Source organism: Streptomyces sp. NPDC046197 (assembly GCF_040646295.1).
Classification (GTDB): Bacteria; Actinomycetota; Actinomycetes; order Streptomycetales; family Streptomycetaceae; genus Streptomyces.
On record NZ_JBEYZY010000012.1, the window covers coordinates 112,109 to 168,594 of the forward strand.

The window sequence follows — 56,486 nt, forward strand, 5'->3', positions numbered from 1 at the left end:
GTCGCCGAAGGCGCGGCTGCGGGTTCCCGCCTGCCGGCGGCCCGAAACAGCGGCTGGACTCGGCTTGCGGGCGCGCTCCGGATCCGCTGGGAAACCGGCCTGAGTCCCGGCGGCCACTGCCCGGAGCGTCAGCGTGGGGAGCTTCGAGCTTCCGTGTCCGGGTACATGAGCGGTGGCTGTCGTCCGCAGCGGCAGGAGAGCCGGCGATGCCGACGGCGAAACCCGGGGTGTCGCCCGGCCCCGCCGGGGTTCGTCCCCTCCCGCCCCGGCGTGTCGAAGCGGAGGGGCCGGGACCTTCCGGCGTGTCGTGACGGCGGCGGCGCGCACCCAGGCGCGCACTGGGAGACGATGGGGTGTTCGGAACAGCCACGGGTCGGGCCTGACAGGGAGGGGCTGCGTGGACCAGCGGGTCGCGGGCGATGCGACCGGAGACGAGGCCGAGGCCGGCATGGTGGACACCGGCACCCCCCGCCGCCGTCGGGAGGGGACCGATGTGCGACGGCGCATCCCCCGCACCGATGCCGTCCTGCGCGATCCCCGTCTGGTGGAGGCGGTACGACGGCTCGGGCCGGGCCCCGTGAAGACAGCCGTCCGGCAGGCGCAGCAGCAGGCCCGGGACGGTGTCGTGCCCCCGGAAGGGGTGGTCGAGGCCGCGGTCGGCCTGCTGCCGCCCACGGTCGGCGGGCTGCGCTCGGTGATCAACGCCACCGGGGTGGTCCTGCACACCAACCTCGGCCGGGCAGCGCTGTCGTCGGCGGCGCGGCGGGCGGTGCGGGAGGCCGCCGGGCCCACGGACGTCGAACTGGACCTGCGGACCGGCGTCCGGGCCCGCCGCGGTCGCACGGCACTGCGCGCCCTGTGCGACCGGGTACCGTCCGCGGCCGCTGCACACGTCGTCAACAACGGTGCCGCCGCGCTGGTCCTGGCCGCCACCGCGCTCGCCGCCGGCAAGGAGATCGTCATCAGCCGCGGCGAGATGGTGGAAATCGGCGACGGATTCCGCCTGCCCGACCTTCTCGTCTCCACCGGGGCCCGACTGCGCGAGGTCGGCACCACGAACCGTACGACCGTCGACGACTACGCCGCCGCGATCGGCCCCGAGACGGGCTTCGTGCTGAAGGTGCACCCCTCCAACTTCCGCATCACCGGATTCACCCGCGCCGCCGAGGCCGGCGAACTGGCCGGGCGGGGCGTGCCGGTCGTCGCCGACATCGGCTCCGGGCTCCTGGCCCCCCATCCGCTGCTGCCCGACGAGCCCGACGCCCAGACCCAGCTGCGGGCCGGTGCCTCCCTCGTGACCGCGAGCGGGGACAAGCTCCTCGGCGGCCCCCAGTGCGGGCTGATCCTCGGCGAGGAGCACCTCGTGCGCACCTTGTCCCGGCACCCGCTGGCCCGCGCGCTGCGCGTGGACAAGCTCACCCTGGCCGCCTTGGAGGCCACTTTGACCGGCCCCGAGACACCGACCGCCGCCGCGCTGTCGGCCGACCCGGAGCAGCTCATGCGCCGCGCCGGCCGCCTCGCCTCCGCCCTGGCCGACGACGGCATCGACGTACGGGCCGTCTCCAGCACCGCCACCGTCGGCGGCGGCGGCGCCCCCGGCGTGGACCTGCCCAGCGCCGCGCTGTCCCTGCCCGAGGCGTACGCCGTCCTTCTGCGCACCGGGCAGGTGCCCGTGGTGGGGCGCCTGGAGGCGGGGCGGTGCCTGCTCGACCTGCGGGCGGTGCCCGCGGACGACGACGAGCGGCTGGCCGAGGCCGTGCGGTCGGCCGCGGAAAGGTAGGCGCCATGCGGGTCCTGGCCACCGCGGGGCACGTCGACCACGGCAAGTCGGCCCTGGTGCGGGCGTTGACCGGAATGGAACCCGACCGCTACGAGGAGGAGCGGCGCCGGGGACTCACGCTCGACCTCGGCTTCGTATGGACCCGGCTGGACCCGGACGGCGAAGCCCTCGCGTTCGTGGACGTACCCGGACACGAGAAGTTCGTGGCCACCATGCTGGCCGGAGTCGGGCCCGTGCCGGCCGTGCTGTTCGTGGTGGCCGCCGACCAGGGCTGGCAGCCGCAGTCCGAGGAACACCTGGCGATCCTGGACGCGCTCGGCGTCCGGCATGCCGTGCTCGCCGTGACCCGCAGCGACCTCGCCGACCCCGAACCCGTGCGCGCCGACGCCGTCGAGCGACTGGCCGCCACCTCGCTCGGCACGGTCCCCTCCGTGGCGGTCAGCGCGGTGACCGGCGCGGGGCTGGACGAGCTGCGCGCGCAGCTGGCCCGGCTGGCCCGCGCCCTGCCCGTGCCGCCCGCCGACACGGACGTGCGGCTGTGGCTGGACCGCGCCTTCACCGTCCGCGGCCACGGCACCGTGGTCACCGGCACGCTCGGTGCGGGCACGCTGCGCGTCGGCGACCGGCTGGTGACGGGGGACGGCTCGACGGAGCTCAGGGTGCGCGGGTTGCAGTGCCTGCAGCAGGAGCGGACCGCCGTCAGCGGCGTGGCCCGCGCGGCGGTCAACGTGCACGGCGCCGCGGACGGTGCTCTGCGGCGGGGGGACGTGCTGCTGGCACCGGACCGCTGGCTGCTCACCGATCTCGTCGACGTCCGCGTCACGGGGCGGCCGGTCGAGGACCTGCCGCGTGAGGTCACCCTGCACATCGGAACGGCGGCCGTGCCGGTGACCGCCCGCCCGCTGGGCGAGGACACCGCCAGGCTGTCCCTGCACCGGCGGCTGCCCCTGCGTGTCGGCGACCGGGCGGTCCTGCGCGAACCGGGTGGCCGGCGCACCCCCTGCGGTGTCACCGTGCTGGACGTGCGCCCGCCACGGCTGACCCGGCGCGGCGCGGCACGGGTGCGGGCGAAGGAGCTGGCGACCATGACCGGCCGACCGGACGGGGCGGCCGAGCTGCGCAGGCGGAAACTGATCCGCCGCGCCGAACTCCTGGCGATGGGCGTGCCCGCGCCCACCGAACCCGTCGCCGGTGACTGGCTGGTCGACGCACCGCACTGGGCCCGGCTGCGCGAACGGCTGGCCGCCGAGGTCGAGCGGCACGCCCAGCACCACCCCATGGAGCCGGGTCTGCCGACGGAGGCGGCACGGCACCTGCTGGGGCTGCCCGACCGGGCGCTGGTGGACGTACTCGCCCGAGCACCGGGCGAGCCCGCGCTGCTGCGGCGGCAGGGACGCCTGTACGGTCCCGGCAACGTCCTGCCCACCCTGCCACCGCGCGTCCAGGCCGCCGTGGACGCCGTGCGCCGGGAGCTGGCTCGGACCCCGTTCCGCGCCCCCGAAGCCGACCGCCTGGCCCAACTGGGCCTCGACCGCAAGGCGGTGGCCGCCGCGGTGTCGGCGGGTGCGCTGCTGCGGGTCGCCGAGGGCATCGTCCTGCTGCCGGGGGCGGACGTCCGGGCCGCCGCCGTCCTTCGCGACCTGCCCCAGCCGTTCACGCTGAGCGAGGCGCGCAAGGCCCTGGACACCACGCGCAGGGTGGCCGTGCCGCTGCTGGAGTTCCTGGACGCCCGGGGAGTCACGGAACGGGTGGACGACCAGCGCCGACGGTGCCGGACGGGTGCGGGCAGCGGAGGCGGACGGGAATCGAACCCGCCTGCCCGAGATCCTCGGGCACCTCGGTTTTGAAGACCGGGAGGGCCACCAGGCACCCACACGCCTCCACCGCCCGTCAGGCTACCGGACCGCCCCGGCACCGCCGCCGGGGGTCACGGCGCGTCGCCCGCACGGCAGCAACACCCACCGCCCCGCCCGCCGTCGCGGTTGGTATGCACGTTCGACTCGGCCCTTCGGCGGTACCCACCCGGTGCGGCAGCCACCACCGACCCAGGAGACGCGACATGACACTCGCCGGCGCAACGCCCGTACGGCTCACCCAGTACGCCCACGGCGGCGGCTGCGCCTGCAAGATCCCGCCCGGCGAACTGGAGGAAGTCCTGGCCGGGCTGCCGGTGCCGCCGCCCACCGCGACCGACACCCCGCTGCTGGTCGGCCTGGCCACCGGCGACGACGCGGCGGTCGTCGAGCTGCCCGCCCACGGCGGCGCCGCGGCGCAGGCGATGGTGTCCACGGCCGACTTCTTCACCCCGGTCGTCGACGATCCCTACGACTGGGGGCGCATCGCCGCGGCCAACGCGCTGTCCGACGTGTACGCGATGGGCGGCCGCCCGGTCCTCGCGGTCAACCTGCTGGCCTGGCCGCGCGACGTGCTGCCGTTCGACCTGGCCCGCGAGGTGCTGCGGGGCGGCCTGGACATCGCCGCCGAGGCCGGCTGCCACGTCGGCGGCGGTCACAGCGTGGACGACCCCGAGCCCAAGTACGGCATGGCCGTCACCGGGCTGGCGGACCCGGCACGGCTGCTGCGCAACGACGCCGGCCGACCCGGCCTGCCCCTGTCACTGACCAAGCCCCTCGGCCTGGGCGTGCTGAACAACCGCCACAAGGCCACCGGGGAGCGGTTCGAGCAGGCGGTGGTCACCATGGTGACCCTCAACCGGGACGCGGCCGCCGCGGCCCTGGACGGCGGCGCCGTGTGCGCGACGGACGTGACCGGCTTCGGCTTCCTCGGCCACCTGCACAAGCTGGCGCGGGCGTCGGAGGTGACCGCGGTGGTCGACACCGCCGCCGTGCCCTATCTGGAGGGGGCCCGGCAGGCCGTGCGGGACGGCTACGTCAGCGGAGGCACCAGACGGAACCTGGAGTGGGTGGCGCCGTTCACGGACTTCGGCGACACGGACGCCGACACCCGGCTGCTCCTGGCCGACGCCCAGACGTCGGGCGGCCTGCTCGTGGCCGGCGAGGTGCCCGGGGCGCCGGTCGTGGGCGAACTGGTCCCCCGCGGGCCGCGCTCCGTGGTGCTGAGGTGAGCCGGGTGAGGTGGCCCGGGCGGCAGCCCCGCTGAACCACGCCCGGTCCTGCCTGCGCCCGGCAGGCTCCGGTCCCGGAAGGAGCCCGGCCGGGCGCCGTCCCGCAAGGATCAGAGCTCCGTGCCGGTCCGCTCGTCGATGCCGGCCCGTGCCCGGTACACGCGCACCAGTTCCACGGCGGCGTGCCCCCTCGGGCGTCGGCCCGGCCTGATGTCGACGGCGAACGCCTTGGCCTCCTGGATGTGGGTGTTGGGGTCGAGGCACAGGTGCAGCAGCTCGTTGGCCGCGTCGCCCGTGCTGTAGCCGTTCGGCCCCCAGTGGTACGGCAGTCCCACCTGGTGCAGGGTGCGGCCGTGCACGGTCAGCGGTGCCACCCGGTCGGTGACCAGCACCCGCGCCTCGATGACGTTCCGGGCGCTGACGATCGTCGCCCACCCGGTGTGTTCCAGGCCGCGCTCGGCGGCGAGCTCCGGCGACACCTCGCAGAAGAACTCCGGTTGCAGTTCCGCGAGGTAGGGCTGCCAGCGCGACATCCCGCCCGCCGTGTGGTGCTCGGTGAGCCGGTAGGTGGTGGCGACGTAGGGGAACACCTCCGAGCCCGGTGCGTCGCCGCTGGGCTGGTAGCGGTTGTCGGGGTGTGGCCGCATCAACTGCCGTACGGGATTGCGCTGCTGCTTGTACAGGACGTTGGGGAAGGGCGAGTCCTGCGGCTCGTAGTGGGTCGGCAGCGGTCCGTCGGTCAGCCCGGACGGCACGTACAGCCAGGCCTTGCCGTCGGCCTGCATGATGAAGGGATCGGTGCCCGACAGCGCCTCCGGCCCGGTCGCGTCCTTCGGGGGCTGGTGGTCCGGGGTCTTGTCCTGCTTGAAGTCGGGGACGTCGTGGCCGGTCCACCGCCCCTCGCCCGGGTCCCACCACACCAGCGCCTTGCGCTCGCTCCACGGCCTGCCGTCCGGATCGGCCGAGGCCCGGTTGTACAGGATGCGGCGGTTCGCCGGCCAGGCCCAGCCCCACTCCTTGGCCACCCAGTCCTGCTCCTTGCCCGGCCTGCGGCGAGCCGCCTGGTTGACACCGTCGGCGTAGACCCCGCAGTAGATCCAGCAGCCGCAGGAGGTGGAACCGTCCGGCCGGAGCTGCTCGTAGGAGCTCAGCAGGTTGCCCTCGGCGTCGTGGCCGTTGATCTCGGCGAGGACCGCCTCCGCCTCCGGCTCGGCGTGCCTGCCCTTCGTGGGGTAGTCCCAGGCCAGGTCGAGCACCGGGCGGTCCATGGGGTCGGTCGACCCGGTGAGCTTGGCCCGGATGATCCGGCCGAGGTGGAAGGTGAACCAGAGGTCGCTGCGCGCCTCGCCGGACGGTTCCACGGCCTGGTGGTGCCACTGCAGCAGACGCTGGGTGTTGGTGAAGCTGCCGTCCTTCTCGGTGTGCGCGGCGGCCGGCAGGAAGAACACCTCGGTACGGATGTCCTCCGTGCGCAGCTCCCCGGTCTCGATCTCCGGGCCGTCCTTCCACCAGGTGGCCGACTCGATGAGGGAGAAGTCGCGGACCACCAGCCAGTCCAGGTTGGCCATGCCGAGGCGCTGCATCTTTGCGTTGGCGGAGCCGACCGCGGGGTTCTCGCCCATCAGGAAGTAGCCCTTGCAGGTGCCCTCCAGCTGGGCCATCACCGTCTCGTAGGTGGAGTGCGAGCCCGTCAGCCGCGGCAGGTAGTCGAAGCAGAAGTCGTTCTCGGGCGTCGCGGCGTCGCCCCAGTACGCCTTGAGCAGGCTCACCAGGTAGGACCGCATGTTGCCCCAGTAGCCCTTGTGGGCCGCGTCTGCCCGCACGAAGGCGTCCAGGTCCTCGTTCTTGTGCGCGTGCGGCATCGGGATGTACCCGGGCAACAGGTTGAACAGGGTGGGGATGTCCGTCGAGCCCTGGATGGAGGCGTGCCCGCGCAGCGCCATGATGCCGCCGCCCGGCCGGCCGATGTTGCCGAGCAGGGTCTGCAGGACGGCGGCCGCCCGGATGTACTGCACGCCCACCGTGTGCTGGGTCCAGCCGACCGCGTAGGCGAAGGCGGTGGTCCGCTCGCGCCCGGAGTTCTCCGTGACGAGCTCGCACACCTGGCGGAAGAGGTCCCGCGGCACGCCGCAGATCCGCTCGACCATCTCCGGCGTGTAGCGGGCGTAGTGCCGCTTGAGGACCTGGAAGACGCAGCGCGGGTGGGTCAGCGTCTCGTCCCGCTCGGGTTCGCCCTCGCCGATGGCGGCTCCGCCCGCGCCGTGGGCCTCGCCGCGCGCCGCCTCGGCCACCGAACTGCCGCCGCCGGTGCGCTCCTCGTACCCCTGGTCGCGCTGACCGGCAGCCGCCTGGATCTCCGTACCCTCGTACTGCCAGCTGTGGTTGTCGTAGCTGCGGCTGTCGGGGTCCAGCCCGGAGAAGACGCCGTCGAGGTCCTCGGTGTCCCGGAAGTCCTCGCGCAGGACGACGGGCCCGTTGGTGTAGGCCACGACGTAGTCACGGAAGTACTTGTCGTTCTGCAGGACGTAGTTGACGATCCCGCCGAGGAAGGCGATGTCCGAGCCGGCGCGCAGCGGCACGTGTACGTCCGCCAGGGCGCTGGTCCGCGTGAACCGCGGGTCGACGTGGACCACCTTCGCGCCCCGGGCCTTGGCCTCCATCACCCACTGGAACCCGACCGGATGGCACTCGGCCATGTTCGAGCCCTGGATGACGATGCAGTCGGAGTTCTGCAGGTCCTGCTGGAAGTTGGTCGCGCCGCCGCGTCCGAACGAGGTTCCCAGACTGGGAACGGTGGAGGAGTGTCAAATGCGCGCCTGGTTCTCGATCTGGATCGCGCCCAGGGCGGTGAACAGCTTCTTGATCAGGTAGTTCTCCTCGTTGTCCAGCGTGGCCCCGCCGAGAGAGGCGATGCCGAGCGTGCGCCGGGTGCGGGTCTCGTCGACCTCCCACTCCCAGCCCGCGCGCCGGGCCGCGATCACCCGGTCGGCGATCATGTCCATGGCCGTGTCCAGGTCGAGCCGTTCCCACTCGGTGCCGTGCGGGCGCCGGTAGAGGACGTAGTACCGGCGAGCGGTGCCGGTGGTCAGCTGCAGGCTCGCCGAGCCCTTGGGGCACAGCCGGCCGCGGGAGATGGGGGAGTCGGGGTCTCCCTCGATCTGCGTGACCCGCTCACCCTCGACGTAGACGTTCTGGCCACAGCCCACGGCACAGTACGGGCAGACGGACTTCACCACGCGGTCCGCGGAGGCGACGCGTGGAGTGAGCCGCGCGCTGGTCCCGCTCTTGGCGGCGGCCCCGCGGCCCAGGGGATCGGTCCCCTTGAGCTGGCGGTAGACCGGCCAGGAGTTGATCCAGGTGCGTACACCCATGATCTGAAGCCCTTTCGCTGCTGCTCGGTTCGGTCGTCGGTTCGGTCCCTGCCTCGGTTCGTCCGGTGTCGCCCTGCTCAGCCGGGGCGGCGCGGTCTCCCGAGCCCACCCGGTCGCTTCCTCCTCCGGCTCGTCCTGTGGCAGTGGACGACCTGCGCCGGCAGACGCCCGCACTCCTTATGGGGCAGATTGTCCTGCAGTCGCGCGGACACGGCACCTCGAAGGTCCATGACCCGGGCCTCCCTCCGCGCTTGCCTCCGCGCTTGCCTCCGCGCTTGCCTCCGCGCTTGCCTCCGCGCTTGCCTCCCACCGGCTGGTGCGGGGTACCCCGCGCCCGCCCCGGCAAACCGCTCGGATCGGCGGCCGGCAGGTGTGAGGGTGCGCTGGGAGGGGACTGCGGGCTGCGGTGTGTCTGCTCGCGGAGCGTAGAACATGTCCGTAATGTCCGGGTGACCTCAGTTCCGGCCGGTGCGACGGGAGTGATCGGATGGCTGTCACGGCAGGAGCAGAGCCGGGGCGGCGGCGTCACTCCCACGGCCCGCCAACCAGCCAGACGCGAGACGCCGTTGGGCCGGCCGACACCCGGCACCGCCTCGGAGACGTCGGCCGGTGCCTCTACCTGTTCCTGGCCGCGCCACTGCTGGACCTGCCCGCGCTCGGCGTCATCGCCGCGGGCCGCTCGACCGAGGGACTGGCCATGATCGTGGCCATGCTCCCGATCGGGATCATGGCCGCCGTGACGACCTGGTCGTGGGTCAACCGGGGGGAGCGGCTGGCCGGCGACGTCCTCACCACGGCGAGCGGGGGTGACGCGCATGCCGGCTGAGATCCAGCCCGGCGTCCTCGTGCTGGACGTCAACGAGACGGTGACCGACATGTCCCCGCTGGCCGGGCGGCTGGAGGACATCGGTCTGCCCGGACGGCTGCTGCCGACCTGGTTCGCCGGAGTGCTGCGGGACGGGATGGCCGTCACGCTCGCCGGAGGCACCGTGACCTTCGCGGCCCTCGCCCGGGACGGACTGCGAACGCTGCTGGCCCAGGAACACGCCGCCGGACCGGACGTCGAAGCAGCCGTGGAACACGTGCTGAACGCGTTCCCCGAGCTACCCGTGCACCCGGACGTCTCCGACGGCGTACGCATCCTGCACGCGGCCGGCCACCGCCTGGTGACCCTCACCAACGGCTCGGCCGACACCACCCGTGCGGTGCTGGACCGCGCCCGTCTGACGGAATGTTTCGAGGCGCACCTGGACGTCGAGGCCGCAGGCGGCTGGAAGCCCGCGCCCGTCGCCTACGCCCACGCGCTGCGCGCCACGGGCGTACCGGCCGAGCAGGCGATGCTCGTCGCGGTGCACCCCTGGGACATCGATGGCGCCGCCCGCGCGGGCCTCGCCACCGCGTGGCTGCGCCGGACACCCGCGCCCTACCCGTCGGCCCTGCGCCCCGCGGACCGCGAGGCCGCCGGCCTGGTGGACCTCGCCCGCCAACTCGGCCCCGCCGCACCACCCGAGTGACGGCGCGGCCGTCAGCCGGTGCGCGCCCGAAGCCGCTCCCGCTGCGGTACGACGGTGTACCTGGGGTCCTCGGCGGAGGCCACTCCGGCGTGGAAGACGCCGAACCGCAGTGCCGCGGAGCCGGTCAGCAGTGCCGCCCCGGCCGCCACCGCCAGCGCCCGGCTCCAGCGCCGGCCGGCGACCGCAGCCAGGGCCGCGCCGCTCGCCGTGAGCACTTCCGCGGCGCGCAGCAGCTTGTGCGGCCTGCCCTCCTCGAAGGGCTCGGCCACCAGACCCATGCGCCGTTTCATCAGCTGGAACGAGCCCAGTTCCAGGGCGGCGCCCAGCACCGCCATGCGCTGCGCGGGCCCGGTCTGCGTGGCCGGTGCCGCCACGAGCGCCAGACCGGCCGCGGCAGTGGCACCGGAACCCGCGAACACGAAGGGCATCTGACGGTAACCCTCGTGCCAGGAGGGCACGGCCGTGTCCGAGAGCAGGACCGCCGTGTACGTGGCGACCGCCGGGCCCAGGGCGGCGGCAGCCGCTGTGGCGGCCGAGCCGACGAGGCGGTAGCGGCGCGCGACGTCGGTTGCCGCGGCGGCCATCGTCAACGGCGCGTAGGCCGCCAGCAGCCATGACCCCACGCTCATCGGCGAAGTCGGCTTGAAGACGCGCAGCATGTTGATGAAACGGGCGGGCCGGCCGAGGTCGTGCACCAGCGCGGCCAGCGAGAGGGAGATCGCGCCCGCCGCACCCAGTTTGGCCACCCGGGCCAGGGCCGGTCGCCCGGTCGCCTGGCCCCCGGCCGCCAGCAGCGACGAGGCTCCGGCGAGTCCACCGAGGTAGAGGTAGCCCGCGATGTCCAGGGCCTTCCAGGTCGGCTTGTTGAGCACCGGCTTGCCGTAGTACGACGAGAACTCCGCCTCGGGCACCGTGGGCTGCTCGCCGCGCCCGCGGCGCCTTCGCCCGCGTCCCGCGTGCTCTCCCGTCACCGCGTCCCGCCCGGGGCGGGCACCTTCCATGCCCCCGCGGGTGACGTCCGATCCGGTCATCGCGGCCTCCTGACGAAACTGGCCACGGCCAGCGCGGCGAGGGAGGCGGCGGCCGTCGCCGCGTGCCGCCACATCGCGGGCAGGTCCCGGGTGGTGACGACCGGGTCGGGCGGCAGTCCGTACACCTCCGGCTCGTCCAGCAGCAGGAAGAAAGCACCGTCGCCCCCGACCCCGTCGTCCGGGCTCTCGCCGTACAGCCGGGCGTCGGTGACGCCGGCCGCGTGCAACTGCGCGACCCGGGCCGCCGCCCGTTCGCGCAGCTCGTCCAGCGGACCGAACTGGATCGACTCGGTGGGGCACGCCTTCGCGCAGGCCGGTTCCATGCCGACGCCGAGCCGGTCGTAGCACAGGGTGCACTTCCAGGCGCGCCCGTCGTCCTTGCGCTGGTCGATGACGCCGTAGGGGCATGCGGGTACGCAGTAGCCGCAGCCGTTGCAGATGTCCTCCTGGACGACGACCGTGCCGAACTCGGTGCGGAAGAGCGATCCGGTGGGGCACACGTCGAGGCAGGCGGCGTGCGTGCAGTGCTTGCACACGTCGGACGCCATCAGCCAGCGCAACTCGGTGCGCCCGTCGGGCGCCACCGGGGAGATCTCACCGGCAGGCGACCCCGCCGGCGCCCGGTCCGGCGGTGGGGCGGTCGCCCCCGGGCCGGGGGAGGAGGGGGACGTGCCCAGGCCCCGGGCGGCGTCGAAGACGTCGATGTTCTCGTGGTCCTCGTGGTTCTCGTGATCCTCATGGGTCTCGTGGGTCTCGTGGCCGACGCCGGGTTCCTGCCCGCCCAGCGGCTTGCGCTGCTCGATGAAGGCCACGTGCCGCCAGGTGTCGGCGCCCAGTCCCTGGGTGTTGTCGTACGACATCCCGGTCAGTTCGAGGCCGTCCTCGGGCACCGCGTTCCACTCCTTGCACGCCACCTCGCACGCCTTGCAGCCGATGCACACCGAGGTGTCCGTGAAGAAGCCCATGCGGGGCGGGGTGTCGGTGTAGCCGGACGCCGCCGCGACGTTCGGCTGGGGACCGAACCACTGATTGCCGTGCCGTGTCCCGTCGCGGGCCCGTGCCGCTTCGGTACCGGTGTCCTCGGTCATTCCCGTCCCTCCTCTACGCGTCCTCTACGCGTCATCGCCTTCGTCCGCCTCGCCGGGAGCCGCGCGTACGAGCTCGATGCGGCGACGTTGCCACTCGGTGGCGGGCAGCTCTTCCACCCGCCGGGCGAAGTACCAGCGGCTGAGAGCGTTGCGGATCCGGTGTTTGCGGAACCAGCGCCAGACCTCCGTACCGTGCGCGCGGGGGCGTGGTTCGTCGCGCACGAGGATGCGGTACTGCTCCTTCGCGGGCAGCAGCGTCCGCGCCTGCTGGTATCCGCCTGCGGGGATCCTGCGCACCTGGTGGTGCACCTGCCGGAGCAGCAGACCTCCGCGGATGCCGAAGCCGATGTGCAGCACGGACGAGTACGCCTCCGTCGTCAGTACGCCGTGCAGCGGGGCGTACGACCCCAGGTAGGGCCGCTCCGACATGTCCGGGTGGAAGAAGGAGGACAGGAACACGCCCGTGGCGACCAGGACGACAAGGCTGTACAGGGCGATCTCGCCCAGCAGGAAGGACCAGTGGTCGGGGAAGGCCTTGCGCAGGAACTCCTTGCCCGCCGACGTCACCGGCAGACGTTTGTCGAGCGCGGTCAGGACCCGCTCGCCGCGCACCGACCCGGACGATCGACGCTCCTCGGACACCGCCACGCCGTTGCTCGCCTTCTGCTGCTCGCCGCGCCCAGTTCCTCACGAGAGTGCTCTGTTCGAGCCTGGCACGGGTGCCCTTCGGGCGCGCGCCCGAAACGGCCGCCGAGGAGCGGGCGCTGCCGCGTGTCCGGCGAGGCGGGCTGCGCCGCCGGGTCGCCACCGTCGTCGGTGGCTTCCCCGGTCGGGCATGAGGCGGTTCGGCACGAGGCAGCTCGATCCACGGGCGGCCCGATCCACGCGCGGTCTGCGGCACGGCCCGGCGGGGGCGGGCGGCGTCAGGGATCCGGCCGGCACTCCTGGTACTCGTGCAGGCGCTCGTTGTGCCAGGCGACGCCCCGTCGGATCTGCGTCTCGTGCAGACCGGTCCGGCAGGCGAGCTGCACCACGTCCAGGACCGGCGGGCCGCAGGACAGCGCGCGGGCGATCTTCGCCGCCCACAACTCCTCCGCCACGAACGGGCGATGCCGGTACCTCTCCTGAACGGCCCGGAAATGGACGTCACCGCAGGCGGTGACGAGGCGCAGGCCGTCGAACCAGTCGTTGGTGGGATGCGCCGAGGAGGAGTCCGGGACGTATCCGCACACGGCTTCGCTCTTGGGAAAGGACACGGCACACAGGTCGCAGAGCTCGACCGGGCATGGTGCGGCCGACTCCGCGTCGTGCTTCTTCCGCTTGCGCATCGCGGCTCCAGAACCTCGGAAAGGACGGCGTCGCTCACGCGCGCGTCCCGGACATTCTGGTCGACGTCCCGGGCCGGGACCACCGCCGGAAGAGGGCCTCCGCCCGGCGCACCGGGGAGCACAGGGCGCATTGCACCGGCAAGGGGGTCACCCCTCGTGACCGGGTGCCGGACCCGGCCGCTCAGTGCAGCGCCCGGTACACCGAAGCGGTGGTGAGGCCGTAGACGAGATGGGGTACGGCGTCGAAGACCCATGAGGTCGGCTCCCACGAGGTCGGATCGGTCACCTCGAGAGCGGTGGCGGGGACGTCGCTGCCCGCCATGGCGGCCGCCCCGAGGAGCGGCCCGCCCACCCACGTCGGCAGCGGGGCCCGCCCGTGCAGCAGCAGCCCGTACGCCGCTCCCACGCCGAGACCGGTCACGTATCCCAGCAGGGCGCCGGCTGCCTGAGCGCGGTTGTCCTCGGCCTCTCCGTCCCCGAGTTCCGCACCGGTCCGGTCGGCGAGTCGTTCCGCCACCTGTGCGGGCAGCCGGCTGGCGGAACGGCCACGGATCAGCATGTCGCCGTACGTGATCAGGTCGAGCGCGAGGGTGCCGGCCGCTCCGGCCAGCAGCCCTTTGGTCACCGAGTGCATCCCGAGGACCCCCTTGGTCGTGCGGTCGTGCCGGACAAGCAGGCCGAGTAGCCCTGGTGACGGCCCGCAAAACGCCTCGCCACGGCACGGGGGACGACGGCGGCGAAGGACGACACGGGCCGCGGCGGACGGCCGACTGGCCGCCGCAGGTCAGGAGGCGACGTCGGGGCCGGGGGTCCGCAGGGCGAGTATCGCGACGTCGTCCTCGTTGTCGGGCGGGCGGACGCGCGCCAGCAGCTCGTCGGTGAAGGACTCCAGTGGTCGATGTGCCAGCGAGGCGGCGTGCCGGCGCAGCCGACCCAGTCCGTCGTCGATGGAGTGGCGGGGCGACTCGACGAGGCCGTCGGTGTAGAGCACCAGGGTGGATCCGGCCGGCAGCGTGACCGTCGCGTCGCGGCGGCCCAGCCGGGACCCGGTGCCCAGGAGGATGCCGTGCCCGTCGGTGAGGTAGCGGGTCAGGCCGTCATGGGTGATGAGCAGCGGCGGAGGGTGCCCGGCGTTGGTCCACGTCAGCTCCCACCGTCCGTCGTCCCGCGTGGTGACGCGCGCGAAGACGAGGGTGGCCATGCTGACCTCGCTGACGTGCGCCGTCGCGTGGTCGAGCCATTCGACGACCTGGCTCGGGGGCTGTTCCTGCGACCAGGCGTAGGCACGGAGCATGTTGCGCAGCTGCGCCATGCCGGCCGCGGCGTCCAGGTCGTGACCGACGACGTCGCCGATCGCCAGGGCGGTGGTCCCGTCCTCCAGGACGAACGCGTCGTACCAGTCCCCGCCGACCTGCGAGGCGTCCGGCGCAGGCAGGTACCGGGCGGTCATCTCCAGCCGCGGCACGTGTGGCAGCGGGGGCAGCAGATGCCGCTGCATGGTCTCGGCGACCTTGCGCTGGCGCTGGTAGAGGCGGGCGTTGTCGAGGGCCATGCCGGCGCGGCGCGTGATGTCCTCCAGCAGCGGCAGGTCGGCGACGGTGAAGGCCTCGGGCTGTGCCGAGCGGCCCAGGGTGAGGGCTCCCAGGACCTCGCGCAGGCTCCGGATGGGAGCGATGGCCGCCGAGTGCATACCGGTCACGTCGAACAGGTGGCGCTGTTCCACCGCGATTCCCGAGTCGGGTTCGCCTGTGTAGGTTTCCGGGCTCGCGAGTGTGGACGCCGCCCCGCGCAGCGCCCGCGACAGGGGCATGGGCGACTGCTCGGGTACCGGTGGCATCGGTCCCTGGAGGTCCTCCCGGGTCACCAGCACCCCGCCCTCGGCATGGACCACCAAGGAGCGCCGCACCTCGTCACTGTCGGTTATCAGATCGATGACCGCCCAGTCCGCCAGCCGGGGCACCACGAGCTCCACCAGCCGTCGCAGCGCCTCGTCGACGTCGAGCGTGGAGGTCAGCCGGGTGGTCGTCTCCGCGAGCAGGGCCAGTCGTTCGAGGTCCGACAGCGACCCCGCGGCCGTCCCGGTGTTCTCCGGCGGCGTGAGGACGTCGGCGTCTCCCACGGGGTGGAAGAGCACGAGCGTGCGCAGGTGTCCGTTGTCGGCACCGTACGGCGTCAGCAGCCACGAGATCGTCAGCACGGAGCCGTCGCCCCGCTGGAACCAGTCCGCGTGCCCCTGCGCGGTCCGGGCCGCGAGAAAGGCCTGGCGCATCGCGCACTGCGTCCGGGGGATCGTCTCTCCGTGGCGGTTGCGGTGCAACAGGTCGTGTGCGTCGTGGCCGACCAGCTCCTCGGCGGAGAGGCCCAGCAACTTCTCGGCCCGGGAGTTCACGGCGATGATGCAGCCCTGCTCGTCGACGACGTACGCCCCGGTGCCGATGGCGCCCAGCATCCCGGCGAGCGCCGCACCGGTCGGCACGGCCTTCTCGACTGCGTCAGTGGCTCTCGGGCCCGTCACTTCTCGTGCCTCCTCGTGGACTGGGAGGCGCCGATACCGCTGCTGGTACCGGGCGGCCTCGCCCCCGCCCGCCGTGCGGGTGACTTCCCCTTTCCGGAGTGTCCGTGCGCGGACGCTTCATTCTCCCCCGGGGGGCCCTTCCGGAGCCCGCAGGGGGCACGACCCGTGGACACCCCTTGGGCCTGCGGAACTCGAACGGCGGTGCGTACGCGCTGGAGCTGCGGGTACCTGCGGGGTCTGTGATCCGGACAGTTGAGGCGGTCCACATGGAACCCTTTTCGCCAGACGGTCGCATGCCGTCGGATCCCGCCGACCCACGGACGACGGCGGCCCTCGAATGCGACCGGACCTGCATCGCCGAGGCCCGTCGATTCGCGGCCGAGTTCCTCGGCGGCGTGCGTGCCCGGCGCGGGCTGCCGGTGTCGACCCGCGCCGAGGAGGTCACCCAGCTGGTCGTCAGCGAACTGGTCACCAACGCCCGAAAGCACGCATCCGGCCCGGTCCTGCTGGAGCTGCGGGTCGCCGGCGACGTGGTGGAGGTGGGCGTCGTGGACAGCGATCCCGCGCTGCCGGTGGCCAATGGCCCGGACCCTCGGCGGGTGGGACGGCACGGGCTGGAGATCGTGCGGGCCGTCAGCCGGGGGTTCGACGTGCGGCGCGGACCCCTCGGCAAACGCGTCTCGGCCAGGGTGGCCCTCGCCGACGAACCACCCCCGGTCGGTCGCGCCTCGGCCTGACCCCGCGGGCCGTCCGCCGTCGGCCGTCCGCCGTCGGTTGTCAGTGCGCAGCGGTCGGCCGTCGGTCGTCAGCCGTCGGCCTCCTCGGTCTGCGGGTCGCCCTGGGCCTGAGCCTGTGCCGGCGCGCCTGCGGTGTCCGGTGCGGTGTAGAAGACGGACGTGCCCTGCTTGGTGCGCTGCGCCTGGGTCCTGGCGACCAGCCCCTCCAGGGTGGTGCGCACGACGGTGGTCTTGACGCTCCGGTCGGGGTGGGTCTGGCCGAGCGCGGCGGCGACTTCCGCGGCGGAACGCGGTTCGCTCTGCTCGGAGAGGTGACGGCGGACGAGTTCGACCAGCGTGGGCCGCGCGGGCCGCGCGGCCGCCGCTCTGGGAGCGCGCTTCCCGCCCGCCGGCTTCGTGCCTGTCCCGCCGCGCTCCTGCGCCGTGCCCGCCTTGCCCGCGTCCGATGTCCTCGCCCTCGGCTTCCTCGCGCCCGATGTCCTGCGGTTCGACTTCCCTGCGCCGGGCCGGTGGTCACTGCTGGATTCGGCGGATTCCTTCCTGGCCCTGCGCGGCGACGGCACGGAGGCGGCCGCGGGCTCGGCCCCTGGGCGCGCGGGGTTCGCCGCGATGCCCAGGGCCTGCTGCATGTGCACCAGCACGGTGTGGTCGTGCTGCAGCGCGACCAGTTGTTCCTGCAGGGCCGCGATTTCCGTGCCGATGCGTTCCTGCTCCTTGAGGTTCCCTTCCAGGTCGGCGGTCACCTGGGCGATGTACTGGGATGTCAGTTCGGTGGCGGGGGCCGTGTTCTCGGTCATGGGGAGCGCCCTTTCCTGGACTGCCGTGATGCACAGATAGTACGGACCAGTAGAGGAAGTTGTGCCTCTTGCGTGCCCGGGCGTCGCCCGCAACACCGTGACCCAGGCCGACGGAACAGGCCGGCGCACCGGCACAGCCGTGTGCGGTCGCTCTCCGACGGACCGTCACCAGCCAGTCAGGAGAAGGTGGTTGAGCAGTAGCCCGAGCACCGCCTGACCGGTGAGCCAGACACGGGGGCGGGTGAGGAGGGCGCAGGCCGGCAGGAGCCACATCGCGAACGGCAGCCAGATGCGTTCCGTCTCCGCCTTGCTCATGCCGGACAGGTCGGCGACGAGGAGGGCGAGCAGAGCGCAGAGCACGAGCACGGCGAGCCGCGCCTCGGCCCACGGACCGTCGGCGGCCACGTCCGTCGCCGGTCGGGCGAGAACGCCGGAGCGTTCACGCCGGAGCGCGCCGCCGCACCGGCGCAGACCGGCCACCGTGGCGAGGCCGACGACGAGCACGGTGCACGCGAGGTTGGCCCACACCCAGTAGTCGTACGGCCGGATGCCACCGACCCCCTGGTAGTAGCGCGTGACGAGCAGACGGTACGCCTCCCACCAGTTGAAACCGGCGAGGGTGAACAGCAGCGGCACCACGGCCAGTCCGGCCAGGAGGAAGGGCAGGGTGCGCGCCCGGTCTGCGCTCGAGCCCCGGCCGAGCAGCAGGACGCCCGTGAGGATCAGCGCGAACAGCGTGAGACCGTAGGAGAGGTAGCAGGTCAGGCCGAACAGCAGCCCCGAGCCGAAGGCGACCGCCGCTCGTCGTGGCCCCGGCCCGCGGGTGACCGCCGACGCGAGCAGCGCCACGGACCAGGCGGCCACCGCCGCGAAGTAGCCGTCGGCGGACGCGCCCACCCACACCGCGGCAGGCGCCAGCACCAGAAACGGTGCCGCCCGGCGCGCCAGGCGCTCCCCGGCCAGTGCCCGTACCGCCACCAGCACGGCCACGCACGCCGTGGCGCCCACGGTGATGCACCAGGCGCCGGCCCAGCCTCCGCCGCGCAGCCCCACGCGGTCCAGCAGGACGAAGGTGAGCGTCGCCGCCGGGGGATGACCGGCGATGTGGGCGGGCCAGGGGGCGGGCGAGCCGTCCACGATGTGGTGGGTGAAGTCCCGCAGTGTGGCGGGGATGTCGTGGAAGCGGTCGATCACCCTCAGGTACTCGTTCGTGGTGGTCAGGCGGACTGCCACCCCCTGGCGCCAGCCGTCGACCAGCGCGAGGGACCAGGTCCAGGCCATGGCCGTGCCCCAGGCCGTGACGAGCAGCGCCCGCCAGGGCAGCCGCACCGCGAGTACGGGTCCGTACGCCACCACGGCGCCGGCCACCAGCACGGCCGCCGGTGTGCCCGGTCCCACGTGGGGGTCCCAGTCGGCGAACAGCGGAGGCCAGCCGACGAACAGCGTGTGGTGGGTGAACTGGATGTGGCGGCCGATCAGTACGGCCGCCACGACCAGCAGGGCGGCGGCCACGGCGGCGTACAGGTCGCGGGCAAGGGATCGGGTCACGGGGGCCGCGTGCGGGTCGCGGAGGAGGGTGCGGGTCACAGGGGCACGCTAGGCCGCAGGATGCCCGGGCGGGCGGTGGGCGGGCCCGGCGTCAGCGTTTCGTCATGGGTTGCGCACCCTCTCCCGGCCGGGTCGCGGCCTACGGTCGAGGCATGAGCGATCGACGGCTCCCCACCTCGCCCGGTTTCTGGCGCAGCCCGCTGCGCGGCCCCTGGTTCACCTCGGTTCTCGGCCTCGTCCTGCTGGTCGGCATCACCGTGCTCTTCCTGACTGGGCTGATCTCCTATGCCGCCTACAACCCCGACCTGTCACCGGTGAACGACCAGACCCCTGACAAGGGCATCCTCGGTTTCTACCTCTTCGACTGGCCGACCCGTCCGCACTGGCTGTACCGGCTCACCCAGGGTGTCCACGTCACCCTCGGCATCACCCTCATCCCCGTACTGCTGGCCAAGCTGTGGTCGGTGGTGCCCAGGCTGTTCGCCCTGCCCGCGGCCCGGTCCTTCGCCCACGCCGTCGAGCGGCTTTCGTTGCTGCTGCTGGTCGGGGGCGGACTGTTCGAATTCACCACCGGCGTGCTCAACGTCCAGCTCGACTACATCTTCCCCGGCTCGTTCTACCCGCTGCACTTCTACGGCGCCTGGGTCTTCTTCACCGCCTTCGTCGTCCACGCCGTGCTGAAGCTCCCCACCGCGATACGCAACGTCCGACGCGCGCGGACGGGTGGGAGACCGCCGTCGCCGCAGTCCGGCGGGGAGCCGGTGGCACGGCGGCGGGACAGCGAGTCGGTGACGTCACCTGAAGCATCGGTGATGTCGCCGGAGGCACCAGTGGCGTCACCGGAAGAAGCGGGCCTCGTGTCCCCGCGACCCGATCCCGCCACGGTCTCGCGGCGCGGTGCGCTGTGGCTGGTCGGCGGCGGCTCGCTGCTGCTGTTCGTCACCACCGTCGGCCGCAGCTTCGACGGACTTCTGCGGCAGACCGCCGTACTCACCCCGCACGGCGGGGCCGAACCCGGCAGCGGGCCGGGCGGCTTTCAGATCAACAAGACGGCCGCGTACGCGGGCATCAGCACGGCCGAGACGAACGAGCAGGCGTGGCGGCTGGTCGTCACCGGCCGCACCGGCACCGTCCGGCTCCGCCGCACCGACCTGCTGCGGCTTCCGCTGCACAGCTCGGCACTGCCCATCGCCTGTGTGGAGGGCTGGTCGACCTCCGACCAGTGGTGGCGCGGCGTGCGGTTGCGTGACCTTGCGGCACTCGTCGGGTACGACGACCCGCCCGACGTCCTCGTGGAGTCGCTCCAGCGGCACGGTGCCTTCCGCCGGGCCGCCCTGCGCGCCAACCAGGTGCGCGACACACGTTCCCTTCTCGCCCTGTACGTCAACGGCGAGGACCTGACCCCGGACCACGGCTATCCGGCCCGCGTCATCGTGCCCGCGGCGCCCGGTGTGCTCAACACCAAGTGGGTGGCCCGGATGACCTTCGGAGATCTGTGATGCTGCGTCGGCTCCCGCTCGGCAGTCCCCTTCAACTGCTGCTGCTCGCCTGCTCGTTCGCGCTTGCCGCATACGCGGGTGTGCGGCTGTTCGCGGGGGACTGGTTCCAGGTGGCGCTGTGGATCGTCGGGGCCGCGCTGCTGCACGACGTGGTGCTGCTGCCGCTGTACGCGGCGGCCGACCGCGCCGTCGTACGGGCGGCCGGCGCGGTCGGCCGCCGGGAGTGGGCCGTGTACGTCAGGGTTCCGGCAGCCCTGTCCGGGCTCCTGCTGCTCGTGTGGTTCCCGCTGATCAGCGGCCGGGTGGCCCAGAGCTACCGGCTGGCCGCCGGGCTGTCGGCCGACGGCTTCCTGGCCCGCTGGCTGCTGATCACGGCCGTGCTCTTCGGCGGCTCGGCGCTGCTCTTCGCGCTGCGGCTGCGCAGGGCCGCGAAGCACCGCCCGCCCGCCGACCACTGATCGACGGCCCGCCAGCCCGCCCGGCCCGCGTGCCGGAGCAGGGCCGGCGTGCCGAGCCGCGCCCAGGGGAACGGGCTGCCCGTGGCACCCCGGGCGTCGGCCACGTGCACGACCTGGACGCGGACGCGTTCGTCGACGTCCACGGCAGCGGTCTCGGCGATGAGCAGACCGCCCGGGCGCAGCAGCCGGGCCAGGCGACGGAGCAGGGCGCGCGGGTCGCCGCCGATGCCGATGTTGCCGTCCATGAGCAGTGCCGTGTCCCAGCGGCCCTCGCCGGGGACCGGCTCGAAGACGGAGCGGCGCAGGGCCGGCCCGCCGAGGGCCGTGGTGTGGGCGACGGCGGCCTCGCTGATGTCGATGCCGAGGACGTGCCGGTGCTGTGCGGCGAGCGCGGCGACCAGCCGCCCCGGCCCGCACCCGACGTCCAGCACCGCCCCCTCGCAGCGCTCCAGCACTCCCAGGTCCACCGCGTCCGGGTCGGCACACCAGCGTTCCACTTCCAGCGGCAGCAGCCAGCCGTCGGTCCGCCGCAGGAACAGCGGACCGCGGCCGGTGCGCAGGGCCGCGGAGTAGGGCTCGTCGGCGGCCCAGGCGGGGGCGGGTGTCCGTGCGGGTTGCACGGTGGTGGCCCTTCGCGGGGGCTGTGCGGGCCCGGGCGTCCGCGCCGGCTGTGCGGCCGTCCGCGCGGGCTGCCCGGGCGTTGCCGCCCGTATGGGCTGTCCGGACACGCCGGTCCGCGCGGGCTGCGCGGACGGGGCTCCGGTCCGTGCGGGCCGTCCGGACGCGGCTGCCCGGGTGGGCTGGGTGGCGATGGCGTCCGGTGGGGCGATGGTGTCCGATGGCGCGATCTCGTGTGCGGTGCTCATCGGCCCGTGACCGCCGTGAGCCGGGACAGACGTGCGGCGAACCGGCCGTGCGGAGCGCAGGCGGCGACGGCCCGGGCGTCGGCGGCGGTGTCGACGTCACGCAGGCGCGGCAGGTCCTGCACGCGCAGACCCGCGGCGACGAGCCGTTCCCGTTGCACGGCTCCCGTCACGGCCGTCGACATGGGCACGCCCGTGAGGAGGGAGGGATCGGGGTCGGCCAGCCCCAGGGCCCAGAAACCACCGTCCTCGGCGGGCCCGAAGTACGCGTCGCAGCCGGTGAAGTCCACGGTGAGCAGCTCCGGTGTCACCTGCGGTGTGTCCATCCCGATGAGCAGCGCCGGGCCGTCACAGCCCGCGAAGGCGGCGGCGAGCCGGGCGTCCAGGTCGCCCGCGCACTGAGGTACGACGTCGAAGCCGGGCGGAAGCCAGCGCCCGGGCGCACCGTCCAGGACGAGAACACGCCGGGAGGCGGGCGTCGCGGCCACGGTGCGCAGGGTGTCGGACAGCGCCGCCTCGGCGAGCGCCGCCGCCTGACGGGGAGTGAAAGGCGGTGTCAGCCGGGTCTTCACGCTCCCGGGCCGCGGCTCCTTGGCGATGACGAGCAGTGTGGTCACCGGACGACCCCTCCTGTGGCGCGCGGGGCCGGTTCGGCCAGTACCCGGCTCATGTCCCGTACCGCCTGCCAGGTGCCGCGCCAGGTGCCCGTCACCTTCGACGTGCCGGTCCGCGGCAGGTACGGCACGTCGTGCTCGGTGATGCGCCAGCCGGCGTCGGCGGCCCGGACGACCATCTGGAGCGGGTAGCCGCTGCGGCGGTCGGTCAGGCCGAGGGCGAGCAGCGGTTCACGGCGCGCGGCGCGCAGCGGCCCCAGATCGTGCAGCCGCAGGCCCGTGCGGCGCCGCAGTATCCGGGCGAGCGCGAGGTTGCCGGCCCGGGCGTGCGCGGGCCAGGCACCCGGGCGCTGCGGGCGGCGCCGGCCGAGCACCAGGTCGGCCCGGCCGGCGTGCACCTCGTGGACGAACGGCACGAGCAGCGACGGGTCGAGGGAGGCGTCGCAGTCGCAGAAGCACACGATGCTCGCGGTGGCGGCGGTCAGGCCCGCGTGGCAGGCGGCGCCGAACCCACGGCGCGGTTCGTGCACGACGGTCGCGCCCCGGGCCCGCGCCAGCTCCGCCGAGCCGTCGGTGGAGCCGTTGTCCACGACGAGCGCGCGCCAGCCGTCCGGGATGCGGGCCAGTACCCAGGGCAGTGCCTCGGCCTCGTTCAGACAGGGGAGCACCACATCGACGTCCGGTGGTGTGGGAGAGGTCGTCACGGCATTCACCCTACGAACACAAAGGGTGCATACCGGGCTTCGGCTCCTTACGAAACGCGGACGTCGGGCCCCGGGGGACAGGTGGATGCGGCACGGACGAGGGCGCGGTGCGAGGCTGGACGCATGCAGCAGCCGTACGAGCACATCGACGCCGCGTCCGCCGAGCACCGGCCGGTCCCGGCGGCCCGTGTCCTGGTCGTGGAGGACGACCCCACCGTCGCCGAGGTCGTCTCCGGCTACCTGGACCGCGCGGGCTACCTCGTGGACCGGGCCGGTGACGGACCGACGGCGCTGACCCGGGCCGCCGCGCACTGGCCGGACCTGGTCGTGCTCGACCTGATGCTGCCGGGCATGGACGGACTGGAAGTGTGCCGGCGGATGCGCGGGCACGGTCCCGTGCCGGTCATCATGCTCACCGCGCGCGGCGACGAGGACGACCGCATCCTGGGGCTGGAGGTCGGCGCCGACGACTATGTCACCAAGCCGTTCAGCCCGCGCGAACTCGTGCTCCGCGTCGAGTCGGTGCTGCGCCGGGCCCGCCCCGCAGCCGCCTCCCGTCCGCTGAGCGCGGCGGGGCTCGCCGTCGACCCGGCAGCCCGTCGGGCCACCAAACACGGCACCGAACTCGCCCTCACCCTCCGCGAGTTCGATCTGCTCGCCTTCTTCCTGCGTCATCCGGGACGTGCCTTCAGCCGCGAGGACCTGATGCGTGAGGTGTGGGGCTGGGACTTCGGCGATCTGTCGACGGTCACCGTCCACGTACGGCGGCTGCGCGGCAAGGTCGAGGACGACCCCGCCCGGCCCCGGCTGATCCAGACCGTGTGGGGCGTCGGGTACCGCTTCGACCCGGCCGGTCCGGAAGGGAGCTGACCGTGCGCGACATCCTTCTGATCGCTCTGTACGCCTTCCTCGGCGCGGCGGCGACCGGCCTGGCCGGGGCGGGGGTGCTGCGGCTGATCCGGCGTCGCTCGCTGACGGTGTCGCTCGCTGTCGTGGCCGCCGTCGCCGTGTGCGCGATGCTCGCCGGCACCCTGGCCGTGGCGGAGGCGATGTTCCTGTCGGCGCACGACCTGTCCGTCGTGACGACGGTCGCGGCGATGGCGGCGGTCGTGTCCCTGGCCACCGCGCTGCTGCTGGGCCGCTGGGTGGTGGCCCGCAGCCGCGAACTGGCGCGCGCCGCCCGCTCGTTCGGCGACGGCGGCGCCTTCGCCGCGCCCGACGGTCCGGCGACCGCCGAACTGGAGTCGCTCAGCCGTGAGTTGGCCGCCACCAGCGCACGTCTCGCCGCCTCGCGGGAACGCGAGCGCGCCCTGGAGTCCTCCCGCCGTGAACTCGTCGCCTGGATCTCGCACGACCTGCGCACCCCGCTCGCCGGACTGCGCGCCATGGCGGAGGCACTGGAGGACGGGGTGGCCGCCGATCCGGATCGCTACCTCAGGCAGATCCGGACCGAGGTGGAGCGCCTCAACGACATGGTCGGCGACCTCTTCGAGCTGTCCCGCATCCATGCCGGCAGCCTCGCCCTGACGCGTTCCCGGATCTCGCTGTACGACCTGGTCGGGGATGCCCTGGCGGGAGCGGATCCGCTGGCGAAGGAGCTCGGCGTGCGCCTGGTGGGGGAGCGCATCGAACCGGTGCCGGTCGAGGTGGACGGCAAGGAGATGAGCCGCGTGCTCGGCAACCTGCTGGTGAACGCGATCCGCCGCACGCCCGCGGACGGCACGGTCGCCATCGCCGCCGAACGCTCGCCCGAAGGTGTTGTCCTGTCCGTCAGCGACAGCTGCGGCGGCATCCCCGAGGAGGATCTGCCGCGCGTCTTCGACACCGGCTGGCGCGGCACGCACGCCCGCACCCCACCGGCCGGCGCGGGCCTCGGCCTCGCCATCGTCCGCGGCATCGTCGAAGCCCACGAGGGCCGTGCCGCCGTGCGCAACATCCCCGGCGGCTGCCGCTTCGAGGTGACACTGCCCGCAGCCAAGGCCTGAACAGGGGCCGTCCCCGCGCCGTTGCCGGGACCCCCGATTCCTGCACTGGCACCCGCGGCCGCGCCACCGCCCGGTGGATCCGCCGGACGCCCGCTACCCGCGCAGCCCCGCCCGTGCGAACTCCCGCATTCCCTCGGCGAAGCCGACCTCGGCCTTCCAGCCCAGCTCGGTCCGCAGCCGAGAGGAGTCGGCCGTGATGTGGCGTACGTCGCCCAGACGGTACTCGCCGGTGACCACGGGTTCGGGTCCGCCGTACGCGGCGGCCAGCGCCCGTGCCATCTCGCCGACGGTGCGCGGCTCGCCGCTGCCGGTGTTGTACGTGGTGAGCACACCCGGGGGCGCCTCGGCCGCCAGTGCCACGACGTTGGCCGCGGCCACGTCCCGCACGTGCACGAAGTCGCGCCGCTGCCGTCCGTCCTCGAAGACCCGCGGCGCCTCACTGCGGGCGAGAGCGGAACGGAAGAAGGAGGCGACGCCCGCGTAGGGCGTGTCACGCGGCATCCGGGGCCCGTAGACGTTGTGGTAGCGCAGCGACACCGCCGAACCGCCCGTCGACCGGGCCCAGGCGGTCGCCAGGTGCTCCTGGGCCGCTTTGGTGGCGGCGTACACGTTCCGGGGATCGACCGGGGCGTCCTCGCCGACCAGTCCGGGAGACAGTGCCTCGCCGCACGCCGGGCAGGTCGGCTCGAACCGGCCGGCGTCCAGGTCGCGTACGGTCCGCGGACCCGGCCGCACCGGCCCGTGCCGTCGGCACTCGTACCGGCCCTCCCCGTAGACGACCATGGATCCGGCCAGGACAAGGCGCCGTACGCCCGCGTCCGCCATGGCGGTGAGCAGGACGGCGGTTCCCAGGTCGTTGCGGGACACGTACTCCGTCGCGTCGGCGATCCCGTTGCCGAGGCCGACCATCGCCGCCTGATGACACACGGCGTCCACGTCGGTCAGGGCACGGGCCACCGCCTCGGGATTCCGCACGTCCGCACCCGGGTCCGCCCGCACGTCGAACACCACGGGATCGTGCCCGCGCTCCGCCAGCGCCTCGACGACATGGGACCCAATGAACCCGGCACCGCCGGTGACCAGTACACGCATGCCGTCACGCTAGGCCGCCGCCCGCGCAGAACCCCACGACCGCGCCGACGACGTCACCCCTCCGTAAGACACCGCGCGACGGCCGACCGGCCGACCTGCGCCCGCACTGCCGAAGGAGGCCGCAATTCAGGCCAGTTCACGGTCACGATGCACCCCCGCAGCGGTATCCCCGCTCGCAAGGCCCAACTCGGCTTCCCTCCCCGCGTGTTCGACCGTCCGCGAGGCAAGCGACGGCCGTTGCGGAGCGAAGCCACCCGCCGACTCGCCATCACTCGTACCGAAGCGCACGATGGAAACAGGGGGTACGGCATCGCGGGCCGGACGCGAGCCCGCGCGGTCGGCGCGAGGAGGCCAGCATGACCGTTGCACCGACCGGGCTCCACCTGGGCGGCGTGGAGTCCGAGAACCATCCCTGGAAGATACGCCTCGTCGATCATCCCAAGCGCTTCGAATCCTCGTACTTCCGCGCCGCGAAGGAGGCGGCCAAGAAGATCCTCGCCGAGATGGCCGATGCGGACCTGCCCTACGGTCCCCGCCCCACCGGCGCCGAGCACTGGGAGATGCACCACGGCGGCAGCCTGTGGGTGAAGGGACGCGGCGGCTGGCGCATGTACCGCGCCCGGGTCGGCGTCGAGTGGAGCATGCAGTTCTGCGCCGAGCCGGTCAAGGTCGACCGGCTGCGGCGGGAGGCCGCCGAACTCCTGGACGCCTTTCCGCTCACCCTGCCCGCGCTGCGCGCACTGGGCTACGACGAGGCCGAGCAACTCCTGCGCACCGCGGTCACCGACGCCGACGGCGTGGAGGCGTGGACCGACTCGCTGTTCAATGCCTGTGTGCCCATGAGCCACGGAAACCACCAGGGCATCCTGCCGAAGGTGCCCGGGGAGCACCACTACCCCTGGCCCGTCAAAGGCGCGGACTTCGTCCGGTACGACGACTTCCAGCTGTGGGTGACGCTGCCCGACGGAACCCACGGCGCCGTCGCCCCCGTGGACCGGCGGGGTTCGGGGGACGGACATGTACGCCTGGTGCACGCACCGGAGGGCAGCGAGGCCGCCGGCACGCTGGCGGAAGCCCAGGAGGCCGGGAAGATGGCCGTCTTCCCGCCGAACAGCAGGGTGGCGCTTGAGGCGTTCGCGCAGCAGATCGAGCCGGGAAAGCGCACCGCCTCGGGTCCGCTGTCTCCCGGTGCCGGGCACCGTGACGGCGGACCACGGCGGAGCCACGGACACACCGGTCGGCCGAGGTGACCCGAGTTTCACAGCGGGAAGGTCATCACGGGCTCATACCCCTCCGGCCGATCGGCGGGGTAGAGGAGGCTGATCCGGGTGAACCGCTGGAACTGCGGGTCCTTCGCCCACGGCCGCGGTTCGTCGAGCCGCACGATGACCGGGTACGAGTGGAACCTGCCCGCCGCGCAGTAGGGCTTGCAGTCGTTCACGAAATTGAAGCCCCTGGCCGTTGCCGAGCGCGAGCCCCACTGGGACCAGTGCAGCGAGGCGAGGCGGCTGTTGCCGTCGCCGCAGGCGAGGATGAAGTCGTGGGGCCGCTCCCGCGGATTGAAGGAGCAGTCGACGATCACGGGACGCCCGGCCTGCCGTGTCACAGCATGCGCGGCCATCGGTGCCGTCGACGGCGCGGCGGAGGCCGTTCCCAGGGGCGCTGTGAGCGACACGGCGGCACAGAACGTGACCGCCATCCTGGCCATGAGTGTCCGCATCCCCTGCCATCCTCTCGCCGGCGTTGAGACTGTACCGACGCTACGGCGATGTCAGGGGATGCACCACTCGTACGGAGCAGCGCCGGCCCTCGGCGGCGAGGCGGGTCTCAGCCGCATGCCCGGGCCTCACCCCACCCGGGGCGGCGGCTCGGCGAGCCGTCTTCCGCCGGGCTGTGATCGTGCCGTCTGCGGAGCTCCTGCGCGGGCACGGACGCGGGCGCACCGAGGGGCGGGTCGTCGTCGCCGTCCTGCGGCTGGCACGTGTCGCACAGCTCGTGCTGTCCGTCGCGGGTGATGAGGGTCCCCCAGCCCAGGCAGTGCTCGCAGTCACGAGCAAGCAGCAGGTCGGGGTGGGGAGGCGGGGTGGGGCTGTGGTGGGCTCCGTACGCCATGCGGGAGCGGCTCCTCGAAGTCGCGGTAGGGATGCACACCATTTTGTCTGAATTTTCAGCTATGTCTAGAAGGTCTCTTTTTTTGGTGAACGGGGGCACGGTGAGTAATCACGGTTCAGGGACGCACCCCGTCGATGGCGATGTCGAGGTGGCGCGGTCCGCGCAGCACCGCGTTCTGCCGGTACGGCGGCGGGTCCTCCACCAGCCGGGGATTCTCCAGGCGGCGGGCCAGCTCGACCAGCGCGATTTGCGCCTCCAGCCGGGCCAAGGGCGCCCCGAAGCAGCTGTGGATGCCGCTGCCGAAACCGAGGTGCTCGATGTCCTTGCGGTCCGGGTCGAACCGGTCGGGGTCCTCGAAGCGCTCCGGGTCCCTGTTGCCCGCGGCCAGGACGAGCCAGATACGTGATCCCTTCGGAATCGTGACCCCGCGCAGCTCGATGTCGGCGATGCAGGTGCGCTGCGGTACGAGCTGCACCGGGGGCTCGTAGCGCAGCAGTTCCTCCACGATGTTGGCCGCCAGGCCCGGGTCGTTGCGCAGCCTGTCGAGGACCTCCGGGTGGCGCAGCAGGGTGAGCATGCCGTTGGTGATGAGGTTGACCGTCGTCTCGTGGCCCGCGATCAGCAGCAGGACCGCTGTGCTCAGCACCTCCATCGTCGTCATGGGCCGGTCCTCGCCGTGGACGCTCACCAGCTCGGACAGCATGTCGTCACGGGGTTCCCTGCTCCGCTGCTCCACCAGTCCGGCGAGGTACATGCCCAGCTGCAGCCGTGCCTCCCGGGCGGTCCGCCCCCGCTCGGCGCTGTCGTCGCCGGTGTCCGGATCCAGGCCGGCCACGATCGGGTCGACCCAGGAACGGAAACGCGGCTCGTCCTCGCGCGGCACCCCCAGCAGGCGGCAGATCACCGTCACCGGGAAGGGGTAGGCGAACTGGTCGACCAGGTCGATCTGCCCGGCACCGTCCAGGCCGTCGATCAGCCCGGAGACGATCTCGGCCAGTTCGGAGCGCATGGAGTCGATCCGGTGGGGGCTGTGCGGCGGCCCGAAGGGGCGGTTGGCGATCCGCCGCAGCCGGTCGTGCTCGGGAGGGTCGAGCCGGATGAAGCTGGGCGGCAGCCCGGTCTCCTCCTGGCCGCCCGCTTCGTCGGCGCCCGCAGCGGCGAGGTTGGCGGCGTCCGAGCTGATCCGCGGGTCGTGCAGCAGGTTGAGGATGTCCCAGTAGGAACTGACGAGGTAGGGGCCGCTCTCCTCCTCGTGCAGGACCGGAGTCTTGCGGAGCTCCTCGTACAGCGGATAGGGGTTCGCGCGATTGGCGTAATCGGTGATCCGGTGCAGGAGCGAGGCTTGCGTCATGAGGCGTCCTTGGGGCGTGAAGGTCCGGGGCGGCGGCGGGCGGGGCGCGGGCGGCCGGGCATCGGTCAGTGGCGGCCGGGGGTGAAGACCAGGCGCCGCTCGGTGGGCGAGTAGCCGCTGAGGGTCACCGTCGGGCCGTGCGTCGGCAGGGACGGGTCGGGGAAGTCGGCCGGAACCGGCTTGCGGCCCTCCGGGCGACGGTCCACGGTCGGGAACTCCACCGGGAAGGGCGCCGCCGTCTCGATCAGCTGCTGGTAGAACTGCAGCCAGCGAGTGCTGTCGAAGCTCACGGCGGCGATGACACGGCCCTGGTAGCCGTACGCCCCGATGAACCGGCGCTCGGCGAGCGATCCCTGCGTGATCATGATCTCCTCGCCCATCGACGGGACGCCGACCGACTTGATGTTCACGCCGAACTGCGACGACCAGAAGGCCGGCACCCACAGGTGCGGCCGGCGGTCGGCGCCGGAGCTGATCATGTTGTGCGCGGCGACCTCGGCCTGGCTGACGGCGTTGCCCCAGTGTTCGAGGGAGAGGAACTGGTAGCCGAACAGCGGGTGCGGGGACCGCGCGACATCGCCGGCGACGAAGACGTCGTCGGTCACGATCCCCCGGAAGTCGAAGGCCCGGCAGCCCGCGTCGCACGCGATGCCCCGGGGGCCCGCGCCGAGCCCGGATCCGGCCAGCCACTCGGTGTTGCGGGTGGCGCCGAGGGAGACGATCACGACGTCCGTCTCCACGACGCTTCCGTCGGACAGATGAGCGGCCCGCACCCTGCCCACCGAGTCACCCTCCAGACCGGTGACCATGACGCCGGTGCGCAGGTCCACACCGTTCTCCCGCTGCAGTTCGGCGGCGACCGCACCGACCACCCCGCCGAGCGCGCCCACCAGGGGTGCGTCCGCCCGCTCCGCCACGGTGACCGCGATGCCCTGCTCCCGGCAGGCGGAGGCGATCTCCGAACCGGTGAAGCCCGCCCCGATGACGAACACCCGCCGAGGCGAGGCCTTGAGCCGCCGCTGCAGTTTGATCGCGTCGTCGCGGGTCCGCAGCACGAAGACGCCGTCCAGCTGGGCCTCGCTCTCCTTCGGCCAGGGCCTGGCACGGACGCCGGTCGCGATCAGCAGTCGGTCGTACTTCACCTCGTCGCCGTCGGCCAGGCGCACCCGCTTGGCCGCCATGTCGAGGCCGGCGGCCGCCACACCCAGGCGCCACTTCGCGTCGAGCTCCCTGCGGCGGGGCAGGTCGGTGTGGTGCGGGGAGGCCTTGCCGAGCAGGACGGCCTTGGACAGCGGGGGCCGGTCGTAGGGCTCGTACGGCTCGTCACCGATCATGGTGAGCGATCCGGTGAAGCCCTCGGCGCGCAGCGTCTCGGCGGCCCGCAGCCCCGCCAGTGACGCGCCCACGATGACGATGCGGCCCTCGTGCCTGAGCCACTGCTGGAAGTCCTCAGCGGCCATCGGACGTCCCCTGCCCGGCCTCGGCGGGCCGATCGCCCACGCCGCCCAGCGCGTCGGTGGTGATCGCCCGCACCGGACAGGCCACCACGGCGCGCCCCACTTTCTCCCGATGCTCCTCCTCGGCGCGCGGGTTGTAGACGAGCGACTCCTCGCCGTGCATGGAGAACACCTCGGGTGCGAGGAAGGCGCACTGGGCGTACCCCTGGCATCTGTTGAGATCGACGACAAGCCTCATCGGCGCTCCGCTCTTCGGCGGCCAGGTCTTCGGGAAGCCCCTGCTGTGCAGGCGCCCTCGGACGGCGGTCAGCTCCTCCGGACCAGCATCGAAGCTCCGGCAGGTGCCGCGCTCGCCGAGGCCCGCCGAAGGAGTGACCCGCCGGGCCGGCCGAGGGCCGGGCCGCGCGTCATGAGACTGCCGGGGCCATGGACCGCTCCCCGCCGCTCATGAGCAGGATGTAGACGCTGAGAACCAGCGACCACGCCGGGAAGACCAGCTCCGACCAGGGGACGTTCGTCGAGACGAAGAGCAGCGTCACGGCCGTCGCAGCGCCCAGCAGCGTCAGCCACCGGGGCAGGATCCGCAGACGGTGTCCGATCAGCGACGTGGAGAACGCGAAGACCGCTGCCATGCGCATCGCGTATCCGGTCATCAGGGAGTACGCGAGACGGCGGCCGAAGTCCCAGGTGGGCAGTCCCGGAGAGCTGCCGGGGGTGTGCGCGGTGGCCAGCACCGCCCCGGCCGCCGCGGCCGCCGTGAACATCGTGGCCACGAAGAGCAGGCCGCTGCCCAGGAAGACGGTGGCCAGGAACCGGTCCTCGGCATCCCCGACCCGGGCCCGCACCACACCGACGAACCACAGGAAGAGGATCCCGGCGAACGGCACCAGCGCGAGCGCCGCCTGGACCGCGCTGCGCCGTGCCGAGTCGGTGAAGCCGTTCGAGGTGACCGTGCTGGCGCCCCCCGGAACCCCCAGCCGGATCAGGACGATGGCCGCCGCGAGCAGCAACGCGAAAAGGACCCCGGCCAGCCCTGCGGCCCGCGGAGTCTCCAGCGCCCGCTGCCCGGGCCCCTTATTGCTCACGAGCCGCTCGCTTCCTGTGCGGGGCGGCCCGGCAGGTGCGGGCCGCCCCCTCGCGGAACCCGTGCCGTCGTCACTTGAGGTAGCCGAGGATGGTCATCATGCCGGACTCGGAGTGGTACTGGTTGTGGCAGTGGAGCATCCACAGGCCCGGGTTGTCGGCGTAGAAGTCGACCACCAGCTTGCGGTGGGGCAGGACGATCGCGGTGTCCTTGCGGGCGCCGACGGCGTCGAGGCCGGTCATGGCGAAGGTGTGTCCGTGCAGGTGCAGCGGGTGCCACATGTCCGTCGCGTTGGCGAGGGTCAGCCGCACTCGTTCGTCCTTGCGGACCGGGTGGCGCTGTTGCACCGAGTAGGGGCGGTGGTCGAAGGCCCAGTTGTACCTCTCCATGCCGCCGGTCAACCTGACGCGGATCTCGCGATCCGGCTCGTCGTCGTCGAGCGCCACTTCGTCCTGCGGCACGAGACGTCTGGCCGGGACGATTTTCCCGTCGAGTTCGTCCGGACGCACCGAGGGCGCGGGCAGGTTCCGTCCGCTGTCGGTGCGCAGGACCGCCAGCGCCTGCGCGTTCTTGCCCTCCGCGAGCGCGACCAGGGGGAACACCCCGTCCTGCGCGGTGACCATGACGTCGTAGCGCTCGGCCATGCCGATCAGCAGCGCGTCGGTGCTCGTGTGCTCCACCGGGTAGCCGTCCGTGTGCGTCACCGTCATCCGGTGACCGCCCAGTGCCACCCGGAAGGCGGTTTCGGATCCCGCATTGATGATCCGCAGCCGGATGCGGTCGCCGCGACGGGCCCGGAAGACCGAAGGAGCGTGCGGAAGGCGGCCGTTGACCAGGTAGTACGGGAACGCGACATGGCCGCCCACGCCGTTCAGCAGACGGCTGTGGGAGTCCCGGAGGATACGGGAGGGACCGCTGGAGCGGCCGTGGGCCGACGAGTGCCCGTGGTCGGGCGTGGCGCGACCGGGGCCGGCGTGTGCGTGCCCGTGGCCGCCGTCCATGTCCCCGCCCATGCTCATGGGCGCCTTGCCGCCCCGCAACTGCGCCAGCACCGCGTCCGGGGTGGAGCCGTCGACGCCGTCCACCCAGTCGTCCAGCACGACGATCCATTCCTTGTCGTAGGACCCCCGTTCCCTGGGATCGTCCACGATCAGCGGGGCGTACAGGCCGCGGTCGGGCTGCATCCCCTGGTGCGAGTGCAGCAGGTACGTGCCCGGGTGCGTCACGGCGAAGCGGTAGGTGAACTCGCCGCCCGGCCGGATGGCTTCCTGGGTCAGGTCCGGCACGCCGTCCATGTCGCAGCGCATGCGCACACCGTGCGAGTGCAGGGTGGTCGACACGGGCAGGTCGTTGGCGAGGGTGACCTCCAGAGTGTCTCCCGCGGTGACGCGGACCCCCTTGCCGGGCACCGTGTCGCCGTACGTCCAGGTCCTGACGGTCTTCCCTCCCAGGTCGAGTTGCCGCTCGGCGGCGGTGAACCTGAACCTGCGCAGGGGACCCGACCCGCGTTTCCGCTCGACGGCCAGCACCTCGGGATCGGACGGGTTGACGTATCCCTTGGGTCCCTTGGGTACGAAGCCGGGCCCACCGCTCCCGGAGCCCGACGCGGAGCCCGAGCGCGAGCCGGACGGGGAGCCGGGCCCGGAGTTGGAGCCCGACCCGGAACAGGCGGCCAGGGCTCCCGAGCCGGCGGCCGCGATCGTGGCACTGAGCAAGGTACGCCGCGTAGGTGTCTTCATGACTGAATAACACACGTTTTGTGCTGATATGTGCGGTAACCGCGACGGCGCGTCTCGCGGTCGAGGGCCAGATTCTCCATACGGGGCAACGCGCAACAAGCTTTTGAACACGTTCAAAAATGGCCTGGAGTTGCCGCCGTACGAGGGAACGGGGAGAGGGGCCTTATGGAGATCGTGATACCCGGTGGGACGGGACAGGTGGGTACGGTCCTGAACCGCGCGCTGACCGCCGCCGGGCACGAGGTCGTGGTGCTCAGCAGACGGCCGGCGGGTCGGGGCGAGGTGCCGTGGGACGGGAGGACGCTGGACTCGTGGGCCGAGGTGATCGACGGCCGCGACGTCGTGGTCAACCTGGCCGGCCGCAGTGTCAGCTGCCGGTACACCGCCGCCGTGAGATTGCTGTGAATTCGCGGGGCGATTGAACAGACGGCGGCTCAGCGCCGTATGGGACCGGGGGATGTATATGCCCGGTCGACCACGAGGCGTAGGAGTAGCTCCTTGAGACGGAACACGCGTAGACGGCCCACAGGTCCACGACGGGCGACCTTTGCCGCGGTCGCTCTGATCCTGGGGGGAGGCGGACTGGTCGCGGCGAACGTCTACGCGTCGGCCACCGAAGGCACCTCGGCCCCGGGTTCGGCCGACGGGGCGCCCGGCAACGGGCAGGGCCGGGCGTGGGGAGCCGGCACCGTCGTCTGCCCGGACGTCGGCAGCCGGCTGACCTCGGTGCCCGACGCCGCCCGGGCGCGTGTCGACGAACAACTCGCCGCCCTCGACGAGCAGATCGCCAAGGCCTACCGGCAACTGCAGGACTCGGCACGGTCCGTACAGCAGGACCCCGGCCTGGCCGACCGCACCATCATGACCCCGCTCAAGGAGAAGCGGACCGCCACGATCGAACGCATCGTCAACGCCCTTGGCACGGGCGGCAACCATCCGCAGGAGATGGAGAACCTCGCGGCCTGCACGCTGCGCGCGGCCGGCAACCAGGCCAACGGCGCGGGGAGCGACGGCAAGGATCAGACCGGCCACCAGGCGCAGGGCAACGGCGGGAACAACCAGGGCCAGGGGACCGGTCCGCAGCAGGGAGGCCGGCCGGGCGGCAACGGCGGACAGGCCGGAAACGGCGGACAGGCGGGCAACGGACCCGTGCCCGCGGACTACGCGGACATCACCACCGTCCAGCCCGACGTGACCCGCCCGCGTGCCGGGGCCGACGCCTCCCGCGGCTCCTTCGCCTCCGCCTGCGGGGTCAACGCAGGGGGCCTGTTCAACTCCGACAACGTCATCGTCGCCCCGGGCGTGACCAACGGCGCCCACCACTTCCACGACTACGTCGGCAACCAGGCCAACAACGCCTTCGCCAGCGACGAGGACCTGGCGAACGGCGACACGAGCTGCGAGGACAAGGGCGACAAGTCCTCGTACTACTGGCCCGTGCTGCGCCTGCAGAACGGAACCCAGGAGCGGGACGCCAACGCGCCGGGCGGCGGAACCGAGGGCAACGCGGGGCAGATCGTCACCCCGAAGCAGGTGACGCTGACCTTCGAGGGCAACCCGCGCGGCAAGGTCACGGCCATGCCGCGCCTGCTGCGCATCATCACCGGCGACGCCAAGGCGTTCGTCAACGGCCCCGCCAATGCCAATGCCTCGTGGAGCTGCACCGGGTTCGAGGACCGGCAGCTGAAGGACAAGTACCCGCTGTGTCCGCAGGGCAGTGACGTGGTGCGCACCTTCCGGTTCCAGAGCTGCTGGGACGGCCGGAACATCGACAGCGCCAACCACCGCACCCACGTGGCGTTCGCCGACGCCGACGGCAACTGCCCGGACGGCTTCCGGGCCATCCCGCAGCTGGTGCAGCGCCTCGTCTACGATGTGCGCGCCCCGAGCCTCGGCGACGGCGGCCGTACGACTCCGCTGTTCGCGGTGGACTCCTTCCCGGAGCAGTTGCACAAGCCCGTCACGGACCACGGGGACTTCATCAACGTCTTCGACGAGCAGCTCATGCGCCAGATGGTCGACTGCATCAACAGCGGTCGCCGGTGCGGCTCGGGAGCCGACCAGGCGCCGGGCTCCGGCGGGCAGTCGCAGCAGCCGCAGTCACCGCAGCCGACGCAGGGCGCTCCGACGGCGACCCCCGGCTCCCCGGCCGGAGGGAACGGCGGCGCGGGCACCGGTGACGGCGCAAGCACTCCGTCGGCGACGCCCACGATCGGCGCGCCGGCCACGGCGCCGACGGACGCCGCGCCGACGCACGTTGCACCGGCCACGCCACCTGGAGGCGGCGGCCACTCCACCGTCCCCGGAACACTGGAACCCAAGGCCTACACGACTCCCTCGGCCGGGCGGAGCGCGACGGGCGCGCCGGCCGGCAGTGGGTCGGGCAGTGGGTCGGGCGGCGCAGCCGACAGCCAGTCGGGCGGTGGCGGTTCGGCGCAGACGCCGGCCGCCGACGGCAACGGGCAGTCCGCGGGCGCACCGCAGACCGAACCGCAGGCGGTCAAAGGAGGTCTCGCGGAGACGGGCGCCCAGCTGTGGCCGGCAGCGGCCGGCGCGATCCTCGTGATCGCCGGCTTCCTGCTGCTTCGCCGCATCCGGCGCGGCACCATGTGACATCCCCGTCGGAGCGCCGGGATGCCCTGCTGGGCGATGCATGCGCAGGACCCGCCCGGCGCTCGAAGCGCGTGCCCCACCCCGTCCCTTCGGGGTGGGGCACGTTCGTTGTCACGCCTGCCGCGCCAGCGCGGTCAGCGCGCCGTCCGTCAGCCGGTACACCGTCCACTCGTCCTGTGGGCGGGCGCCCAGGGACTCGTAGAAGGCGATCGACGGGCGGTTCCAGTCCAGCACCGACCACTCCAGACGTTCGTAGCCGCGTTCGGCGCAGATACGGGCCAGTTCCCTCAGCAGCGCCTTGCCGTGGCCGGCGCCGCGGGCCTCGGGGCGCACGTACAGGTCCTCGAGGTATATGCCGTGCACGCCACGCCAGGTGGAGAAGTTCAGGAACCACAGCGCGAAGCCCACGACCTCGCCGTCCGGCGCCTGAGCCACGTGCGCGAAGGCCGCCGGGTGCTCGCCGAACAGCGCTTCGAAGAGCTGCTCTCGCGTCGCCCGTGCCTCGTCGGGCGCCTTTTCGTACTCGGCGAGTTCGCGGATCAGGGTGTGGATGACGGGGACGTCTGCGGGAGTCGCGGTGCGGATCATGGCCGCAGTGTCACACAGGCGGCACCGGCCACGAAGCCCGCTTCGCCTCCGGCCTGCCCTCAGGCGCGCAGTTCCGCACTGTCTCCCATCACCACCACCGGGTGTCGGCCGGGGTCGAGGGCGCGCAGCAGATATCGCATCGCCGACTGGGACAGCGTGACGCACGCCGAGGTCCCGCTGCCGTGGTCCACGTGCAGCCAGATGCCGCCGCCCCTGCTCTGCCCCTGCGGGCGGGTGGGGTCATTGGGCGGGGTGCCCTTGACGCGGTTGTAGTCGATGGCGATCACATAGTCGAAGTCGTGCCAGGACGACTTGTTCCAGTAGTGCGGGGCCTGGAACGACGCGGACCTGGTGTACGGCAGCTTGGCGCCGGGGTCGTCGAGCACGCCGCCGGCGTCGCTCAACGTGAACACGCCCACCGGGGTGCGCTGGTCGCCCTCGTGGTGTTCGGTCGTCCAGCCGTGCCTGCCGTTGTGCGCCGGCCAGGAGCGTGTCCGCTGCCACGCCGACCCGTTCTTGGTGAAGAGCGCGACCGTGGAGTCGGGCGAGTTGGGGCCCTCCCCGTAGACGGCGACCACTTGACGGGAATCGTGCGGTACCCGTTGCCACAGCCGGTCGCCGATGCCCGGTATCCGCGTCGGGTCCGTCTCGTGCGGCGGCGCGTGCTCCGCCTGCGTGCCGCCGCCCGCGGAGGGGCGGCCCGAACTGCCGCACGCCGCCGAGGACATCGCCAACGCACCGCAGACCGCCGCCGCGACCGTCGCTCGTATCGCTCCGCCTTTTCGCATGTGCCCCATGATCGCACCCTGTGCCGGAGGGAAGCCCTGCCCCCAACCGGACGCTTTTCGGTGACACTCCATAATTTATGGATGGTTTCAGCGGATATTCACTGTTAAGTGGTGAACCGTCATCTTCCTCCCACAGTCCGCATGCTCGTCACCCGGCTCGCCCTCGAACACGTTCATGTCGACCACCGGCCGAAGCGCACCGAGCCGCTGCAGGACTGACTTCTCTAGGAGCGGCCCGCATGCCTGAGTCGGCTGCTGGACGACGCATCTCTGCCCGGCGCGGCTTCCTGTGGGCGCTCACCGCTCCACTGCCCGCGGTGTTCGGGCTGTGCTTCTTCCTGACCCAGGCACCCCGTGTCGGCCTGGCCCGGCTGCAACTCGCCGGTTCGGCCGGCAAGGCGTTCCTCCTGTGCGGGCAGCGGCTGCCGGCCTGTCAGGACACGCTGACCGCCTACTACTGGCTGATCGTCTGCATCATGATCAGCCTGTTGCTGGTGTTCCGGCTCGCCTCGTTCACCTACGCCACAAGGCGCGGCCGGTACGTCTCGGCGATGGCGATGGCCCTCACGGTCGCCGCCGCGGTCTGCGGGCTGCTGGAAACCGCCCTCCTGCAGTACGGTCTCGACCAGGGACCCTTCGCCGGGGACGGGCCCTTCGCCGGCGCCGCCGGACTGGCGACGGTCAAGTGGCTGCTCGCGTCGCTCACGGTGCTGGCCTTCGCCCAGTGGATCACGACCCTCTCGCGCGCCGGCCGAGCCGTCCTGCGCGCCCCCTGGCAGCGCCTCACGCGCGGCCCGCGCCCCGCACCCGGGGCGCCGCGTCCGTGCGACCACACCGACTGGACCGCCCGCCCCCAGGTGGTCCCGCCGTGGCCCGTGCTCGGTCCGGACGGCACACCCTGGCCGAGCCGCGCCACACCGCCGACCCACGACCAGGCGCGGATTCCGACACACTGGCTGTCCGAGAACGCCAACGCGCCCGGGCGGGAGAACGCCGAGTTGGGCTTCTGCGTCTCCGGCGGCGGCATCCGCTCGGCCTGCGTGTCCCTCGGCGCCCTCCAGGCCCTGCGCCCGGCACTGATGCGCGCCCGGTACCTGGTGTCGGTGTCGGGCGGGGGCTACACCGCGGGAGCCATGCAACTCGCCCTGTCCGACCACGGAGGCGACGCGGCCACATGTGTGTCCGCCAAGACCGTGTGCGAGCCGGGCTCGGTGGAGGAGGACCACCTGCGGCGGCACTCCAAGTACATCGCCGACGGCACCGGGCAGTGGCTGGTCGCCCTCGGTGTGCTGCTGCGCGGCCTGCTGGCCTCGCTGTTCCTGCTGTCCGCCACCACCGCCACGCTGGGCCTCGCACTGAGCTGGGCCTACCACCTGGTGCCGATCACCGACCTCGGCCACCTCGCCGCGCCGGGCATCCAACTCTGCTCGCACCAGTGCACACCACCGCCACGCCCGGGCTTGCGGACGCCCGCGGTGTGGTCCTTCGTGGGCGTGTTCCTGGTGGCCGCCGTCGTGTGGCTGGCCTGGCTCTTCTGCGCCACCTGGTGGCGCATCGACACCGTCGGCCGGCGCCTGGCCAGGCTGTTCCGGATCCTGGTCGTGGTGGCGGTGGCCCTGGCCACGCTGGTCGTACTGCTGCCCCTGCTGGCCTGGGCCGCCGTCCACCTGCAGACCGGGCTGGGCATCGGCCGCCCGGCGGCCGGCGCGAGCGTGGGGGCGACCGTGCTCATCACGTACGTGGCCGCGCTCGTCACCACGCTGTGGCGGCGGCGCCAGACGGTTCGCAAGGGACTGTCCAAGGTCACCGACCTGCTGCGCGGAAAGCCCGGTCTGGCCAGGGCCGTGCCCAACGGCTTCGTCCAGTACGTACTGGTCTGGTTCGTCCTCGCCCTGCTGACGGCAGGCTTCCTGCTCCTGCTCGGCTGGTCGACGGCCACGGGATGGTCCTGGCCCCTCGGGGCGCAGATCGGCGTCCCCGGCATCCTCCTCGTCCTCGGCTCCAGCCTCGACCAGACCTGGATGAGCCTGCATCCCTTCTACCGCCGCCGCCTGGCCTCGTGCTTCGCCGTGCGCCGCATCCGGTCGGCCGCCACCGGGGGCGTGGAGATCGCGGAGCCCTACGACTTCGACCACGAGAACACGTCACTGAGCACCTACGGCGCCCGCCGGCCCGGCTTCCCGCAGGTGATCTTCGCCGCGGCGGCCAACCTCTCCGGCGAGGGTCGCACGCCGCCGGGCCGCAGGGCCGTCTCCTTCACCCTCTCCCACGACTACGTCGGCAGTCCCGCCGTCGGCTACGCCTGCACCCGCTGCCTGGAGCAGCACACCAAGCGGCACATCGCCCGTGACCTGACCACCCAGTCCGCGATCGCCGTCTCCGGTGCGGCCTTCGCCTCCGCCATGGGCGCGCAGGCGAGGGCCTTCCAGACCTTCTTCGCCCTCTCCAACGCCCGGCTCGGCACCTGGCTGCCCAATCCCGCCGCCATGGCCGAGCGCTGGCAGTCCGACGCGCACTGGGAACTCCCCCCGCCCCCGGCGATCCGTCGTCTGCCCTACCTGCTCCGCGAGGTATTCGGCCGCTACCCCATCGACGACCGGCTGCTGCTCGTCACCGACGGCGGCCACTACGAGAACCTCGGGCTGGTGGAACTCCTGCGCCAGGGTGTGCGCACCGCGGTCTGCATCGACGCCAGCGGCGACACCCCACCCTTCGCGACCACCCTGGCCCAGGCCATCACCCTGGCCCACGAGGAACTGGGCATCACCGTCACCCTCCACGACCCCACCCACCTCGTCCCCGGCAGCGGCGACCCGCTCAAGCCCCCCAGCGTCCTCTCGGCCCTCAACACCCGCCTGTCCAGGTCGGCCGTCGTCACCGGCGACATCCTCTACCCGCACGACCTCGTGATCGACGGGCGGCCCGGTGGCCGCCGGGGCCGCCTCGTCGTCGCCCGCGCCACCCTCACCGGCGACCTGCCCTACGAACTGCTCTCCTACGCCTCGTCCAGCCCCGTCTTCCCCCACGACAGCACCAGCGACCAGTGGTTCGACCACCGCCAGTTCGACGCCTACCAGGGCCTCGGACGCTGCATCGGCCGCCGCGTACAGTCCGTTCTCACCGAGCAGTCGGAGACGGCCGAGCAGACGGCCATGCCGTGACCCGACCCCACCGCGCCGCCGTTTGGAACGGAGGCCGGGCGCGGGAGATGGATCGTGTTGTTCCGGGGAACTTCGTCCTGATGTGAGACTCACGGCTGGGGGAGAGTGCCATGGACACCTGCGCGAGTGCGGGACGGCCGGGGCGGCGTGCCCGATCGACGCTTGCGGGGGTGCTGCTCGCCGTGGCCGCGGTGACCTACAACGACTGGCTGGTGCAGTTCCTCGTTCCCACCGGCCTCGACCAGCGCAACTCCTACGTCAGTGAGGCCTTTGCCGCCGATCAGCCCTACCGCGTGCTGTTCAGCAGTGTCGAACTGGCCACGGCGCTGCTCGTGATGGCGGGCGCGCTGCTGGCGGCGGCCGACGCGCCGCGCAGGTGGACCGCCGTGGGGTGGGGCGCCGTGCTGGCGTTCGGGGTGTTCTCCGTGGCGGACGTGGCCTGGCCGATGCGCTGCGCGCCCTCGCGGGAGGTGGGCTGTCCCACGGACAACGTCTGGCACACCCTGACCAGTGGCCTCGTCCACTTCGCGCTGTTCGCCTCCATGGCGGCGTTCATCCATGCCGCCCGTTCGGCTTCCGCGCCGGCCGGGCCGGCGCAACGCTGGGCGCGCCGGCTGCTGCCGGTGTCCATGGCCGCGGCGGTCTCCTCCGCCGGCCCCTACATCGGCCGCACGGGCGGTCAGGGCATCGCCCAGCGGATCCACCTGGTGACCGTGGCCGTCTGGTTCTGGGTACTGGCGGCTCAACTGCTGCGCCGACCCGTTGATTCCCACGACGTACCCGGTCCGCATGCGGTGGCCGAGCCCGTCCGCGCCCCACAGAGTGTCGTCCAGGAAAGGACACCACCCGGCCTGCGATGACCTCCGGGCGTGTCACCACCACCCGGCGCGACACCGGGGCGCTGCTGATGTACGAGGCCTTCGGCAGCCAACTGCCGTTGCCGCAGGAGCAGTACCCCGAAGTGGCGCACCGTTGCCCTGCCGTCGCCGTCGCCGTCGCCGTCGCCGTCGCCGTCGCCGTCGCCGTCGCCGTGGCCGTCGCCGTGGACGCGGCGCCCCCCCCCGCGTGGCCGAGGCAACACCAGGGAGTGGGAGTGAACGGCATCGTCGGGGGTATGCGCGCGGTGTGAACGGGGTATCGAAGGAGGACTGGACCGAACCAGCCCCCTCGGGCGAGGACGGCGCAGTGCCGAACGACGAAGCGATAGCCACCACGGTCGCCCTCGGCGGGGACGGCGCGTGCATCGCCGAGGCCCGCCACCTCGCGGCCGAGTTCCTGACCCGGGTGCAGGCCGAGCACGGCGTTGAGGTCTCCCGGCGTGCCATGGACCTGACCCAGCTCGTGGTCAGTGAGCTGGTCACCAACGCCCGCAAGTACGCGGCCGGCGCGGCCCTGATGAATCTGCGGGTGGCCGAAGACGTGGTGGAAGTGGCGGTGTGGGACTGTGACCCGATGCTGCCGGTCGCCCGGATCGCGGACGCGGGCCGAGTGGGACAGCACGGACTGGAAATCGTCATCGCCGTCGCGCAGGGGTTCGAGGTGCAGCGGGAACCGGTGGGCAAGCGCATCACAGCGCGCCTGGCGCTGTCGGACGACCCGGGCGGCGTCGTCGCCGGACGTCGCCCCCTGTAGAGGCCGGGCCGCGTCAGTGTCGTAGGGGGCCGGCGCCGTAGGCCCGAGGACCGCCGGCGCACGACCGGCCGCCGCACGGCACCTGTGGTGGAGCTTGATGAAGATCAACGAGGCGTACGAGCGGGTCATCGCCTCGGACGTGCGCTATATCGACACCGCGACCCTGGGCCGGACGTCGGGCGTGTCGCCCCGACACCGCTCCCGGGCCGGCGGGGACTTTCGTAACGTCCGCCGTCCGCCGGTCGTACGAGGGATGTGCGGGGCGGCGGCGCGGGTCACTGTCGTGGCATGACTGACACCTCCCGCTCCCACTCCGCGCAACCCGAGGACGGTGCCGCGCCCGGGGACCTTCGGACCGGAGCCGGCCGCAGAACCGTGATCGCGGGCCTCGGCGGCATGACGCTCGGACTCGCCGCGCTGGGCATGACGGGTTCCGCGGCCGCGCAGACCAGGTCGGAGGCGGTCCGCAGCTCCTCGGCCGATACCACCCGCCGGGCCGCCGCCTGTGTGCTCACCCCGGAGCAGACCGAGGGCCCCTACTACCTGGACCTGGAAACCGTCCGCAAGGACATCACCGAGGGCAAGCCGGGTGTGCCCCTGACCCTCCGCGTCACGGTGGTGGACGCCACCACATGCTCACCCCTGCCCGGCACGGCGGTCGACATCTGGCACTGCGACGCTCTGGGGGCCTACTCCGGCTATGTGGCCGGCGGCTCCACCCCGGACACCACCTTCCTGCGCGGAGTGCAGCTGACCGACTCCACCGGCGTGGCCACGTTCACCACCATCTATCCGGGCTGGTACGTAGGTCGTGCCCTGCACATCCATGTCAAGACACACGCCGGCGGCTCTGTCTCCGACGGGAAGTACCACGGCGGCCACGTGTCCCACACCGGCCAGCTCTACTTCCCGGAAACGTACAACAACAAGGTGGCCGCACTGGCTCCCTACCGGACGAACTCGACCACGCGTACGCCCAACGCACGGGACGGCATCTACCAACGCGGCGGATCCGCAACTCTGCTGACGCTCACGCAGGCAGGCGGCGACATCGGCAAGGGGGTGAGCGGCGCGGTCGTGCTCGGCATCGAGCCGAACGCCACACCCTGAACGCACCCCCGGCGGTGGCCGGACCCGTAACGGGACCCCGGCCACCGCGCGCCGGTGCGCCGGCAGGGCCGTCGTGCGAGACGGTGGTTTCCCTCGGAACGTCGTGGCCAGGAACCAGGGATGAATCCGAGTCCAACCTGTGAGGCGTGCGGCACACCCTTGTCCGGCAGGCCGCGCGGCGGCCGTCCGGCCCGCTACTGCTCCGGCGCGTGCCGCCAACGGGCGTTCCGGCAGCGAGCGGCCCGCCGCGCCGCGGGACCGGCGGAGCGGGGCGCGGCCCCCGGCCAGGATGCGGCCCCCGGCCAGGATGCGGCCCCCGGCCAGGATGCGGCCACCGGCGCACACGGCCCCGCCCTGCCCCGGGCGCTCGACTCCTTCGTGGGCCGCCGGGCGGAACTGGCCCGCCTGCGTGCGCTGTTGAGGTCGTCGCGGCTCGTCACCCTGACCGGCACCGGCGGGGTCGGCAAGACGCGGCTGGCGCTGGAGTACGCCCGGGGCCTGCCCCGCGGGGCGGGCCGAGTCGACCTGGTCGAACTCGATTCGGTGCACGGCGGTGCCGAGCTCGTGCAGTCCGTGGCCGCCGCGCTGGCCGTGGGCGAGCGGGCGGGACGCACCGGCGTCGACGTCCTGGCCCACGCGATCGGTGACGCGCCCAGGCTGCTGATCCTGGACAACTGCGAGCATCTGGCAGATCCCTGCGCCCACTTGGCGGCGGCCCTGCTCGGCCGCTGCCCCGGGCTGCGGATCCTGGCCACCAGCAGGGAGCCGCTGCGCATACCCGGGGAGGTCGTCTTCCGGGTGTCGGAGCTGTCACTGGCTCCGCCCGGCGACGAGGACGATCCGGCCGTACTGTTGCGGGCCGACGCCGTGCGGCTCTTCGTGGAACGCGCCGCGGCCGGAGCGCCCGGGTTCCGTCTCCACCGCGGCAACGGGCGGACCGTCGCGGAGATCTGCCGCCGCCTCGACGGCCTGACCCTCGCCATCGAACTGTCGGCTCGCCGGGCCGGGAGTCTGCCACTGACCGGAATCCTGGCCGGGCTCGACGACCAGTTGTCGCTCCTGGCCGACGGCAGCAGGACCGGTCCCGTCCGGCACCGTGAGCTGGCCGCCGCGATCGACTGGAGCCACCGCCTGCTCGACCCCGTGGAGCAGGCGGTGTTCCGGCGTCTTTCCGTCCTCGGCGGAGGATTCGACCAGGCCGCGGCGCAGGCGGTCTGCGCGGGTGACCCCGTCGCGCCGCGGCAGATACTCCGCGTGTTGTGCGCCCTTGAAGCGAAGTCCCTGATCGTGCGGGTGCCGGGGGAGGACCGGCCCGCACGGTTCGGACAACTGACGGCGATCCGCTGCTACGCCCTGGAACGGCTGACGGCGGCCGGCGAGCTGCCCGCCACCCGGCGGCGGGTCGTGCGGTGGCTGAGCGGACTGGCGGAAGGCGCCGGTGACGAGGTCTTCGCCGACCAGGGCGGCAGCGTACTCGCACGGGAGCGGGACAACCTCGCCGCGGCCCTGGCCCACGCGCCGGACCGCGACGGCACCTCGTACGTCGGGCTCACGCTCGAACTGGCCCGGGTCCGCTACCAGCAGGAGCAGCCGTCCGCCGCCCGTACGCTGCTGGCGCGCCTTTCGGACCATGCCGGCAGCCGGGCGCTGGGCGGCGCGCTCTCGGCACTGGCCGCCCGCGTGGCCTGCCAGCAGGGTGATGGGGCCGAGGCACTGCGGCTCGGCGAGCAGGCCGTGCACGACGAGCGCCTGCGCAACCACCGCGCGGGTCTTGCCAACGCCTTGGACGCGCGGGCCGCGGCACGGTTGTGCCGCGGCGAGTTCGCCGAGGCCGTGGCCGACCTGCGCGAGTGCCTGACCGTCGTCACCGCGCTCGGCGACGCGCACGACACCGCGTGGTGCTCCCAGCACCTGGCCTGGGCCCTGCTCCAGGCGGGCGGCGAAGCGGAGGCCGACGTGCTGATGTCCCGCTGCCTGCCGGTCCTGCGGCGCCACGCCCCCTGGCGCCAACTGGCGGCCGCCCTGCACACCACGGGAGCCACGCGGCTGGCCCTCGGCGATTTGGAGGGCGCCGAGAGCCTGTTCGCCGAGGTGCTCGGGATCGCCCCCGGAGCGAGCTTCCACGCGCTGTATCCCGTCGAGGGGCTGGCGATGGTCGCGGCCGAGAGCGGTGACATGCAGCGGGCGTTACGGCTGTGCGAGGCGACCGCCCGGGCACGCCGCCGGCTGGACACCGAGCCCGAGGGCCCCTGGCGACGCAGGGTGGAGGAGACGGCGGCGCGGGCCCGGGCACGGCTGTCGGCGCCCGCACGGGAGAGGGCCCTCGGCGGAGCCCGCGGACTCAGCGGGGAACGACTGGTCGCCTACGCGCTGCGGGACGCGCGGGCCGGCGCGGTGGGCGTCGGCGCCGCACCGGACACCGAGGCCCGGTTGGCGCTCACCGGCCGGGAGTTCATGGTCGCCGAGCTGGTCGGCGAAGGACTGACCAACCGCCGGATCGCCGAGAAACTCGGCCTGTCACCGCACACGGTCGCCACCCACCTGGACAAGATCCGCGACAAGCTGGGCCTGCGGACGCGCACGCAGATCGCGCTGTGGGTGGCCGCGAGAACGGCGGGCGGTCCTGCTCCGGTGCGGTGAGCGGGTGCGTCCTCGCGCTCTGTCCGCCGCCGGCGGGCGTGCCGTCACGCGTTGCCCTGCGCGGTGGGCCCGCCGGTGTGGAAGTAGTGGCCCTTGTCGAGGTCGTCGACGAGCCCGGGCTGGGTGGGCTGCCACCCCATCAGGTCTCGCGTCAGCGTGCTGGAGGCCGGGCTGTCGATCCCGAGGAAGGCGGCCAGCCAGCCGAAGTGCTCGGCTGCGTCCTCCGGGGAGACAGCGGCCACCGGGAGACCGAGATGGCGGCCGATCACCTCGGCGACGGCGCGGATCGGCACACCCTCCTCGGCGACCGCGTGCAGTACCGATCCTGCCGGTGCCTGCTCCAGCGCCAGGCGGAAGAGGTGCGCGGCATCGTGGCGGTGCACGGCGGGCCAGCGGTTGTTTCCGTCGCCGATGTGGCCCGATACGCCCTTGTCGCGGGCGATGCCGACCAGCCTCGCCATGAAGCCGTGGTCTCCGTCGCCGTGCACCGTGGGAGGCAGTCGAAGAACGGTCGAGCGGACGCCGCGGGAGGCGAGGGAGAGCGTCAGGTGCGCGGTGGTGAGCCGTGCCCGCGCGGCGGCGTTGAGGTGGGTCTCCGAGCCGGGCTCACGCCCGAACTCCTCGGTTGCCACCCGCCCCGGTGCGAGCCCGGCCAGCCCGGATGCGAGGACGAGCGGCCGGCCGGAGCCCGCCAGCGCCTCGCCGAAGACCTCGACGGCCCGGCGGTCCGCGTCGGCAGCGCCCTGGAAGTCCCCCGAGAAGGCGATGTCGTGCTTGAACGCGAGATGGATCACGCCGTCCGACGCGGCCGCCGCACTGCGCAGGCTGTCGAGATCGTCGAGCGTGCCGCGGTGCACCTCGGCCCCGGCGGCGGTGAGGGCGGCGGCCGAGGCCTCCGAGCGGGCGAGGCCCACGACCTGATGGCCCGCACCGATGAGTTCGGGCACGACGGCGGAACCGATCCAGCCGGAGGCGCCGGTGACGAAAACGCGCATGTCCAATCCCTCCACAGGGTCGACGGCCCCATCGGCACACGCCGACGAGGACCGATCGATGTCAGTCACTGCCATCAACCTACACCTGATGTCAGGCGCTGTCATCACGTAGGATCACGGGCATGGGGCGATGGGAGCCAAACGCGCGCGGCCGGCTCGAACAGGCGGCACTGGAGCTGTACAGCGAGCGCGGATTCGAACAGACCACCGTGGCGGAGATCGCCAAGCGGGCGGGTCTGACGGAGCGCACGTTCTTCCGGCACTACGCCGACAAGCGGGAGGTTCTCTTCGGGGGCGCCGGCTCGCTGGAGGAGCTCTTCGTCCGCACGGTCACCGACGCGCCCGACTCCGCAGCGCCCCTCGACGCGGTGGCAGCGGCCCTCGATGCCGCCGCTGCCCTGTTCGAGGAGCGCCGTGCGCACTCCCGGCAGCGCCAGGCCGTCATCGTCGCCAACGCGGAACTGCGCGAACGCGAGCTGATCAAGCTCGCGTCCCTGTCCGCCGCGCTCGCCGACACGCTGCGACGCCGCGGCGTCGCCGAACCCGCCGCGAGTCTGACCGCCGAGGCGGGAATCGCCGTCTTCAAGATCGCGTTCGAGCGGTGGGTCGACGAGGCCAATCAGAGTTCCCTCTCCCACCTGATTGGGGAGGTGCTGGAGGAACTCAGGGCCGTGACCGCGGGCGCGTAATCGCCGGTGCGAGGCTGCCCGGACGCTGCGCGCCGGGCGGTCGGCGCGGTCCGGACCCGGTCGCCCGCCTCAAGTCCTCCCGTTAAGTTGCTTCTTGAGCGATCATCAGCCTTCAGCGGAGGACAGCACATGACCAAGAGGCCCGATCCCGGCGAGCTGCGGAAGAGGATCAACACGGACCGGCCGCACACGGCTCGCATCTGGAACTACTGGCTGGGCGGCAAGGACAACTACCCGGTCGACCAGGAGGCGGGGGACCGGATCCGCGAGCTGCACCCCGGGATCGGGGACTACGCCCTGGCCGACCGGCAGTTCCTGGGACGGGCCGTGCGCCACCTCGTCGGTGAGCACGGCATACGGCAGTTCCTCGACGTCGGTACCGGCCTGCCCACCGCCGACAACACCCATGAGGTCGCACAGCGACTCGCGCCGGAGTCCCGCATCGTCTACGTCGACAACGACCCGATCGTCCTGGCCCATGCCGAGGCCCTGCTCACCAGCACTCCCGAGGGCCGCACCGACTACCTCGACGAGGATCTCCGCAACGTCGACGCCATCCTGGAGCAGGCCGGGCGCACCCTCGACCTCGGCAAGCCCGTGGCCCTGATACTCCTGGGCGTGGTCATCTTCATCGAGGACGACGCCGACGCGTACGGAATCGTCCGGCGCTTCATGGACGCGCTACCGGCCGGAAGCCACCTCGTGCTGTCGCACACGATCACCCGACCGGACATGCCGGACGTCGACGCCGCGGTGGCCTTCTGGAACGAGAACGGCACTCCGAAGCTGACCCAGCGCACGCCCGCGGCCGTCGCCCGGTTCTTCGACGGGCTGGAACTGCTCGAACCGGGCGTCGTCTCCTGCAACCACTGGCGACCCGTCGACGGCACCGCCGAACTGCCTGCCGAGGTGGCCATGTTCGGGGCGGTGGGACGCAAGAACTGATCCTTGTGCAGACGCCGGGCACGGTAACGCCTTTTTGCCGCCTGCCTGCTCGGCGTCGGCCTCCCTCTTATTCCGGCACGTACATGTCCGCGCATGTTCATCCGTGCGTAATAGCAGAGCCGAACGCAATTAAGTGGCCGGAGCAACAAGTGGGGTTCTGATATTCGGAATTCACTTCGCATTCACCGTCAGCGGGACAACCCTTCCCGATGCCGGTCCGTCTAAGTCCGCGAGTCAATGACGCGCGGGGGGTGACATCCCCGGAACGACGCCATACGTCCTGAATTTTCCGGGAGCTTTTCGAGAATGGTTCGCTCGACCCTGACGACGGCCGAATCACATGCCGTTGTCGCGCTGCTGTGGGCAGCTGCCGCATCCGCCCGGGCCGTTGGTCTTCGCGGTACCGACATCGCTCACGGAAACGTGCGGTGCCACTCGGACAGGGACAGGGTGTGAAACCGACAGTCCCTCCCCAGCCGAAGAGCGCGGTCGCCCACGACGACGATCTGCCTGCGACCCCGGCCCCGTCCCGGCCCGCCGCTGTACCGTCCGGTCGCGCGCCCGACCGGCGTGCCCGGCTCCGGCTGCCGTTCCCGAGCGGGACGAGGGCCCGCGCCGTCCTTCTCGCGGCGGTCGTCACCGTCACGGCGTTCTGCGCCGCCGACGCCGTGGCCCGCAGCTACCCCTTCGGTCCCTGCACGCGCAGCGTGAACGACCTGGGCAACCAGTACGTCCCCTTCCACGCACACCTGTGGGACCTGCTGCACGGCAGGGCCGACGGCGGTCTCCTGGTCAACTGGCAGTCCGGATTCGGCTCCAGCTTCCTGCCCGACCTCGGTACGTACCTCAGCAGCCCGTTCGCCCTGCTCGTGGCGGTGTTCCCGCGGGACGAGATCGACCTCGCGGTGTATGTGATCACCGTGCTGAAGACGGCGTCCGCCGCAGCCGCCATGGCCTGGCTGCTGCTCACTGTGCGCCCCGGCCGCTGGTGGGCGGCGGGACTGCTGGGCGCCTCCTACGCCCTGTGCGGCTGGAGCGTGTCGGACGCCGCCTACAACCCGATGTGGCTCGACGGCCTCGTCGCCCTGCCGCTGCTGTGCCTGGTCGCCGAGTGGACGCTCACCGGGCGGCGCCGATTCCTCGGGGTGGTGGTCGTGGCCGTCGCCTGGATCGCCAACTTCTACACCGCGTACATGGCCACCCTCGCCGCCGGTCTGGTGCTGCTGCTCCGGCTGCTGCTCGCCGGTCTCCCGCGGCTGCGGGCACTCGCCGCGCTGGGCCGTGCCACGGTGACCGTCGCGCTCGGCGTGGGCCTGGCCGCGCCGCTGGTGACGGTCGTGTACTTCGGTACCAAGCACGCCTACCCGGGCAGGGTCAGGGAGTTCGTCCCGGTGTCGGGGGAGGACCTGCTGGCGCGGCTGCTGCCGACGACGTACAGCTTCGGAACGCCGGCCGTGTTCGTGGGCACCACGGCGCTGGTGCTCGCCCTCGCCCTGCCGTTCCATCGCGCCGTCCCCGGCCGGGTGCGCGCGGGCTGGACGCTGCTGGTGACCGGGATGGCCCTGTCGATGCAGTGGACGCCGACGCACCTGGCCTGGCACGCCTTCACCACACCCCAGGGCAGCCCGTACCGGCAGGCCTTCGTCCTGTGCGGGCTGCTGGTGATCGCCGCCTGGCACTCGCTCTCGTACGGCGCGCCCGACCGGCGCGCGCTGGGCGCGGCGGCCGTGCTGCTCGCGTTGATCGCCCTGCTCGGCGGCCGGAGCGACATCGTGCGTTCCTTCACCTGGCCGGTGCTGCTGCTCGCCGCGGTCGGCGCCCTGGGCGGGCTGGTGCTGCTGAGCCGCGCGGACGGCGCGCGGGTCCTCGGCGACGGGCGCCGCACCGCGCTGGCCGGGCTCGCCGTGGCGCTGCTCGTCGGCGCACAGCTCGGCGAGGCCACCGCCACCTCCGCCGTGGCCACCCGGCTGCGGCTGGCACACATGGACGACTACGCGCCCTGGGGCGGACGTCAGCAGCGGCAGGCCGATGCGATCGCGCAGGCGGACGCCTGGCCCCGCTACCGCACCGACCCCGGCCGGGAGCAGACCGTCAGCAACGACCCCCTGCTGGTGGGCGGTCAGGGCGCCCAGTACTACAGCAGTCTCACCTCCGACGTGCTCAGCCGGATGCTCACCGCGCTCGGCGGCGGCTGGACCTCGCGTGGCCGGAGCGTGCAGAGCCTGGACAACGCCGTCACGGACGTCGTCTTCTCGGTCGGGGCGCGGGTGCACTCGCCGCCGGACCCGCACCAGAACTGGTTCCCGCAGGACGGCAGCGAGGCGACCGTCTCCCGGCAGGACGTACCGCCGCTGGTCACGGTGAGGCCGCCCGCGGCCCCCCTGCGCGCGGGCGCGCGTGCCCGCACGAGCGTCTCCGCCTTCGGGCCGTCGGCGTACCACAACCAGGAACTGCTGCTGGGCGCCCGCGTCTACACCGTGCCCCGCATCACGGTCCGCAACAGCGCCGGAAAGCCGCCGACCCGCAGCGACGACGAGCGGCCGGGCCTGCGCCTGGGCCCCCTGCCCGCCGGGCACGGCGCGCGCAGGTCGACGATCACGGCCCGCTGCCCCGCGGACAGCGAGGTGTACCTGTGGGCGCCGTACTTCTCCGGCACCGCACGGCTCGCCGGTGACCCGGCCGGTGCCCTGACCGGGCGGTTCAGATCCGACGAACCCGTCACGAAGATCGCCGCGATGCAGCCGCTCGGCCGCGTTCCGGCATCCGGCAGCCTCCGCATCGAGCTGTCCCCCGACCGGATGAGTACCGTCCAGGACGGCGCGGTCGGCTGCCTGGACACCGCCCGGCTGCAGGCCGCCGTGGAACGCCTCAAGGCCACCGGCGCCACCGCGGTCACCGTCTCCGACGGCACCATCCGGGCCGAACTCCCCGCCGGCAGCACGGGTACCGCCGTCGTCGCGGCCCCGCGGATCGCCGGCTGGCGCTGCGCGACGGGCGGCGCCGCCCCCGTGCCCGCGGGGGAGTACTACGGGCTGATCGCCGTGCCCCTCGACGGATCCTCGACCAGTCTCACCTGCACGTTCCACCCACCCGGACTGCGGTTGGGCGCGACCGTCGGAGGCGCCTCACTGCTGGCCCTGATCCTGTTCGGCGCCGCCGGCGCCGTTCACCGGCGACGCACCACCGGGCGCCTCGCACCGCGAACGACCACCCGACCGCGCGAGCGCACGAACGGCGCTTGCTGACCCTGCCCCAAGGGGAAGAACCATGCTCATCTCGATCGTCGCACCCTGCTACAACGAAGAAGAAGTCATCGAGCGGTTCCACGAGGAGGTCCAGAAGGTTGCGGAGGAACTCCTGCCGCTCGGCCACGACATGGAGTTCGTGTACGTCGACGACGGCAGCCGCGACCGGACCCTGACCCTGCTGGAGCACCTGGCGGACCTCGACCCGCGCGTGCGGTACGTCTCCTTCAGCCGCAACTTCGGCAAGGAAGCGGCACTGCTCGCCGGTCTGCGCCACGCGGCGGGGGACTGCGTGGTCGTCATGGACGCGGACCTCCAGCACCCGCCCGAACTGATCCGGCGCATGGTGGACCTGCGCGGACAGGGCTACGACCAGGTCATCGCCAGGCGCACCAGGAACGGCGACCGCATCACCCGCACCCTCACCGCCCGCCTGTACTACCGCCTCATCAACCGACTCGTCGACGTCGAACTCGTCGACGGCGGGGGCGACTTCCGGCTGCTGTCGCGGCGCGCGGTGGACGCGGTCCTGGCCCTCACCGAGTACAACCGCTTCTCCAAGGGCCTGTTCGCGTGGGTCGGCTTCCCCGGCACCACCTTCGAGTACGAGAATGCCGTACGTGAACACGGCCGCAGCTCGTGGAGCTTCCGCTCGTTGCTCAACTACGGGCTGGACGGACTGCTGTCCTTCAACAACAGGCCGCTGCGCGCCGCCCTCTACCTCGGCATGGGCCTGCTGCTGTGCGCGGGGCTGTACACGGCGTGGATCGTGGGTGCCGCGCTGGTCAACGGAGTGCAGACCCCCGGCTATGTCACGATCATCACCGCGGTCACCGCTCTCGCCGGCGTCCAGATGGTCATGCTGGGGGTCATAGGCGAGTACACCGGCCGGATCTACTACGAAGCCAAACGACGCCCGCACTTCCTGGTGAAGGCGACCAACGTGGAACGTTCGGAAGAGCGCGCACAGCGCGGCACGACGAAGGACCTCATTCCCTGATGCTCACCGCACGCTCCCGTCCGATACCGCGTCAGGTCGTGGTTTTCGCCTTGGTCGGCGTGATCAACACCATGACGTACTACGGGCTTTACCTGCTCTTCCTCACCTGTTTTCCGTACCTTCTCGCGCATGTTCTGGCGTTCGGCCTGAGCATGATCGGCTCCTTTTTCCTGAACGCGCGGTTCACGTACCGGACGCGGCCGACCTGGCGGAAATTCCTGCTGTTCCCCCTGACGAACGCCACCAATTTCCTGCTCATGACGGTCGGCGTGTACGTGATCGTCGACGTCCTGCGAGCCGGGAACCGATTCGCCCCGCTGCTCGCCTCCGCGGCCGCGATTCCGGTGACCTTCGTCCTCTCCCGGACGATCATGCTGCCCAAGGGTGAGCGGGATCACGCCCTGCCCGCGCAGGAACCGACGACGATTCCCTGACGCCCGGCCGGACTGCGACGACCGGTGCCCGAGGAGCGCAGTCATGCCCCGTCGGGGATGGGCCGATCGGGTGTATTGGGGCCGACGTTGGTCCGTCCTGGCGACGCGAGCCGCGGCTTCGGCTGCGGAAGACGGAAGGATGGTGTGCCGGGCCCGGCGGGAGACACGCGTGGGTCTCATGGGACCGAGGTGTCGACAGAAAGCGTGTGACGGCGGCATGACAGACGTTCAGCAGAACACCCACGAAGCCGTCGCTCCCCGTCGCGGCCTGCGGCCGGGGGAGGTGGTGGTGAAGTGGGCCACGACCACGGACCACAAGACCATCGGTTCGCTGTACCTGATCACGTCGTTCGCGTTCTTCATCGTCGGTGGCGTGATGGCGCTGGTGATGCGCGCCGAGCTGGCCCGCCCAGGCCTGCAGATCGTGTCGAACGAGCAGTTCAACCAGTTGTTCACGATGCACGGCACGATCATGCTGCTGATGTTCGCGACGCCGCTGTTCGCCGGCTTCACCAACTGGATCATGCCGCTGCAGATCGGCGCCCCGGACGTGGCCTTCCCCCGCCTGAACATGCTGGCGTACTGGCTGTACCTGTTCGGCTCGCTGATCGCGGTCGCCGGCTTCCTCACCCCGCAGGGCGCGGCCGATTTCGGCTGGTTCGCCTACGCCCCGCTGAACGACGTGGTGCACTCGCCGGGCATCGGCGGCGACCTGTGGATCATGGGTCTGGCCTTTTCCGGGTTCGGCACCATCCTCGGTTCGGTCAACTTCATCACCACGATCATCTGCATGCGTGCGCCGGGCATGACCATGTTCCGCATGCCGATCTTCGTCTGGAACGTGCTGCTGACCGCGGTGCTCGTGCTGCTGGCCTTCCCGGTCCTGGCGGCGGCGCTGCTCGTGCTGGAGGCGGACCGCAAGTTCGGCGCCCACGTTTTCGACTCCGCCAACGGGGGCCCACTGCTGTGGCAGCACCTGTTCTGGTTCTTCGGCCATCCCGAGGTGTACATCATCGCGCTGCCGTTCTTCGGGATCGTCACCGAGGTGCTTCCGGTCTTCTCCCGCAAGCCGATCTTCGGCTACATGGGCCTGATCGGCGCGACCATCGCGATCGCGGGTCTGTCGGTGACGGTGTGGGCGCACCACATGTTCGTCACCGGCGGTGTGCTGCTGCCGTTCTTCGCCTTCATGACCTACCTGATCGCAGTTCCGACCGGAGTGAAGTTCTTCAACTGGATCGGCACCATGTGGAGCGGCTCGTTGTCCTTCGAGACACCGATGCTGTGGGCGACCGGCTTCCTGGTCACATTCCTGTTCGGTGGTCTGACCGGTGTCATCCTGGCCTCGCCGCCGCTGGACTTCCACGTCTCGGACTCGTACTTCGTGGTGGCGCACTTCCACTACGTCGTCTTCGGCACCGTCGTCTTCGCGATGTTCTGCGGCTTCCACTTCTGGTGGCCGAAGTTCACCGGCAAGATGCTCGACGAGCGCCTGGGCAAGATCACCTTCTGGACCCTGTTCATCGGCTTCCACACCACGTTCCTGGTCCAGCACTGGCTGGGTGCCGAGGGCATGCCCCGCCGGTACGCCGACTACCTGGCGAACGACGGGTTCACCACACTGAACACGGTCTCCACCATCGGATCCTTCCTGCTGGGGCTGTCCCTGCTGCCCTTCCTGTACAACGTGTGGAAGACGGCCAAGTACGGTCGGCTCGTGGGCGTCGACGACCCGTGGGGCTACGGCCGTTCGCTGGAGTGGGCGACCTCCTGCCCGCCGCCGCGGCACAACTTCGTCACGATGCCGGTGATCCGCAGTGAATCCCCGGCGTTCGACCTGCACCATCCCGAGGTCTCCCTGACGGACAGGCAGGAGAACCTGGGTCTGCCCGCATGACGGACGCAGCGGGCCGTGCGGGTCAGGAGGCGGCGGCCGCCGACGTGGTCAACCAGGTGGAGGGCTATCTGCTGTGGCAGGCCCGCGTCGCCGAGGCGGAGCAGCGGGCACGAGCCTTCACGGAGCCCTTGCCGTGGCTGACCACCGCGCAACGCGAGGAGATCGAGCAGCACTACGTCCGGGAGAGCCTGGTCCGGGCCCGGGCGGACCTGGAACGGGTGGCCGCCCGCTGCCGGGCGCTGCGCGGGGAGTACGAGGACCGGTACCGCCGGTTGCGCACGCGCTGCGTGGCCTTGCTGATCGCCGGCATCGCCCTCGTGGCGGCCACGGCGCTGCTCGCCGTCGCCGTTCTGGAGACCTGACGCCTTACGGAGACCCGGCACCGGCGGCTGTCCCGTGCCCCCCGCGGTCAGCGGGACGGGGCCTGGAACTCGGCCCACGCCTCCCGCAGGGTGTCGATGAGCTCGGGGGCGGCGCCCTGGCCCTCCAGGTAGTTGCGGTAGGTCTCGAGATCCGTCGCCGCGGGCCAGTGGGGGTCGGCGGCGACCGAGCGTGCGAGGTCGCCCAGGAGGTTCAACTCCTGGGTGTGCGCCTTGAGCCACGGCGTGAAGCCGGCCGGGTCAGCCATCGCGCCTCCCGTCGGAGAAGGACGCACGTTCGCACCGGTGGTGCTCCCCTTCGCCTTGCCTTCCCACCAGCCTCGCAGCCGCCCACCGCAAGTCAAATCAGGCCCGGGCAGGTCCCGCAGGGACCCGGTCTCCGGGCCCTTGGGGCCCCGCCCCCCGGGTGTCGCCGAGCCGCGGTGGCGTCCGCTCGGCCCGCGTCTTACGGTGAACAAGGCGGCGTCCGTCCGTGACCGCAAGGAAGGGGCGTGGCTCATGGGCGCGCACTCCCCGGAACCGGTTCCCCAGCCGGTGCTGTCCCCGCTGACGGCTGCGGCGATCTTTATGGTCGTGACCATCGGCCAGGGCGGCGAACCGGTCGCACGGGAGCTGTT

At 72.3% G+C, this 56,486-nt stretch carries 48 protein-coding genes, 1 tRNA gene and 3 pseudogenes (1 of these 52 cut by a window edge); 27 read left to right on the plus strand and 25 right to left on the minus strand.

The genetic code is table 11. The annotated features are described in order from the left end of the window. Nucleotides 1-448: 448 nt before the first annotated feature. Both selA and AB0A61_RS18890 read left to right on the plus strand, forming a co-directional pair. Nucleotides 449-1,780 carry an L-seryl-tRNA(Sec) selenium transferase gene (selA, locus tag AB0A61_RS18885; protein WP_361293277.1) on the plus strand — a complete coding sequence of 444 codons (1,332 nt, stop codon included), beginning with the start codon at nt 449-451 and terminating at the stop codon, nt 1,778-1,780. Nucleotides 1,781-1,785: 5 nt separating this feature from the next. Then, nucleotides 1,786-3,534: pseudogene (locus AB0A61_RS18890) on the plus strand (SelB C-terminal domain-containing protein); the annotation flags it as partial. 34 nt (nt 3,535-3,568) lie between these two features. Here AB0A61_RS18890 and AB0A61_RS18895 read toward each other — a convergent pair. Then, a tRNA-Sec gene (locus tag AB0A61_RS18895) sits at nt 3,569-3,662 on the minus strand. A 177-nt stretch (nt 3,663-3,839) separates the two neighbouring features. Between AB0A61_RS18895 and selD the strand changes: the two genes are divergently transcribed. Then, nucleotides 3,840-4,865 carry a selenide, water dikinase SelD gene (selD, locus tag AB0A61_RS18900; protein ID WP_361293017.1) on the plus strand — a complete coding sequence of 342 codons (1,026 nt, stop codon included), beginning with the start codon at nt 3,840-3,842 and terminating at the stop codon, nt 4,863-4,865. A gap of 110 nt (nt 4,866-4,975) precedes the next feature. On the opposite strand, the gene fdh is transcribed toward selD, so the two are convergent. Further along, nucleotides 4,976-8,236 (minus strand): formate dehydrogenase, encoded by a 3,261-nt coding sequence (fdh, locus tag AB0A61_RS18905; RefSeq protein WP_361293019.1) that lies wholly within the window; start codon nt 8,234-8,236, stop codon nt 4,976-4,978. A 487-nt stretch (nt 8,237-8,723) separates the two neighbouring features. On the opposite strand from fdh, the gene AB0A61_RS18910 reads away from it, so the two are divergent. Together AB0A61_RS18910 and AB0A61_RS18915 are read left to right on the plus strand one after the other, a co-directional pair. Continuing rightward, nucleotides 8,724-9,062: a hypothetical protein gene (locus AB0A61_RS18910; RefSeq protein WP_361293021.1), complete on the plus strand. Its 339-nt coding sequence runs from the start codon at nt 8,724-8,726 to the stop codon at nt 9,060-9,062. Continuing rightward, entirely contained in the window at nt 9,052-9,750 is a 699-nt protein-coding gene (locus tag AB0A61_RS18915) for a haloacid dehalogenase type II (protein ID WP_361293023.1), read from the plus strand. The genes AB0A61_RS18910 and AB0A61_RS18915 overlap by 11 nt, the downstream gene beginning before the upstream one ends. An 11-nt stretch (nt 9,751-9,761) precedes the next feature. Here the strand turns inward: AB0A61_RS18915 and nrfD are convergent, their stop codons facing one another. From nrfD to AB0A61_RS18945, 6 genes and pseudogenes are all read right to left on the minus strand, one after another. Beyond that, a complete protein-coding gene (gene nrfD / locus AB0A61_RS18920; RefSeq protein ID WP_361293025.1) occupies nt 9,762-10,781 on the minus strand; it encodes an NrfD/PsrC family molybdoenzyme membrane anchor subunit in 1,020 nt (339 codons plus the stop codon). After that, nucleotides 10,778-11,869, minus strand: a complete 1,092-nt coding sequence (locus AB0A61_RS18925; protein ID WP_361293027.1) for a 4Fe-4S dicluster domain-containing protein — start codon at nt 11,867-11,869, stop codon at nt 10,778-10,780. The genes nrfD and AB0A61_RS18925 overlap by 4 nt, the downstream gene beginning before the upstream one ends. Before the next feature lie 300 nt (nt 11,870-12,169). Further along, nucleotides 12,170-12,463, minus strand: a pseudogene (locus tag AB0A61_RS18930) (ubiquinol-cytochrome c reductase cytochrome b subunit); the annotation flags it as partial. A 329-nt stretch (nt 12,464-12,792) separates the two neighbouring features. After that, nucleotides 12,793-13,197, minus strand: a complete 405-nt coding sequence (locus AB0A61_RS18935; protein ID WP_361293029.1) for a hypothetical protein — start codon at nt 13,195-13,197, stop codon at nt 12,793-12,795. Nucleotides 13,198-13,378: 181 nt separating this feature from the next. Then, nucleotides 13,379-13,831: a hypothetical protein gene (locus tag AB0A61_RS18940; RefSeq protein ID WP_361293031.1), complete on the minus strand. Its 453-nt coding sequence runs from the start codon at nt 13,829-13,831 to the stop codon at nt 13,379-13,381. Nucleotides 13,832-13,981: 150 nt separating this feature from the next. Further along, the gene (locus AB0A61_RS18945; protein ID WP_361293279.1) at nt 13,982-15,646 is read right to left on the minus strand and encodes a SpoIIE family protein phosphatase; all 1,665 of its coding nucleotides are present in this window, start codon (nt 15,644-15,646) and stop codon (nt 13,982-13,984) included. Nucleotides 15,647-16,005: 359 nt separating this feature from the next. Here AB0A61_RS18945 and AB0A61_RS18950 point away from each other — a divergent pair, with 359 nt between their 5' ends. Next, nucleotides 16,006-16,449, plus strand: coding sequence for an ATP-binding protein (locus AB0A61_RS18950; protein WP_361293033.1), 444 nt, complete (start codon nt 16,006-16,008; stop codon nt 16,447-16,449). A 68-nt stretch (nt 16,450-16,517) separates the two neighbouring features. Here AB0A61_RS18950 and AB0A61_RS18955 read toward each other — a convergent pair whose 3' ends face one another. After that, nucleotides 16,518-17,246 carry a hypothetical protein gene (locus AB0A61_RS18955; RefSeq protein ID WP_361293035.1) on the minus strand — a complete coding sequence of 243 codons (729 nt, stop codon included), beginning with the start codon at nt 17,244-17,246 and terminating at the stop codon, nt 16,518-16,520. A 165-nt stretch (nt 17,247-17,411) separates the two neighbouring features. After that, entirely contained in the window at nt 17,412-18,833 is a 1,422-nt protein-coding gene (locus AB0A61_RS18960; RefSeq protein WP_361293037.1) for a hypothetical protein, read from the minus strand. Between the two features lie 113 nt (nt 18,834-18,946). Here AB0A61_RS18960 and AB0A61_RS18965 point away from each other — a divergent pair, with 113 nt between their 5' ends. Further along, nucleotides 18,947-20,293, plus strand: coding sequence for a molybdopterin-dependent oxidoreductase (locus tag AB0A61_RS18965; RefSeq protein WP_361293039.1), 1,347 nt, complete (start codon nt 18,947-18,949; stop codon nt 20,291-20,293). Nucleotides 20,294-20,606: 313 nt separating this feature from the next. Here the strand turns inward: AB0A61_RS18965 and AB0A61_RS18970 are convergent, their stop codons facing one another. From AB0A61_RS18970 to AB0A61_RS18980, 3 genes are all read right to left on the minus strand, one after another. Beyond that, the gene (locus AB0A61_RS18970) at nt 20,607-21,371 is read right to left on the minus strand and encodes a methyltransferase domain-containing protein (RefSeq protein WP_361293281.1); all 765 of its coding nucleotides are present in this window, start codon (nt 21,369-21,371) and stop codon (nt 20,607-20,609) included. 242 nt (nt 21,372-21,613) lie between these two features. After that, complete coding sequence (locus AB0A61_RS18975; RefSeq protein ID WP_361293041.1) at nt 21,614-22,231, minus strand: DUF2064 domain-containing protein; 618 nt, start codon at nt 22,229-22,231, stop codon at nt 21,614-21,616. Then, nucleotides 22,228-22,941, minus strand: a complete 714-nt coding sequence (locus AB0A61_RS18980) for a glycosyltransferase family 2 protein (protein WP_361293043.1) — start codon at nt 22,939-22,941, stop codon at nt 22,228-22,230. Before AB0A61_RS18980 ends, AB0A61_RS18975 begins: the two co-directional genes overlap by 4 nt. A gap of 114 nt (nt 22,942-23,055) precedes the next feature. Here AB0A61_RS18980 and AB0A61_RS18985 point away from each other — a divergent pair, with 114 nt between their 5' ends. After that, nucleotides 23,056-23,802, plus strand: coding sequence for a response regulator transcription factor (locus AB0A61_RS18985; protein ID WP_361293045.1), 747 nt, complete (start codon nt 23,056-23,058; stop codon nt 23,800-23,802). 2 nt (nt 23,803-23,804) lie between these two features. Then, on the plus strand, nt 23,805-24,917 hold the full coding sequence (locus AB0A61_RS18990; RefSeq protein ID WP_361293047.1) for a HAMP domain-containing sensor histidine kinase: 1,113 nt from the start codon (nt 23,805-23,807) through the stop codon (nt 24,915-24,917). Nucleotides 24,918-25,010: 93 nt separating this feature from the next. On the opposite strand, the gene AB0A61_RS18995 is transcribed toward AB0A61_RS18990, so the two are convergent. Next, nucleotides 25,011-26,009, minus strand: coding sequence for an NAD-dependent epimerase/dehydratase family protein (locus AB0A61_RS18995; protein ID WP_361293049.1), 999 nt, complete (start codon nt 26,007-26,009; stop codon nt 25,011-25,013). 356 nt (nt 26,010-26,365) lie between these two features. On the opposite strand from AB0A61_RS18995, the gene AB0A61_RS19000 reads away from it, so the two are divergent. Then, a complete protein-coding gene (locus AB0A61_RS19000) occupies nt 26,366-27,259 on the plus strand; it encodes a DUF6424 family protein (RefSeq protein ID WP_361293051.1) in 894 nt (297 codons plus the stop codon). Between the two features lie 8 nt (nt 27,260-27,267). Here the strand turns inward: AB0A61_RS19000 and AB0A61_RS19005 are convergent, their stop codons facing one another. The 7 genes from AB0A61_RS19005 to AB0A61_RS19035 form a co-directional block, all read right to left on the minus strand. Then, nucleotides 27,268-27,729 carry a hypothetical protein gene (locus AB0A61_RS19005; protein ID WP_361293053.1) on the minus strand — a complete coding sequence of 154 codons (462 nt, stop codon included), beginning with the start codon at nt 27,727-27,729 and terminating at the stop codon, nt 27,268-27,270. Nucleotides 27,730-27,836: 107 nt separating this feature from the next. After that, on the minus strand, nt 27,837-28,121 hold the full coding sequence (locus AB0A61_RS19010; protein WP_361293055.1) for a hypothetical protein: 285 nt from the start codon (nt 28,119-28,121) through the stop codon (nt 27,837-27,839). A 115-nt stretch (nt 28,122-28,236) separates the two neighbouring features. Further along, nucleotides 28,237-29,472 (minus strand): cytochrome P450, encoded by a 1,236-nt coding sequence (locus AB0A61_RS19015; RefSeq protein WP_361293057.1) that lies wholly within the window; start codon nt 29,470-29,472, stop codon nt 28,237-28,239. 65 nt (nt 29,473-29,537) lie between these two features. Further along, nucleotides 29,538-30,932, minus strand: coding sequence for an FAD/NAD(P)-binding oxidoreductase (locus AB0A61_RS19020; RefSeq protein ID WP_361293059.1), 1,395 nt, complete (start codon nt 30,930-30,932; stop codon nt 29,538-29,540). Further along, the gene (locus AB0A61_RS19025; RefSeq protein ID WP_361293061.1) at nt 30,922-31,167 is read right to left on the minus strand and encodes a ferredoxin; all 246 of its coding nucleotides are present in this window, start codon (nt 31,165-31,167) and stop codon (nt 30,922-30,924) included. Before AB0A61_RS19025 ends, AB0A61_RS19020 begins: the two co-directional genes overlap by 11 nt. 169 nt (nt 31,168-31,336) lie before the next feature. Continuing rightward, complete coding sequence (locus AB0A61_RS19030; protein ID WP_361293063.1) at nt 31,337-32,014, minus strand: hypothetical protein; 678 nt, start codon at nt 32,012-32,014, stop codon at nt 31,337-31,339. Between the two features lie 70 nt (nt 32,015-32,084). Then, nucleotides 32,085-33,752 carry a multicopper oxidase family protein gene (locus tag AB0A61_RS19035; protein WP_361293065.1) on the minus strand — a complete coding sequence of 556 codons (1,668 nt, stop codon included), beginning with the start codon at nt 33,750-33,752 and terminating at the stop codon, nt 32,085-32,087. Between the two features lie 165 nt (nt 33,753-33,917). On the opposite strand from AB0A61_RS19035, the pseudogene AB0A61_RS19040 reads away from it, so the two are divergent. After that, nucleotides 33,918-34,139, plus strand: a pseudogene (locus AB0A61_RS19040) (NAD-dependent epimerase/dehydratase family protein); the annotation flags it as partial. A gap of 111 nt (nt 34,140-34,250) precedes the next feature. Next, entirely contained in the window at nt 34,251-36,365 is a 2,115-nt protein-coding gene (locus AB0A61_RS19045; protein ID WP_361293067.1) for a DUF1996 domain-containing protein, read from the plus strand. A gap of 111 nt (nt 36,366-36,476) precedes the next feature. Here AB0A61_RS19045 and AB0A61_RS19050 read toward each other — a convergent pair whose 3' ends face one another. Together AB0A61_RS19050 and AB0A61_RS19055 are read right to left on the minus strand one after the other, a co-directional pair. Next, a complete protein-coding gene (locus AB0A61_RS19050; protein ID WP_361293069.1) occupies nt 36,477-37,118 on the minus strand; it encodes a GNAT family N-acetyltransferase in 642 nt (213 codons plus the stop codon). Beyond that, the gene (locus AB0A61_RS19055) at nt 37,013-37,741 is read right to left on the minus strand and encodes a L,D-transpeptidase family protein (RefSeq protein WP_361293071.1); all 729 of its coding nucleotides are present in this window, start codon (nt 37,739-37,741) and stop codon (nt 37,013-37,015) included. Before AB0A61_RS19055 ends, AB0A61_RS19050 begins: the two co-directional genes overlap by 106 nt. Nucleotides 37,742-37,980: 239 nt before the next feature. Between AB0A61_RS19055 and AB0A61_RS19060 the strand changes: the two genes are divergently transcribed. The 7 genes from AB0A61_RS19060 (at nt 37,981) to AB0A61_RS19090 (ending at nt 46,284) form a co-directional block, all read left to right on the plus strand. Continuing rightward, entirely contained in the window at nt 37,981-40,902 is a 2,922-nt protein-coding gene (locus tag AB0A61_RS19060; protein WP_361293073.1) for a hypothetical protein, read from the plus strand. A gap of 110 nt (nt 40,903-41,012) precedes the next feature. Further along, nucleotides 41,013-41,762, plus strand: a complete 750-nt coding sequence (locus AB0A61_RS19065; protein WP_361293075.1) for a DUF998 domain-containing protein — start codon at nt 41,013-41,015, stop codon at nt 41,760-41,762. Continuing rightward, nucleotides 41,759-42,031 carry a hypothetical protein gene (locus tag AB0A61_RS19070; RefSeq protein WP_361293077.1) on the plus strand — a complete coding sequence of 91 codons (273 nt, stop codon included), beginning with the start codon at nt 41,759-41,761 and terminating at the stop codon, nt 42,029-42,031. Before AB0A61_RS19065 ends, AB0A61_RS19070 begins: the two co-directional genes overlap by 4 nt. Nucleotides 42,032-42,087: 56 nt before the next feature. Beyond that, nucleotides 42,088-42,534 carry an ATP-binding protein gene (locus tag AB0A61_RS19075; RefSeq protein WP_361293079.1) on the plus strand — a complete coding sequence of 149 codons (447 nt, stop codon included), beginning with the start codon at nt 42,088-42,090 and terminating at the stop codon, nt 42,532-42,534. A gap of 97 nt (nt 42,535-42,631) precedes the next feature. After that, nucleotides 42,632-42,826 carry a hypothetical protein gene (locus tag AB0A61_RS19080; protein ID WP_361293081.1) on the plus strand — a complete coding sequence of 65 codons (195 nt, stop codon included), beginning with the start codon at nt 42,632-42,634 and terminating at the stop codon, nt 42,824-42,826. Next, nucleotides 42,823-43,644: an intradiol ring-cleavage dioxygenase gene (locus tag AB0A61_RS19085; RefSeq protein WP_361293083.1), complete on the plus strand. Its 822-nt coding sequence runs from the start codon at nt 42,823-42,825 to the stop codon at nt 43,642-43,644. Before AB0A61_RS19080 ends, AB0A61_RS19085 begins: the two co-directional genes overlap by 4 nt. A 120-nt stretch (nt 43,645-43,764) precedes the next feature. Next, nucleotides 43,765-46,284 (plus strand): LuxR C-terminal-related transcriptional regulator, encoded by a 2,520-nt coding sequence (locus AB0A61_RS19090; RefSeq protein WP_361293085.1) that lies wholly within the window; start codon nt 43,765-43,767, stop codon nt 46,282-46,284. Nucleotides 46,285-46,328: 44 nt separating this feature from the next. On the opposite strand, the gene AB0A61_RS19095 is transcribed toward AB0A61_RS19090, so the two are convergent. Then, nucleotides 46,329-47,279, minus strand: a complete 951-nt coding sequence (locus AB0A61_RS19095) for an SDR family oxidoreductase (RefSeq protein WP_361293087.1) — start codon at nt 47,277-47,279, stop codon at nt 46,329-46,331. A gap of 122 nt (nt 47,280-47,401) precedes the next feature. Here AB0A61_RS19095 and AB0A61_RS19100 point away from each other — a divergent pair, with 122 nt between their 5' ends. The 7 genes from AB0A61_RS19100 to AB0A61_RS19130 all read left to right on the plus strand — a co-directional run bounded on the left by AB0A61_RS19100 (nt 47,402) and on the right by AB0A61_RS19130 (nt 55,851). Then, entirely contained in the window at nt 47,402-47,968 is a 567-nt protein-coding gene (locus AB0A61_RS19100) for a TetR family transcriptional regulator (RefSeq protein ID WP_361293089.1), read from the plus strand. Between the two features lie 129 nt (nt 47,969-48,097). Next, nucleotides 48,098-48,913: an SAM-dependent methyltransferase gene (locus AB0A61_RS19105; protein ID WP_361293091.1), complete on the plus strand. Its 816-nt coding sequence runs from the start codon at nt 48,098-48,100 to the stop codon at nt 48,911-48,913. 584 nt (nt 48,914-49,497) lie between these two features. Next, nucleotides 49,498-52,158: a YfhO family protein gene (locus tag AB0A61_RS19110; RefSeq protein WP_361293283.1), complete on the plus strand. Its 2,661-nt coding sequence runs from the start codon at nt 49,498-49,500 to the stop codon at nt 52,156-52,158. A 22-nt stretch (nt 52,159-52,180) separates the two neighbouring features. Then, nucleotides 52,181-53,158, plus strand: coding sequence for a glycosyltransferase family 2 protein (locus AB0A61_RS19115; RefSeq protein ID WP_361293093.1), 978 nt, complete (start codon nt 52,181-52,183; stop codon nt 53,156-53,158). Then, the gene (locus AB0A61_RS19120; protein ID WP_361293095.1) at nt 53,158-53,592 is read left to right on the plus strand and encodes a GtrA family protein; all 435 of its coding nucleotides are present in this window, start codon (nt 53,158-53,160) and stop codon (nt 53,590-53,592) included. The genes AB0A61_RS19115 and AB0A61_RS19120 overlap by 1 nt, the downstream gene beginning before the upstream one ends. Nucleotides 53,593-53,809: 217 nt before the next feature. Next, on the plus strand, nt 53,810-55,489 hold the full coding sequence (ctaD, locus tag AB0A61_RS19125) for a cytochrome c oxidase subunit I (protein WP_361293097.1): 1,680 nt from the start codon (nt 53,810-53,812) through the stop codon (nt 55,487-55,489). Continuing rightward, on the plus strand, nt 55,486-55,851 hold the full coding sequence (locus tag AB0A61_RS19130; RefSeq protein WP_361293099.1) for a cytochrome C oxidase subunit I: 366 nt from the start codon (nt 55,486-55,488) through the stop codon (nt 55,849-55,851). Before ctaD ends, AB0A61_RS19130 begins: the two co-directional genes overlap by 4 nt. Before the next feature lie 47 nt (nt 55,852-55,898). Here the strand turns inward: AB0A61_RS19130 and AB0A61_RS19135 are convergent, their stop codons facing one another. Next, entirely contained in the window at nt 55,899-56,117 is a 219-nt protein-coding gene (locus tag AB0A61_RS19135) for a YozE family protein (RefSeq protein ID WP_361293101.1), read from the minus strand. Between the two features lie 250 nt (nt 56,118-56,367). Between AB0A61_RS19135 and AB0A61_RS19140 the strand changes: the two genes are divergently transcribed. Further along, on the plus strand, nt 56,368-56,486 hold the beginning of the coding sequence (locus tag AB0A61_RS19140) for a Dyp-type peroxidase (RefSeq protein WP_361293103.1). It continues 886 nt past the right edge of the window; only the first 119 of its 1,005 coding nucleotides appear in the window; it begins with the start codon at nt 56,368-56,370; its stop codon lies beyond the right edge, outside the window.

What these genes read in the sequence shown, in the direction of transcription:
- AB0A61_RS19085 (WP_361293083.1), top strand. Translation starts at nt 42,823, where the DNA reads ATGACTGACACCTCCCGCTCCCACTCCGCGCAACCCGAGGACGGTGCC.
- AB0A61_RS19105 (WP_361293091.1), top strand. Translation starts at nt 48,098, where the DNA reads ATGACCAAGAGGCCCGATCCCGGCGAGCTGCGGAAGAGGATCAACACG.
- AB0A61_RS18915 (WP_361293023.1), top strand. Translation starts at nt 9,052, where the DNA reads ATGCCGGCTGAGATCCAGCCCGGCGTCCTCGTGCTGGACGTCAACGAG.
- AB0A61_RS19055 (WP_361293071.1), bottom strand. Translation starts at nt 37,741, where the DNA reads ATGCGAAAAGGCGGAGCGATACGAGCGACGGTCGCGGCGGCGGTCTGC.
- AB0A61_RS18985 (WP_361293045.1), top strand. Translation starts at nt 23,056, where the DNA reads ATGCAGCAGCCGTACGAGCACATCGACGCCGCGTCCGCCGAGCACCGG.
- AB0A61_RS19115 (WP_361293093.1), top strand. Translation starts at nt 52,181, where the DNA reads ATGCTCATCTCGATCGTCGCACCCTGCTACAACGAAGAAGAAGTCATC.
- AB0A61_RS19005 (WP_361293053.1), bottom strand. Translation starts at nt 27,729, where the DNA reads ATGCGGACACTCATGGCCAGGATGGCGGTCACGTTCTGTGCCGCCGTG.
- AB0A61_RS18955 (WP_361293035.1), bottom strand. Translation starts at nt 17,246, where the DNA reads ATGACCGAGAACACGGCCCCCGCCACCGAACTGACATCCCAGTACATC.
- AB0A61_RS19035 (WP_361293065.1), bottom strand. Translation starts at nt 33,752, where the DNA reads ATGAAGACACCTACGCGGCGTACCTTGCTCAGTGCCACGATCGCGGCC.
- AB0A61_RS19135 (WP_361293101.1), bottom strand. Translation starts at nt 56,117, where the DNA reads ATGGCTGACCCGGCCGGCTTCACGCCGTGGCTCAAGGCGCACACCCAG.
- AB0A61_RS19070 (WP_361293077.1), top strand. Translation starts at nt 41,759, where the DNA reads ATGACCTCCGGGCGTGTCACCACCACCCGGCGCGACACCGGGGCGCTG.
- AB0A61_RS19020 (WP_361293059.1), bottom strand. Translation starts at nt 30,932, where the DNA reads ATGGCCGCTGAGGACTTCCAGCAGTGGCTCAGGCACGAGGGCCGCATC.
- AB0A61_RS18910 (WP_361293021.1), top strand. Translation starts at nt 8,724, where the DNA reads ATGGCTGTCACGGCAGGAGCAGAGCCGGGGCGGCGGCGTCACTCCCAC.
- AB0A61_RS18945 (WP_361293279.1), bottom strand. Translation starts at nt 15,646, where the DNA reads ATGCTGGGCGCCATCGGCACCGGGGCGTACGTCGTCGACGAGCAGGGC.
- selA (WP_361293277.1), top strand. Translation starts at nt 449, where the DNA reads ATGGTGGACACCGGCACCCCCCGCCGCCGTCGGGAGGGGACCGATGTG.
- AB0A61_RS18995 (WP_361293049.1), bottom strand. Translation starts at nt 26,009, where the DNA reads ATGCGTGTACTGGTCACCGGCGGTGCCGGGTTCATTGGGTCCCATGTC.
- AB0A61_RS19060 (WP_361293073.1), top strand. Translation starts at nt 37,981, where the DNA reads ATGCCTGAGTCGGCTGCTGGACGACGCATCTCTGCCCGGCGCGGCTTC.
- AB0A61_RS19000 (WP_361293051.1), top strand. Translation starts at nt 26,366, where the DNA reads ATGACCGTTGCACCGACCGGGCTCCACCTGGGCGGCGTGGAGTCCGAG.
- AB0A61_RS18950 (WP_361293033.1), top strand. Translation starts at nt 16,006, where the DNA reads ATGCCGTCGGATCCCGCCGACCCACGGACGACGGCGGCCCTCGAATGC.
- nrfD (WP_361293025.1), bottom strand. Translation starts at nt 10,781, where the DNA reads ATGACCGGATCGGACGTCACCCGCGGGGGCATGGAAGGTGCCCGCCCC.
- AB0A61_RS19095 (WP_361293087.1), bottom strand. Translation starts at nt 47,279, where the DNA reads ATGCGCGTTTTCGTCACCGGCGCCTCCGGCTGGATCGGTTCCGCCGTC.
- AB0A61_RS19080 (WP_361293081.1), top strand. Translation starts at nt 42,632, where the DNA reads ATGAAGATCAACGAGGCGTACGAGCGGGTCATCGCCTCGGACGTGCGC.
- AB0A61_RS19090 (WP_361293085.1), top strand. Translation starts at nt 43,765, where the DNA reads ATGAATCCGAGTCCAACCTGTGAGGCGTGCGGCACACCCTTGTCCGGC.
- AB0A61_RS19010 (WP_361293055.1), bottom strand. Translation starts at nt 28,121, where the DNA reads ATGGCGTACGGAGCCCACCACAGCCCCACCCCGCCTCCCCACCCCGAC.
- AB0A61_RS19100 (WP_361293089.1), top strand. Translation starts at nt 47,402, where the DNA reads ATGGGGCGATGGGAGCCAAACGCGCGCGGCCGGCTCGAACAGGCGGCA.
- AB0A61_RS19015 (WP_361293057.1), bottom strand. Translation starts at nt 29,472, where the DNA reads ATGACGCAAGCCTCGCTCCTGCACCGGATCACCGATTACGCCAATCGC.
- ctaD (WP_361293097.1), top strand. Translation starts at nt 53,810, where the DNA reads ATGACAGACGTTCAGCAGAACACCCACGAAGCCGTCGCTCCCCGTCGC.
- AB0A61_RS19065 (WP_361293075.1), top strand. Translation starts at nt 41,013, where the DNA reads ATGGACACCTGCGCGAGTGCGGGACGGCCGGGGCGGCGTGCCCGATCG.
- AB0A61_RS18935 (WP_361293029.1), bottom strand. Translation starts at nt 13,197, where the DNA reads ATGCGCAAGCGGAAGAAGCACGACGCGGAGTCGGCCGCACCATGCCCG.
- selD (WP_361293017.1), top strand. Translation starts at nt 3,840, where the DNA reads ATGACACTCGCCGGCGCAACGCCCGTACGGCTCACCCAGTACGCCCAC.
- AB0A61_RS18965 (WP_361293039.1), top strand. Translation starts at nt 18,947, where the DNA reads ATGAGCGATCGACGGCTCCCCACCTCGCCCGGTTTCTGGCGCAGCCCG.
- AB0A61_RS19025 (WP_361293061.1), bottom strand. Translation starts at nt 31,167, where the DNA reads ATGAGGCTTGTCGTCGATCTCAACAGATGCCAGGGGTACGCCCAGTGC.
- AB0A61_RS18925 (WP_361293027.1), bottom strand. Translation starts at nt 11,869, where the DNA reads ATGACCGAGGACACCGGTACCGAAGCGGCACGGGCCCGCGACGGGACA.
- AB0A61_RS19120 (WP_361293095.1), top strand. Translation starts at nt 53,158, where the DNA reads ATGCTCACCGCACGCTCCCGTCCGATACCGCGTCAGGTCGTGGTTTTC.
- AB0A61_RS18940 (WP_361293031.1), bottom strand. Translation starts at nt 13,831, where the DNA reads ATGCACTCGGTGACCAAAGGGCTGCTGGCCGGAGCGGCCGGCACCCTC.
- AB0A61_RS19130 (WP_361293099.1), top strand. Translation starts at nt 55,486, where the DNA reads ATGACGGACGCAGCGGGCCGTGCGGGTCAGGAGGCGGCGGCCGCCGAC.